The sequence below is a fragment of the Curtobacterium sp. SGAir0471 genome, from assembly GCF_005490985.1.
Taxonomy (GTDB): domain Bacteria; phylum Actinomycetota; class Actinomycetes; order Actinomycetales; family Microbacteriaceae; genus Curtobacterium.
On record NZ_CP027869.1, the window covers coordinates 1,656,344 to 1,713,234 of the forward strand.

Below are 56,891 nucleotides of genomic sequence, written 5' to 3' on the forward strand. Positions count from 1 at the left end.
CTCGCGCTCGAGCAGGAAGCCGACAAGCACGACGACCCGTTCATGAAGAAGGCCCTGCAGAACATCGCGGACGGCACCGACGGTGACGAGCTCCGGATCCTGCTCGAGGACGAGATCGAGTCGAACGCGGCACCGATGCGGAGCGCCAGCGCGTTCTTCATGGGCCTGGGCGGCTTCGCCCCGACGGTCGGCATCATCGGCACCGTCGTCTCGCTCACCCACGTGCTGGCGAACCTCGGGAAGCCCGACGAGCTCGGCCCGCTCATCGCGAGCGCGTTCGTCGCGACGCTCTGGGGCCTGCTCACCGCGAACTTCCTCTGGCTGCCGTTCGGCGGCAAGCTCCGGAAGCTCGCGCAGCTCGAGGCCGACCGGCAGACCCTGCTCATGGAGGGCCTGCTCGCGGTGCAGGCCGGCAGTCAGCCCCGACTGCTCGGCGAGCGGCTCACCGCGATGGTCCCCCCCGCCGCCCGCGGTGCCGGTGGCAAGGACGGGAAGGCCGTGAAGGCCTCCGCCGACGACCAGCAGCTGGCGGCCTGACCGTGAGCGCGAACCCCCGCGGACGTGGTCGCGGCCGGAAGAAGGGCGGCCACGACGAGGCCGAGCACCCGGACGAGCGCTGGATGGCGTCCTACATGGACATGATCACGGTGCTCATGTGCATGTTCCTCGTGCTCTTCGCGATGTCGTCGGTCGACCAGGAGAAGTACATCGCGCTGAAGAACTCGCTCGCGACGGGCTTCGGCGAGGTCAAGTCCGAGAAGGTCGACACCGCCTCGGGCACGATCGTGTCGAAGTCGCAGGTGACGAAGGACGGCAAGGGGTACGCGACGGACAAGTCGGACGCCGACCACTCGACCGCTGCGTCCGGCGCCGACGACACGAACGTCGACCCGGCGTCGACCGCCGTGCCGCCGGTGGCGTCGAAGGCCGACCTGGCCGCGGCGCAGCGGGAGCTCGACGACCTCAAGGCGATCGAGGCGGCGATCCAGGGGAACCTCGACCAGGCGGGGGAGTCGTCGAAGGTGCAGTTCGCCGTCGACGACCGCGGTCTGACGGTCCGGCTCGTCGGCAGCGAGACGTACTTCGCGACGAACAGCGCGGACCTGTCCGACCAGGCCCGCCGGATCATGGACGCGATCGCCCCGGTCCTGAAGACCAGCGGGCACGACGTCAGCGTCGAGGGCCACGCCGACCAGCGGAACTCCACCGCGCCGTACGCGACAAACTGGGAGCTCAGCGCCGCCCGCGCGACCGGCGTGCTGCGTGACCTGGTCGAGCGCGGCGGGATGCCGGCCGACCACGTGCAGAGCGTCGGGTTCGGATCGAGCCGCCCGCTCGCGAAGGGCGCCAGCGACGCGGACAACACCCTGAACCGCCGGGTCGACATCGTGGTGCTGTCGAACCAGGACCAGGACGTCAGCGAGCTGATGCCGGCCCTCGCGACCGCGCAGGACGGAGCACGCCAGGGCTGACGACAGGACCGCCCCAGAACGGGGCACAGCGCTGACGCCTGCCCGCCGGCGTCCGACAGACGCAGCCGTGACCGAGACCCTGCCCGCGCCCGAGGTGTACGACTTCGCGCGCCCGTCGACGCTCGCCCGCGAGCACGCACGGGTGCTCGAGCTCGCCTTCGAGACGTTCGCGCGGCAGTGGGGCACGCAGCTCACCGCGAAGGTGCGCGCCGTCAGCCAGGTCACCTGCGAGCAGGTCTCGATGACGACGTACGACGAGTACGCCGCGTCGCTGCCCGCCCTGACCGGCATGGTCCTGCTGCCGATCGCCGACACCGCACCGAAGGGCGTGCTCCAGGTCCCGCTCGACGCCGCGCTGACGTGGGTGTCGCACGCCCTCGGCGCCTCGAAGCCGCTGCCGACCCCGGAGCGCACCTTCACGCCCATCGAGCAGGCGCTCGTGCGGAAGATCGTCGAGGACGCCCTCGACGACCTCCGTTACTCGTTCGGTGGACTCCTGGCGCACGAGGTCACCACCGGCGGATTCCAGTTCAACAGCCAGTTCGCCCAGGCCGCGCAGAAGGGCGACCTGATGATCGTCGCCGCGTTCTCGATCCGGGTCGGCGACCGGGTCGCCCCCGGCACGCTCGCGCTGCCGGCCGAGGCCGTGTTGCCCCAGCTCGGCGAGGACGCGACGAGCGTCTCCGCCGCCGACGCCCGGGCCCTGCTCGACGCCCAGCTCGCGAACGTCCCGGTCGGCGTCAGCCTGCACTTCGCCCCCGCCGCCGTGCTGCCCACGCAGGTGCTCCGGCTGGCCGTCGGTGACGTCCTGCCGCTGCCGCACCCGCAGCACCGGCCCCTCACCATCGCGGTCGACGGCGAACCCGTCGGCACCGCGGCCGTCGGCGCGAACGGCTCGCGCCTAGCCGGCATCGTCGTCACCACCACCGATCCGGAGCAGCACGCATGAGCGCCACCACCACCCTCCACGCCACCGCGGCCGACCAGCTCGCCGCGCAGCTCCCGACGGCGGCGCCCCTCACCGCCGTGCCCCTGCCGGGAGGCGCGACCTCGGTCGTCCTCGAGGCCGCGGTCGACGGCGTGGTCGCGTCCTTCGTCGGCGGCCTCTCCGCGGACCTCGCGCTGGTCCTGACCGACCTCGGCGCCGTCGTCGCCGCGGGCGGCGCCGACGCCGGCCTGGTCGACGTCACCGACGTGCTCCGTCCGTCGCTCGAGGCCGCGGCCACCGTTCTGGGCGTCGGCGTGCTGGGCGACGCCCGCCGCGAGTCCGCCGCGTCCCTGTTCGCCGACCCGGAGACGGTCGTGTTCGAGCTCACCGCGGGCGGGGTCCCCGGCGGCTGGTTCGGCCTGCGCGTCCGCGAGAACGGCACGGTCTCGGCACCGCTCGCCGCCGGCGCGGTCCCCGCCGGCAACCTCGGCCGCATCAACAACGTCGAGATGACCCTGACCGTCGAGATCGGCCGCACCCGGATGTCGGTGCGCGACGTGCTCGGCATGGAGCCCGGTGCGGTGGTCGAGCTCGACCGCAGTGCCGGCGCCCCCGCCGACGTGCTGCTCAACGGCCGGCTCATCGCCCACGGCGAGGTGGTCGTCGTCGACCAGGACTACGCGGTCCGCATCACGAGGATCCTCGACGTCGCCGAGGCGGTCTGACCCGTGGACACCCTCTGGATCACCCTCCGGGTCGCCGTCTCGCTCGGCGTCGTGCTCGCCCTGATGTGGGTGCTGCACCGCCGTGCGACGAAGGGCGGGCTCGGATCCGCGAAGGCCCGCGGACGCCGCTCCGCCGCGGTCGAGGTCGTCGGTCGGCAGGGGATCGGCGGCAAGGCAAGCGTCGTCGTCGTGGACGTCGAGGGCGAGCGACTCGTGCTCGGTGTGTCCGAGCAGAGCGTCTCGCTGCTCCGGAGCGGCCCGACGCCAGCGCCCGAGCTGACCATCGTGACCGGCCCGGTGGTCCTGCCGACCGAGCCGCGCACGCCGGCGCCGGCCACGACCGCCGACCGGTTCCGCGCGGAGCTGGAGCGTCAGGCGCACGCGACCACGGGCCTCCCGGCCGACACGCGCACCGAGCGCGCGACCGGCACCGCGGCGGACACTGCCGAGACGGGCACTGCCGCGACGCCGCTCCCGATGCGGCCCCGTGGCAGCGACCGACGGCCCGCACGCACCGTCGTGCCGACCGCGCAGCAGCTGCAGGGCTCCGTGCTCTCCGCCGACACGTGGCGGCAGGCCGCGGCCGCGCTCCGGGGCCGGCGGGCCGGGTGACGGCCGCCGTCCGGACCGGCCGCACCGCCACCCTCGTCGTCCTCGGGCTCGCGACGGTCGCCGGCCTCGTCATCCTCACCGCCACCGGCGCGCACGCCGTCGGCGTGACGGAGCCGACCGCCCCGGCGACCCCGACCGCACCCGCCAGCGGCGACTTCAGCGTCAGCGTGAACGGACCCGACGGCACGCCGTCCTCGGCCATCGTCACGCTCCTCGGCATCACCCTGCTCAGCGTCGCACCGGCGCTGCTGCTCATGATGACGTCGTTCACGAAGATCTTCGTGGTGCTCGCGATGACCCGGAACGCCCTCGGGCTCCAGGGCATCCCGCCGAACCAGGTGATCGCCGGGCTCGCACTGTTCCTGTCGCTCTTCGTGATGGCGCCGGTGCTCGGGCACATCAACGACGACGCGCTGCAGCCCTACCTGGCCGGGCACATCGACTTCGCGAAGGCGGTCGAGGTCGGCACGAAACCGCTGCGGACGTTCATGCTGCACCAGACCCGCGAGGAGGACGTCGCGCTCATCACGCGCGCCGCCGGCCAGGCGAACCCGAAGGACCTCGACGCGGTGCCCATGACGACCGTCATCCCGGCGTTCGTGATCTCCGAGCTCCGGAGCGCCTTCATCATCGGGTTCGTCATCTTCATCCCGTTCCTCGTCATCGACCTCGTCGTCTCCGCCGCGCTCATGTCGATGGGCATGATGATGCTGCCGCCGGTGATGATCTCGCTGCCGTTCAAGATCCTGCTGTTCGTCCTCGTCGACGGGTGGGGGCTCATCATCACGTCCCTCATCGAGAGCTACCAGGTGGTGCACTGATGAACCAGCAGGCGGTCGTCGACCTGACCCTCCAGGCGCTCGTGGTGGCGGGCAAGCTCGCGGCACCGGTGCTCGTGACGTCCCTCGTCGTCGGCTTCGCGATCTCGCTGTTCCAGTCCGTGACGCAGATCCAGGAGGTGACGCTCTCGTTCGTGCCGAAGGCCGTCGCCGTGGCGATCGCACTGGTCGTCTGCGGCAACTGGATGATCGCCGAGATGATCGCGTTCACCCACGCCGCGTTCGACATGATCCCGAAGCTCCTCGGGACGTAGCCGTGGACCTCGCCATCGACGCCGACCAGCTCGAAGCCACCGTGCTCGCCGGGGTCCGACTCGTCGCCTTCTTCGTCATCGCGCCGCCGTTCGCGTACAGGGCGTTCCCCGGCACGGTGAAGGTGATCCTCGGGCTCGGGCTGGCGATCGGTGTCGCACCGCGCGTCGGGCTCGGGTACACCGCGCTCGACACCGGCGGGTTCCTGCTCGCCCTGCTCACCCAGCTGCTCGTCGGCCTCGGGCTCGGGTTCCTCGTGTACCTGGTGTTCGCCGCCGTGCAGTCGGCCGGTGGGCTGATCGACCTGTTCGGCGGCTTCACCCTGGCGCAGGCGTACGACCCGCAGTCCCAGGTGAACGGCGCGCAGTTCACCCGGCTGTTCCAGATGGCGTCCCTCGCGCTGCTCTTCGCCAGCGGCGGGTACCAGCTCATCGTCGCCGGGCTCGTCCGGTCCTTCGACGCGGTGCCGCTCGTCGCCGCGGACGGGTCACCCGGGACCCTCGCGATGGGCGGCTTCGCGTCGGTCCTGGTGCACGCCGCGTCGCAGATGTTCCTCGCGGCGCTGCAGATCGCCGGGCCGCTCGTCGTCGTGCTCTTCCTCGCCGACGTCGGCCTCGGGCTCCTCACCCGCGTCGCCCCTGCGCTCAACGCCTTCCAGCTGGGCTTCCCGATCAAGATCGGGCTCACCGTCGTCTTCGCCGGCGCGCTCTTCATGGCCCTGCCGGCCGTCGTGTCGTCCCTGACCGGCGACGCGGTCGCCGCGATCACCGGGCGGGGGTGAGGCGACGTGTCCGACGGAGGGAGCGGGGAACGCTCCGAGAAGGCCACCCAGAAGCGGATGCAGGAGGTGCACCGCAAGGGGCAGCTCGGCCGGTCGCAGGACCTCGGCGCCTGGGTGGGCATCGCGACGGCGGCGCTGGTCATGCCCGCGGCGATCGGCAACGCCGCCGGTGCGGGGGAGCAGCAGCTCCGCGCCGTGCAGCACGTCGTCGCCGACCCGACGATCCCCGCGGTCCGGCAGGCCCTGTCCGACGCGCTCGGGTCCGTCGCCGCGACCGTCGGCCCGATGCTCGCGGTCGTCGCGGTCGCCGTCGCCGCGGTGTCGGTCGCGCAGGGCGGCGTGCACTTCCGACGGATGACCCCGCAGCCCGACCACTTCGACCCGGTCGCCGGGTTCAAGCGGGTCTTCGGGGTGCAGGCGCTCTGGAACGGCGTGAAGGCGCTGCTCAAGACCGCCGTCGTCGGACTCGTCCTCTGGTTCGCCGTGCAGTCGCTCGTGCCCGTCCTGATGACGAGCGGCTCGCTGCCGCTGTCGTCCGTGCTCGACGCGGCGCGGGACGGCACCGGCACCCTGCTCCGCGCCGCGGTCGCCGCCGGGCTCCTGCTCGCCGCGGTCGACGTCCTCGTGGTCGTCCGCCGCAACCGGAAGCGCACGATGATGACCAAGCAGGAGGTCAAGGACGAGTCGAAGCGCACCGACGGCGACCCGCTCGTGAAGGGGCAGCGTCGCTCCCGCCAGCTGGCGATGAGCCGCAACCGGATGATCGCCGCGGTCGGGGACGCCGACGTCGTCATGACCAACCCCACGCACTACGCGGTCGCGCTCCGCTACGAGCCCGGGAAGTCCGCGCCACGGGTGGTCGCGAAGGGCGCCGGGCCCGTCGCCGACGTCATCCGGTCCACCGCCGAGACGTCCCGCGTGCCGATCGTCCGCGACGTCCCCCTGACCCGGGCGCTGCACGCGGCCTGCGAGCTCGGGCAGGAGGTCCCGGTCGACCTCTACACGCCGGTCGCCCGGGTGCTCTCGTTCGTCATGGCCCTCAAGGCCCGCGGTGCGGCCGCCGGCACGCACGCCGCGCCGACACCGACCACCGCCGACGAGGTCGCGACCGTCCTCGACCCCACCACGCTCACCGGCGACGCCCGACCACGGCGCCTCCGCACCCGTCCGTCCACCACCGAAGGGGCACCCGCATGAACCGCAAGGACCTGCCCAAGCTCGCCGTCCCGGTCTTCATCGTCGGCATCGTCCTGCTGCTGATCCTGCCCGTGCCGTCGTTCCTGCTCGACGTGCTCATCATCCTGAACATCCTGCTGGCGCTGGTGATCCTGCTCACGACGCTCTTCGTGAAGAAGCCGCTCGACTTCTCGGTGTTCCCGTCGCTGCTCCTCGTCGCGACGCTCTTCCGGCTCGGGCTCAACGTGGCGTCGACGCGCTTGGTGCTCGGCGAAGGGTTCGCGGGTGACGTCATCCAGGCGTTCGGCCACGTCGCGGTGTCCGGCTCGATCATCATCGGCGCCGTCGTCTTCCTCATCCTGGTCGTCATCCAGTTCGTCGTCGTGACGAAGGGTGCCGAGCGCGTCGCCGAGGTCGGGGCGCGGTTCACCCTCGACGCGATGCCCGGCAAGCAGATGGCGATCGACGCGGACCTCAACGCCGGGCTCATCACCGACGCCGAGGCGAAGGAGCGTCGCGCGGCCGTCTCCGCCGAGGCCGACTTCTACGGCGCGATGGACGGCGCGTCGAAGTTCGTCAAGGGCGACGCCATCGCGGGCATCCTCATCATCGTGATCAACCTCGTCGGTGGCATCGCGATCGGCATGCTCCAGAACGGGCTCTCGGTCACCGACGCGCTGTCGAAGTACGGCATCCTGACGATCGGCGACGGGCTCGTCACGCAGATCCCCGCGCTGCTCATGGCGGTGTCCACGGGCATGATCGTCACCCGGTCCGGCGCGGAGACCGAGATCGGCGCCTCGGCGACGGCACAGCTGACGCAGTCCCGGAACGCCCTGATGATCGCCGGGGTCGCCGCGATCGCGATGGGCTTCATCCCCGGCATGCCGATCGTCCCGTTCCTGCTCATCGGCGCCGGACTGCTCTTCGCCGGCTGGCGGCTCTCGCGGCAGGCGGCGCAGCAGGCGGCCGCTGCCGAGCAGCAGCAGGCGCTCGAGGCCGCAGCGCCGTCCGCGGACAGCCCCGAGGACCTGCTCGAGCAGATGCGCGTCCACGCACTCGAGATCCTGCTCGCCCCGGACCTGGTCGACATGGTGTCCGGCTCCTCCGACGACCTGCTCGGCCGGGTGCGCGCCCTCCGGCGCAAGATCGCCGTCGACATGGGCATCGTCGTGCCGCCCGTCCGGACCCGCGACAGCATCGAACTGCCGCCGTCGACCTACGCGATCCGCATCGCCGGCGTCGAGGCCGGGCGGGGAACCGCACCGTCCCGCAGCGTGCTCGCGCTCGGCGACCAGCTCGACGGGCTGCCGGGCACCGCGACCGTCGAGCCGGTGTTCGGACTCGCCGGCAAGTGGGTCCCCGCCGAGCTCCGGCACGCCGCCGAGATGACCGGCGCGACCGTCATCGACCGCGTCTCCGTGCTCGTCACACACCTGCAGGCCGTGATCGGCGACAACGCGGCACGCCTGCTCACCCGCGAGGACGTCAAGGTGCTCACCGACGGCGTCAAGCAGGTCAACCCCGCCGCGGTCGAGGAGCTCGTCCCCGGCATGCTCTCCCTCGCCGAGGTCCAACGGGTGCTCCAGGGCCTGCTCGCCGAGCGGGTCCCGATCAACGACCTCGGGCGGATCTGCGAGGCGCTGACCCTCCGTGCGAAGGTGTCGACCGACCCCGAGGGGCTCGTCGAGGCCGCCCGCGCCGCCCTCGGTCCGGCGCTGCCCGCGCGGCACGCCGAGGCCGGCACGCTCCGGGTGATCATGATCGATCCGCTGCTCGAGCAGTCGATGCTCGAGGGGCTGCGGCCGTCCGAGCAGGGCACCCAGATCGTGCTCGACGCCCACCGCATCGAGCAGGTCCTCGGCTCCCTGCGCGACGCCGTGCGCAGCGTCGAGGAACAGGGGCTGTCCGCCGTGCTCGTCTGTGCGCCGCAGCTCCGGCCGGCCGTGCACCGCATGGTGTCGGCCCAGGCGAACGGCCTGCCCGTGCTCTCCTACCAGGAGGCCACCGCCGCGGGCTCCACCATCGAGACCGTGGGAGTGGTCCGTGCCGCCGACCCGATCGCTGCGTAGCGGCCCCACGCTCGAGGCGGTCCGCGACGCCCTGCGCGCCGAGTTCGGCGCGGGCGCCCGGATCGTCTCGGCGGAGCGGGTGTCCACCCCGGGGATCGGCGGGCTCTTCCGCCGCACCCACGTCGAGGCCGTCGTCGAGGTGCCCGACCCGCTCGACCCGCCGACCGCGCGGGTCGCGATCGCCGACGGCCCGGTCACCCGGATCGGCATCGCCGCGCTCCTCGCCGACGCCGAGGCGGCCGAGGCCCGCATCGCCGCCGGTGACGGGACCGCCTCGACGCGGGCGGACGCGTTCGCGTCCGTGCTCGACGGCTTCGCGGCGGACGGGATCGGAGCGGGCGTCACCACGGCGGGCGGGACCACGGTGAGCGCCCCGCGCCCGAGCCGCCACGGGACCGACCCGGGTCGCGTCGACGGGGCCGGGGCGCGCCTCCAGGACGTGTCCGCCCCGGTCGCGACGGCAGCGGCGGACGACACGGACCGGACCGGAGGCACGCACCCCGTCGCGGGACCGCGTGCCGTCGACCTGCTGGTCGCGCCGGTGCACGCGGTCGCGCCGGCGCTGCCCGTGCCGGCCGTGCGGTCGGCCGACGGGGACCTCGTGCTGCTCGTCGGGCGGCCCGGCGACGTCGACGCGGCAGCCGGCGTGTTCGCCGGACGGTACGGGCTGCGGCCGACCGACGCCGCCGACCGTCGGGCCGGGATCCTCGCGCGCGCCGAGGGCGTCCGGAACGGGCACGCGCTGCTCGGGGTGTCCGCGTGGGACGACGCGGCGACGATCGAGGGGCTCGCCGCCGACCAGGTGTGGGTCGTGGTGGACGTCGGCCGGAAGACCGAGGACTCGCGGGCCGTGGTGCTCGCGGTCGCCGGTCGGGTGTCCGTCGCGGGTGTGGTCGCGATCGGCGCGCGGGAGACCGCCACGCCGGAGTCCGTGCACCAGCTGGGCCTGCCGGTGGTGTCGCTAGGCTGACGGGGTGCTGGTACTCACGCGGAAGGTCGGGGAGCGGATCCTCATCGGTGACGACGTCGTCATCACGGTCCTCGACAGCCGCGGCGACGGCGTGCGGATCGGCATCGACGCACCGCGCGGGGTCAAGATCCAGCGCGAGGAGGTCGTGCGCGCCGTGATCGAGGCGAACGCCGAGGCTGCTGCTGCGGCCGCGGCTCCCGCGACGGAGGGCAGCGACGACGCCGAGGCGCGCCTCCGTGCGGCGCTCGGTGACCTGGGCCGGGCCGCGGACCAGGGCTGAGCACGAGGGGCGTCGCGTCTCGCTGCGTCGCGTCGCGTTGCGCTGCGTCGCGTTGCGCTGCGTCGCGTTGCGTCTTCGTCCAGTTGCCCGCGCGCGTGCACCGGGTCAGTGGGGCAGGCCGATCGCGGTCCACGCGGCGAGTCCCGCCCAGCAGGTGCTCGTGAGCGTCCCGACGATGAACCGTTCGCGCGCCTCGGCGGAGCCGAGCTCCGAGAAGCGGCCGAGACCCTTCACCGCGACGACCGCCGCGACGATCTCGAGCCGCCCCACCAGCACCGCGCCGATCACCGCGAAGCGCTCGAGGAAGCCGATCGCCGCTCCGCCCCGGAGCACCTCGGGACGGCGCCGCTCGACGACGGGTTCGTCCGCCCGAGTCACGAGGATCCCGCCGTGCTGCCCTCGTTCGACGCCCTCGCGCATCGCGACGCCGAGCACCGCACCCGTGACGGCACTGCCGGCGAGCACGCCGATCGCGACCACCGCGGTCGTCCCGAGCACGCGGAGGGGAGTCGACGGGGCGGCCGGCACGAGGCCGAGGAGTTCGGCAGCCAGCACGACGGCGACCACGACGACCGCCGGGACGGCACGGGCGAGGGGCGGCACCCGGTGCACGGCGCTGAGCACTGCGACGGCGAGCAGCACGAGCGCTCCGACCAGCCAGAGCGTCATGCGGGCGTGTCCGTTCCGGCCTGGGTGTCCGCCTCGGTCAGGGTGTCCGTCCCGGCCGGGGTGTCTGCTTCGGTCAGGAGCCGTGCGAGTGCCGCGTGCACGGCGTCGTCGGAGCGCAGGTCCGCGGCCGACCAGCGCTTGGCGACCGCCTGCGGGGTGACCCCGAGCAGTTCGGCGGCCTCGGTCCGGGAGTGCCCGGCGCGCAGCAGGTCGGCGAGCTCCCAGCCCTCCCGGGAGCGCCGCTGTCGGGCGCGGACGGTCTGCGTCACGAGGGGTTCGACGTCGGCGGTGCCGAGTCGACGCCCCGGAGCCACCTCGAGTGCCAGGTGCTCGGGGACGTCCTTCGCCCGGTCGACGGCTGCACGGGCGGTGACGAAGGCGTCACCCCGAGCAGCCCGCGTCGAGGACGGGACCGGTTCCTCAACGTCTCCGATGCCGATGCCGATGCTCCACCCGTCCGAGCGCGCGAGGGCGAACACGACGTCGAGCAGGGCGCCCGCATCGTCGAGCAGGAACTGGAACTCGTCGCCGGCGGTCCGCTCCGGCGCCAGCACCAGGCGCCCGTCGGCCGTGGTCCGGACGACGTCGATGGCCTGCTCGACCCGGTCGTCGTCCGAACGGCTGCCCACCTGGTCCACGGTCACTGCGAACATCGCACCTCCGCGATCAACCCTACAAGGTTGATTCTGGCGATATCAACCCTCTGAGGTTGATCACGGGCGGGGCCTCTTCTCCTGCTCCGGCAGACGGCTCGCAGCAGCCTCGGCGGCGAACCACGCCGCCGCCTCCTCCTGCCGCGCCCGCTCCTCGCCGAGGGCGATCGGCGCGCGGACGTGCTCGGGAGCGTAGCCGAACGACTCGATGAGCTGCGGCACCACCGGGCGGAGCCGGGCGACCAGTCGGTCGACGTACGCCGACACCGCGCGGGCACGCTGCGTCGACAGTCGGCCGTGCAGCAGGTGCCAGTCGAGGTGCTGCTCGAGGAGCCCGAGCGCGAAGAGGTCGCGCAGCCAGACGAGCACCCGCCGGGTGTCACCGGGGGCGACGGCCTCGATGGCGTCCGTGAAGGCGTCCCACTGCATGAGCTCGGCGTGGGCCTTCGCCGCCTCGATGAGCTCGTGCTGGGAGCGGTTGAGCAGCTTCGCGGCCCGGGCACGGTCCTTGCCGGCCGAGGCGAGGCGCACCCCGATCTCGGAGACCATCGTGTCGACCCGGCCGGCCAGCAGTGCGCGCTGCGTGCGCGGGTCCTGCAGGTCGGTGACGCTCGCCGCCAGGGATCCGCGGTCGGAGACGGTCTGCCCGAGGCGCCGGATGCCGGACGCGTCGGCGAGCTTCGTGGCTGCCTGGGCGGCGACGAACCGGGCGGTCGAGGCCGCGTCCCGCGGTGCCTTCGCCCGGAAGTCGGTGAGCAGGCGCTTGCCGACGAGCTGCAGCAGGATCGTGTTGTCGCCCTCGAACGTGACGTAGACGTCGAGGTCGGCGCGGAGGCTCGTGAGCCGGTTCTCGGCGAGGAACCCGGCGCCACCGCAGGCCTCGCGGCACTCCTGGAGCGTGTCGAGTGCCGACCAGGTGGACATCGCCTTGAACGCGGCGGCCTGAGTCTCCAGGTCCTCGCGACGCTGCGGGGTGTCCTCGCGCCCGCTGAACACGTCGTCGAAGGTCTGCAGGAGCTTCTCGTGCGCGAAGGACTGCGCGAAGACGGTCGCGAGCCGGGGGATCAGGCGGCGCTGGTGGCGGCCGTAGTCGAGCAGCACACCCTCGTCGCCGCCACCCGTCGGGAACTGCCGACGCTCCGCCGCGTAGGTGAGCGCGATCTGCAGTCCGACCTTCTGTGCGACCACCGCGGCGCCGTCGAGCGACACTCGGCCCTGCACGAGGGTGCCGAGCATGGTGAAGAACCGGCGACCGGGCGAGGCGATCGGGGACGTGTAGGTGCCGTCCTCGGCCACGTCGCCGTACCGGTTCAGCAGGTTCGTGCGCGGCACCCGGACGTGGTCGAACCAGAGGCGACCGTTGTCGATCCCGTTCAGGCCGCCCTTGACGCCGTCGTCCTCGCCGCCGACGCCCGGCAGGAACGCGCCGTCCTCGTCGCGGAGCGGCACGTAGAACGCGTGCACGCCGTGGTCGACCCCCCGCGTCACGAGCTTCGCGAACACCACCGCCGCGCGGCCGTGCAGTGCCGCGTTGCCGATGTAGTCCTTCCAGGCGCCGCGGAACGGCGTGTGGACGACGAACTCCTGCGTGTCCGGGTCGTACGTCGCCGACGTCGCGATGCTCTGCACGTCGGAGCCGTGTCCCGTCTCGGTCATCGCGAAGCAGCCGGGGACGTCGAAGCGGATGATGCCCGGCAGGAACTCGCGGTGGTTGCGCTCGGTACCGAGGTGGTGCACGGCGGAGCCGAAGAGCCCCCACTGCACGCCCGCCTTGATCTGCAGCGACGGGTCCGCGGTCGTCAGCTCCTCGAACGCTGCGAGGTTGCCGCCGTGGTTCTCCTGACCGCCGAACTCGGTCGGGTACGGCCGCTGGATCGCACCGGCGTCCACGAGCACCCGCAGCTGCTCGAGGACACGCGCACGGTGCTCCGCGATCGGCTGGCCCTCGATCTTGTGCAGGCCGGGGTCGAGCGACAGACGGCGCGAGATCCGGCGGTCCTCGGCCCAGCGTCCGAGCAGGAGCTCGCCGAGCAGCGTCGTGTCGATCCGGACGTCGGTGGCCGTGCCGCCCGTCGGGGTGCCCGCTGCCGGGTCGCCCGTGGCGTCGGCGTTCGGGGCCTCGGTCGTCGAGGTGGGGCGTGCGGGTGCGGTGTCGACCATGGGGGAGCCTTCCTGAACTGCTCTGTCCGTGTTGCACTCCACACGCTAGGCACCTCGCCCGAGTGTTGCGCGAACGCCGTGCGGGCGCACAACCGGCGCCGACGGACCGGGAGCGCGGTGGTGGGAATCCTCCAAGACCGCCCCCGAGAACTTTGTACGCGCCCCGCTTCGATTCGGACGGGCAGGGTGCGCCGGGGCACAGTGGACGGATGTCTCGCACCACCCCACCCAGCGCTCCGGCGCAGCAACGCACGTTCTTCGGGCAGCCCTTCGAGCTGTCGACGCCCTTCGCGGTGGAGCTCTGGGAGCGGTTCTCGTTCTACGGCATGCAGGGCATCGTCCTGATCTACATGTACTACACCGTCACGCGCGGTGGCCTCGGCATCGACGAGGGCATCGCCAACGGGATCATGGGCGCGTACGGCGGTGCCGTGTACCTCTTCACGATCATCGGCGCGTGGGTCGCGGACCGGCTGATCGGCGCCGACCGGACCCTGTTCGCCAGTGCGGTCGTCGTCATGCTCGGTCACATCGGGCTCGCCCTGATCCCCGGCGTCGCCGGCGTCGGGGTCGGCCTCGTGCTCATCGCACTCGGCTCCGGTGGGCTCAAGGCGACCGCCACGACGATCGTCGGCGGTCTCTACAGCCGTGACGACCCGCGTCGTGACGCCGGGTTCTCGCTGTACTACCTCGGGGTGAACCTCGGCGCGTTCTTCGGGCCGCTGCTGACCGGTCTGCTGCAGTCCTCGCTCGGCTTCCACTACGGCTTCGGGCTCGCCGCGGTCGGCATGGCCGCGGGCCTCGTGCAGTACGGCATCCGCCGACGGAAGCTCCCGGATGCCGTCCGCCACGTCACCAACCCGGTCGACCGGCGCCGACTGCCGCTCGTCGCGGTGCTCGTCGTCGTCGCGCTGGCCGTCGTCGTGGGTTCGGTCCTCACCGGACTGCTCACGGTGTCGAACCTGCCGACGGTCGTCGTCGCGATCGTCATCGTCGCCACCATCGCCTACTTCGTGGTGATCCTGACCAGCGGCATCACGGCCGAGGAACGGTCCCGCGTGTTCGCCTTCATCCCGCTCTTCATCGCGAGCGCGGTCTTCTGGTCGCTGTACCAGCAGCAGTTCACCGTCGTGACCCAGTACTCGGACCAGCGCCTCGACCGGTCGCTCGGCGACTGGGAGATGCCGGTGTCGTGGGTGCAGTCCATCAACCCGGTCTTCATCATCGTGCTGTCCGGCGTCGCGGCCGCGATCTGGACGAAGCTCGGCGACCGCCAGCCCTCGACGCCGACGAAGTTCGCGCTCGGCACCGGCATCATGGGCATCGCGTTCCTGCTCTTCCTGCCGTTCTCGGGTACGGGGGAGAACGGCACGCCGCTGATCGCGCTCGTCGGCATCCTGCTCGTCTTCACCATCGCCGAGCTCCTGCTCTCGCCGGTCGGACAGTCGGTCGCGACCAAGCTCGCGCCGGCGAGGTTCCAGACGCAGATGGTCGCGCTCTTCTTCCTCTCGGTGTCGCTCGGCACCGCCGCGACGGGCGTGCTCTCGCAGTACTACTCGCCGACGAACGAGGTCCCGTACTTCACCGTCCTCGGCCTGGTTGCCGTCGCGGTCGGTGTCGTGCTGCTCCTCTGCGCGAAGCCGGTGCTGCGGCTCATGCGCGGCATCCGCTAGGCCCGAGGCACATCCGGTAGCCTGGACGCGGCCACGACGGCCACCGCCACACCGGCCCCGCAACCCAAGGAGTCACCAATGCTCGAACTCATCGCAGGCGTCATCATCGGCATCGGCGTGCTCGGTGGCGTGGGGCTGTGCATGGCCGTCGCCGCCATGCTCAAGAGCGGCAACGAGGAGTACTAGACCTCGTCCGCGGCTGCCGGTCCGACCGGCACCAACTGACGACCCAGGACGGTCGCGCGCTCGAAGGGGCCGCGGCCGTCCTTCGTGTAGGCGGGCTCGTCGAACGCCACTGTCCACGTGCGCTGGGTCCCGCCGAGCTGCACGCCTCCGGGAGCGACGATCACGCCGATCGGCTCGTCGGCCCACTGCTCGCCGCCGCGGTCCGTGTCGACCACCTGCACGAGCGCACCGATCCCGAGCCCGAGCGCGCCGGCCTCCCCGGGGCGGTCGCGGTCGTCGTTGCGGGGGCTGCGAGCACGTCGTCCGAACACGAGCCCACCGTACCGCGCCCTCCCACGCGGCCCCGGCCCGGCCGGTCGCCGCCCGTCGCGGCCGCCCTCGTCGCACGACGTGCCGTGCGTACTCGCTCTCGTCGCAGGACGTGCCGCCGCGCGGGAAGTCGAGCGGCAAGTCGTGCAACCAGAGCCGCCCGCGCTCGGCCGCCCGGCCTCGGCCCGGGGCCCCGCCGGCGTCAGGCGCGCGCGATCTCCGTGATGGACGAGTGGCCCGTCTCCGGGTGCTTCCGCATGGACAGCAGGCGCTCCATCGACGGCTCGAGCGCGGTGACCTTGTCGAGCGGCGCACTCACCACGAGCTGGAACCCGAGCCGGAGCCACGCCGTCACGGCACGTCCCGCGAACTCCGAGTCCGCCTTGATGAACGCCTCGTCGAGGAACACCGGCGCGAACCGGGGCCGCGGCCGGGTCTCGTCACCGAGCTGGTAGCGCAGCGCCGCCCCGACGATGAACGCCACGAGCTCCTGCGTCTCACCGCCGGACTTGTCCCCGAGCGACGAGTACACGCCGAGGTCGTTGCCCTCGGTGTCGTACCGCACGGCCGTGATCTCCATGTGCCGCCGGACGTCGAGCACGGCGTCGCGCTGCGTCGTCCGGCCCCGCGGTGCGGCGGGGTCGGGACGGATGACCGCCATGAACCGACGGAGCCGCCGGAAGCGGGTCTCGAGCACGTCGTCGGTGAGCTCGGTGTCCACCGATGCGGACAGCGCGCGGAGCTCGCGGCGGAAGGCGGTGACGTCCTCGCGGGTGACCCGGCGGATCTGGATCTTCAGGCGGTCCCGGTTCGCGCCGAAGGGCAGCTCGCGGAGGATCTCGTTCACGGGCTCCAGCCGCTCCTCGATCTCCACGACAGCGCGGTCGAACGCACCGGCGAGCGGGACGAGGTCCTCGCCGCTCCACTGCGACAGGCGACGCCGCCACTCGCTGCGGCGGGCGTGCAGCCCCGTCGCCAGGATCTGGTCGAGGATCGCGTGGTAGTCGGGGTACGACGCGACCCCGGTGCCGAGGTTCGGGTCGGGCCACGCGTCCTGGTACCGCTGGAACGTCAGCGTGAGCGCGGTCGAGGCGGCGGCGGCGCCGTCGAGCGCCTGGGCGAGTCGCTCCTCGAGTCGGCGTCGCAGCCGCCGTGCGGCGTCGTCGAAGCCGTCGATGCCGTCCGGGGCGCCGACCTCCTCGAACGTCTCGGCGAGCAGTCGGGACTGCTCGTCGTCCGGCAGCGACTCCGGGGTGTCCTCGAACCGTGCGAGGATCACGGCCGCGGCGTCCTGGCCGTCGACGAGCACCGCGTGGCGCTCCTCGAGCCGGGTGACGGACAGCCGTGCAGCGGCCCGGCGGTCGGCGGCCTCGTCCAGGGACCGTCGGAGCCGTGCGACCGACTCGCGCAGGGTGCGCAAGCCGTCGTCTGCGGCGAGCAGCGCCTGGCGCTCGGCGTCGAGGCGGGCCAGGGACTCGTCGAGCCCGGCGACGTCGATGCCGTCCCAGGTCGTGTCGACGACGTGCTGGTGCGCTGCGCGCAGGGCGTCGAGCGTCGCGAGGTCCTGCGCGACGTCGGTGCGTCGGGCCTCGAGGGTCGCGAGGTCCTGGGCGATCGCGGCGAGCTCCTGCTCGACCGACGCCATGCGCGCTTCGTTCGTGAAGCCGATGACGTTCGACTGCCGACGGTCGCCGTGGGCCCCACGCCGGCCGTCGCGGAGCTGCCCGGACGGGGTCACACGACGTCCACCGCCACCGAGCTCCGCGGCCGAGTCCACGCACCGCGCGTCGATCCGGTCGGACTCGATGCGCTCCCGCACCCACGTGCTGAACGGGGAGTCCTTGATCGCGAGCTTGCCGGAGACCATCGCCGGGTCGCCGTCGAGGTCGAGGTGCGGGCCCGTCGGGACGCCCTCGAACTGCACGCGGACCGGCAGCTGCAGCGAGTCGATCGCCTCGCTGAACGCCGACAGCTGGTCCTCGTCGACGAGCAGCGTGCGGGCGACGGGCGCCAGCACGGACTCGATCGCCGTGCGCCAGTGCTCCTCGGCCGGGAGCACGTCGAGCAGCTCGGCGACGAACGGCAGCGCGTCGGGGGAGATGCCGGCAGCGCGGGCCATCGCGAGTCGTGCCTCGTGCATCGGCAGCGGCATCGCGCCCTGCCGGTGCTCGAGCGACCGACGCTCCTGGCGCAGGGTCCGCTCGCGGTCGAGGAGCGGGTACTCCTCGCGGGTCAGGGCGTCGCGCCGGTCGTCGAGTTCCTCGCGGGCTGCGGCGTACGAGCCGAGGAACCCGTGCGACGCGGCCTGCGCCTCGGTGAACGCGCGCTCCGACGACAGTGTCAGCCCGAGCGCGGTCGTGCGCTCGTCGAACGTCGCACGGGCCCGGGCGACCGCGTCGCGCTCACGGGTCCGCCGGTCGATCCGGTCCTCGAGCTGGGCGAGGGCGTTCCCGCCCTGGTCGCGGAGGCGTCCCTCGGCCTCGCGGAGCTCGATCTCGACGGCGGCGTGCCGGGCCTCGGTCGCGGCGACGTCGGCGCGGGCCGCAGTGCGCTCGCGTCCGTTCCGTTCGACCTCGGCGTCGAGCAGCGCGCGCTTCCGCGATGCCGTCCAGTGCGCGAACGGGGAGACCTCGGCGCCGATGGCGATCCCGTCGAGCGCGTCGGCCGCGGCCTTCGCCCGGGCGATCTCGTCGTGCAACTCGACGATGGGGGAGAGGATGCGGACCTTGCGCTCCTCGGTGTCCATCGCCTCGTAGGCCTCGTCGAGCGCGGAGAAGTGCGCGAGGGCGCGGTCTGCGGCCTCGTACGTCCCCGGGGTCTCGAGCACGAGCGACTTGTACAGCGCGTCGACCGTCGGCAGGTGCTGCCCGGCCTGGATCCGCGCGAGCAGGCGCATCGCCCGGTTCCCGCCGCCGGAGTCGCCGATCCCGAGTCGGGTCTGCAGCGTGTAGGCGAGCTCCTGGTAGGTGTCGCGCACGACGAGCCCCGGCACCCGGCCGGTCAGCTCGAGGTGGTGGAAGCGCGACGGGACGAACTCCTCGAGCCGGCGCAGGTCGAACGTGTCGTCGACCGTCGCCATGGTCATCTGGATGTCACCGACGCCCCGCGCGCGCTTCGGCACGAGGTACGCGCGCAGCACCGTGAAGCGCCGCTCGTCGTCGTTCCGGAAGGTCACCGCGACCGCGCCCCACGTGGTCTGGTCGTCGCCGCGCAGGTTGACGTCGCGGAGCGCGCCCGTCTCCGGGTCGCGGCGCGTGTCCACCTTGCCGCGCAGGTACGTGAGCAGGTTCCGCTGGTCGGCGCTTCGCGCACGGCCGGTGGTCGCGTCGTTCGAGGCGCCGTTGAACGGCACGTCGGACGGCATCATGACCGCGAGGTACGCGTCCATCAGGGTGGACTTGCCGGTGCCGGACGCTCCGGAGATCAGCGTCGCGGTGCCGGACAGCTCGACCTGGCGGTGCCCGTGGAAGCCGCCCCAGTTCACGACCTGCATCGACTCCGCCCGCCACTGCGCGACGGTGTCGAAGAGCGCCGGCATCCCGCCGGCGTCGATCATGGTGTCGGTCATGCGTCCGCCTCGCCTTCGTCGTCGGTGTCGGTGGGCTCGGCCGGGAGGCCCGGTGCGGCCCCGGCGAGCACCGCGCCGTCCAAGGTGGTCGCCGTCATGGCGTCGGCCGCGTCCGGCCCGCCGGTCACGCCGGCCGCGTCGTCGTCACCGGTCGAGCCACCGGCGGCAGAGCGCAGCCAGCGGTCGAGCTCGCGGAGCTGCTCGAGGGGGAGCAGGACCTCGACGACGCTCGCGACGCGGAAGCGGTCCGGGTCGGTCGTGCGGATGAGGATGCGCGCGGTCACGAGTCGCTCGACGGCCTTCGCGACGCGGGACTCGTCGCGGGTGCGGTCTGTCGTCGCCGGGAGGAACCCGGACACGTGCCCGAGGATCTCGGACCGGTCCACCACGACCTGGTCGAGGCCCGGTCGGGTGTCCGCCCGCAGGCGCATGCGCAGGTAGACGAGGACGATCGTCTCCTCGCGCGTGTACGGCACGTCGCGGAGCAGCGTCGGGAAGGTCCGGCGCTGGCTCTCCGAGCGGGCCTGGCGCTTCCAGGCGACCTCGCGGTCGCGGTCGACGTGCAGTTCGAGGAACAGGTCGTTCAACCGGGACCGGAGCTGGTGCTCGCCGTCGGTGATCGCGCGCCACTCGTCCGCGTGCGTCCGCGCGCTCACGTAGGTGTGGCGGAGCAGCGCGACCAGGGCACGGCGCTGCGGCTCGTCGAGGCGGCCCTCGTCGCCCTCGAAGAGGGCGAAGCTCGAGTCGTCGCGGTCGTCGAGCCGGTCCTGCTCGAACGGGTCGGTGCCCTCGGGGTCCGTCTCGTCGACGGGAGCCGTCGTGGTGTCGCTCACCGTGCCTCCAGGCCGTTGTCGTCGTCGTGCTGGTCGTCCGCCCGCGTGCCGGTCAGGGACGCCACGGGCATGTGGAAGGTGACCGTCTCGCCGTCGGGCCGCACCGTGCGGTGCGGGACCACGTGCGTGGCGGTCTCGAAGTCGTCGTTGCCGGTGAGCAGGTGCGCGAGGCCGAAGAGCTCGACCGGGCGGCGCTGCTCCGGTGGCAGGGCGTGGAAGGCCGAGACGCTGTCCGGAGCGCTGCGGAGCACGGCGCGGAGCTCGGCGAGCAGCGGGCCGCCGTGGCGCCGGAGCGACGCGACGTCGAGCTCCTCGAAGACGTCGTCGTCGGGTTCCTCGATGGGCGGCGGCACGGCCTCGTTGTCGGGGTCGTAGAAGCGCTCGCGCAGGGTGCCGACCTCGGCGGTCGCGGGGAGCAGCCCGAGCGGGACGCGGTCGCGGGCGGTCCCCTCGTCGATCCAGGCGGCGAGCCCGCGGTTGACCGAGCGGAGCACGGCGTCGAGCTCACGGTCGCGGACGACGTCGTGCGCGACGATCTGGTCGCGCAGGGTCGCGGTGAGCTGGCGTCGCTGGGCCAGCACGTCCTCGATGCCCTGGCGCAGGATGCTCACGGTGTTGCGGAAGGCCCGGCGCTCGCCCGCCCCGAGGGACTGGGCGAACGGGTGCGCGAGGATCGTGGCGATGTCGTCGCGGAGCCGGAGCAGCAGGGCGTCGTCGCGCAGCAGCTCGAAGGCGCCCTCGAAGGCACGGCCTTCCGGCGTCGCCTGCATGAGGTCGTCCGTCCGGGCCAGGTAGTCGTCGAGGATCTCGCCGATCGGGCGGACCTCCTGCCGGAAGTCCTCGACGATCGAGCGGTGCATCGTGGCGACCGCCTCCTCGACGCGCTTGAAGTCGCTGGGGAGCTGCCGGATCAGGTCGGCGACGTTCGTGTAGCCGTCGTGCATGCGGGCGTCGTCGACCTCGGTGACCTCGCCGCGGGCGACGCGCTCGCGTTCTGCCTGCAGCTCCGCGATCTGGGCGTCGATGCGGCGGACCTGCACGTCCGGGTCCGGCTCGGCGCTGGCCGCCCAGCGGTGCACGGCGTCGACGATCATCGCCAGGCGGCTCTCGCTGATGAGCGCGCGGTCGGCGCTCAGGGCGTCGACGAGGTTGAGGGCCTCGAGGGCGTGGCTCGTCAGGGAGTACTGCTCGTCGCCGTCGGGGGAGTTCGAGCGGACCAGCCACTGCGCCGCCACCCAGTCGCGGCAGAGGGCGCGGCCGTTCGGTCGGGCGTCGGACTCGCTCTCGGCGTGCTCGCTCGCGGGGACGCGGGCGCCGGTGGACTGCAGACGTGCGACGTGCTCCTCGACCTGCAGGTGCATGCGGTCGGCCGGGACGTACTGCACGTCCCGGTCGAACACCGTGCGGAACACCGCGATGACGGCGGCGCTCGTCGGGCGGGACATCAGCCGGAGGGTCGGGCGGTCGAGCACCGCGCGCACGCGGGAGAACTCGAGGTCGACGTCGGTCATGGGTCCTTGCTCTGGGTCCTTGCTCTGTGACCTCTGCGGGTCCTCTGTCGGGAACGACAAGAGCCCGACGCTGTTGCGCCGGGCTCTTGTGGGTTGTGGGCGATACCAGACTCGAACTGATGACCTCTTCGGTGTGAACGAAGCGCGCTACCAACTGCGCCAATCGCCCCCTGCACTTGCGTGCCAGTCGATAGTAGCGGACGTTCGGGCTCGCACCGAACACGGCGCGACACCCGGGTGTGGCGGAGCGTTCTGGTGGGCCTCGGACCTGGTCGAAGCGAGCGTCCCTGGTGGAACCGGGCACACCTGGTGCTCCTGATCGACCAGGTACGCCCGGAAGAGTCAGGCATCGCGCCTGTCATGGGAAGGAACGGGCACCCTCGGAGCACCTCGATCCGCATGAACGCGGGGGACACGCCCGGTGAACGAGGAGGATTTTGGCGGATGTCGCCCGGTTCGTATAGAGTTCTTCTCGTCGCCGCGACAGCGGAGAGACAGAAGCGGCCCTCGGGTCGCCGAAATGCGGATGTGGCGCAGCGGTAGCGCATCACCTTGCCAAGGTGAGGGTCGCGAGTTCGAATCTCGTCATCCGCTCGAGTGTGGGAGTCCCCGGACGACCACGACTCACCAGAGGGTATCCCACCGTTCGGGTACTCACGGAGACGTGAACCTCGATGGTGGGGTGGCCGAGAGGCTAGGCAGCGGCCTGCAAAGCCGTCCACGCGGGTTCGAATCCCGTCCCCACCTCCAGCAACACCCTCCAAGATCCTGCACGACCCTGGTCAGCAGATCTCTGGGCGATTGGCGCAGCGGTAGCGCGCTTCCCTGACACGGAAGAGGTCACTGGTTCGATCCCAGTATCGCCCACAAGGCGAAAACCCCCGGGAATCCGGGGGTTTTCGTGTTTTCCAGGCGTTGCCCGAGGCTCGAATCAGGTGCCGTGGCACGGTTCTGGCACGATCCGCGGAAGCTTCCACCGCCCTTCGTCTCGCCCGATGCCGAGTAGGCGACGCTTCAGGAGATCGGCTCGATCTATGCGTTCTCATCGCACCATGTGATCGATGAGCGACAGCATGCGCGTGGCCGTGGTGCGGGCGACGTCGCAGAGCGCCCGGTCGGACCAGGTTCTGGTGCGCCCAGCCGACGCACGGCGGGTACTGCCTGGCTCGACGCAAGGGACGACGTCGGGCACCGGTCCGGTGCGGCAGCACAAGGCGTCCCCGACTTGGTGCGCGGGCCCTTCGGGGAGTGCTCGCGACGTCTCCTTTCAGTCGGGATGATCCGGGAAGTTGAACCCGACGCATGAGTCCTTCCCGCGCGCGCGTCGCTCAGTACCGATGTTCCGCGGGCGGTGCGCAGCCGTGCTGTCAGTTACTGGAAGCACGCACGAAAGCCGAATGCCGGCCTGTCGACGAATCGAACAGGCCGGCACTCGGCGCGAAGGATGAAGGGGGAGAGGGTGGTCAGAGCCGGTCCGCGATGCCCGCTCCAGAGGCGAGGTCGCCGAGCTTGGCGACCAGCGGGTCGAAGTCGGCCGGGAAGAGGCCGGTGTAGACATCGAGCGTGATGCTCGGTTTTGCGTGACCGAGCATGCCCTGCACGAGGGGCACGGTGGCGCCCGCCGAAACCCCGAGGCTCGCGGCGGTGTGCCGCAGGTCGTGCGGGGTGAGCTTCGGGAAGTGCTGCAGGACGGTTCCCCGCGCGAAGTCGCTCGCCGGCCAGCTCGCGATCGCACGCCGAACGGCCGGGGCGAATACTCGACGCCGCCAGGTCGAGAGCCTGAGCATGCCGCCCTCCGGCGCGGTGAAGACGAGGTCGTGCGCCTCACGCCCTGCCGAGCGTCGTCGGAGCGGCTCCATGACCTGCGGCACTCCCGGAACCTGTCGCGCCTTACCGTTCTTCGGCGGACCGAGCACGAGCTCGCCCCTGACCTCGGTCGCCGACCTCCGGACGTGCACGACGTTGTTCGCGAAGTCGAGGTCGGCGAACGTGAGCGCAGCGGCCTCGCCGAAGCGGAGCCCAGAGAACGCCAGGAAGGCGATGAGCATCCGGTCGCGCTCCTGCGCTTCGTCGAGGAGGTGCGCGACCTGCGGGGCGCTGAGGTAGCCGTGCTCGCGCGTCACCACCGTGGGCAGCTTGACTCCTCGCGCCGGGTTCCCCGTCAGCAGGCCCTGCTCGACACACTCCTCGAGGACGCCCCCGAGGATCTGGTGCGCCTTCTGGATGGTCTGCGCTCCGGCGCCGGCGGCGTGGATGGACTCCACCCAGGCCCGCACCGACTTCTTCGTGAGTGTCTCGAGGGATGTCTCGCTCCAGTACGGCGTGATCCACTTGCTCGCAACGGCCGCGCGGTTAGCGACCGTGGTCGCGGCGAGCGTCGCGCGCCGCGCGAGGAACTCGTCGATGAACGGGCCGAGCTTCTGCGACAGGTCGGACTGGGTCCGATAGGTCGGCTTACTCATCGCGACGACGTTCGCCGCGGACCAGGCGTTCGCGTCGCGCTTGGTCCGGAACCCACGCTTTCGTGTCGTTCCGCCGTCCGGCTTCGTGTACCCGACCTCGAACCGCTTGCCCTTTGCCGTCTCGTACTCTCGGATCGTGGCCATCAGGCAGCCACTCCGTTGTGCGAGACGCGCGTGTGCTCGACGTAGTCGAGCAGGTCACTGAGGCGATAGGCCACGGAGCGGCCGACCTTGATGTACGCGGGACCGCGGCGGAGGTAGCGCCACTGGGCGAGCGTCCCGACGGACGTGAGGAGGAACGATGCGGCTTCAGCCGGCTTGAGGAGAGCTGCATACCTAGGGGTCAGCTCGGTAGTCTCCGCTTCCGCGGTCAGGCGGTTCAAGGAGGTGGGCATGGGTTCGCTTTCAGTGCTGGACGTAACGGGCTCGGCGAGCCCGTTATCTCCCAGAGTGGGTGACCAACCGTCTATGCGCGAACGCCTCATCAGCTGTGATGAAAGAGCGTAATCCCAGGTCAGGTCGGCGAGTCGGCGTCCGCGGACGAGACGAAGGCGGTTGTATCGGAAGGGCTCCGGCGCAGGTTGTGGCTTCAGGCGAGGCTCGCCGCGGTGCCCTCGTTGCGCGATCTGTTCTCGGAACGGGCCGGGTACGACCATGCGTTGAAGTTCCGGAACGCACGTCGTAGCCGCTGCCCCGATGACCGTTGGTGATGCCGTTTCTGGTAGCAGGACTGTCTGCGGGAGACCGGCGGCGCACGGACTTTCTTCGTGATCACCAAGGATGGGATGCCAGCGACCGTGACAGGGAGTGCTGTCGTAGTCCGGTTCGCGCAGTGCAGTGACCAGTCCGCATTTCGCTCCCTCTTTGAGAGCTGCAGCGGACGGCCTATCTGCGGCGAGGCGCGGCTCCGGCTACCCGCGGTCAACTTCGAGCAGCGAGGGGGCTAACGGATGATGTCCGGGTGCCCGCCCCGGCGTCGACTGAGCAGCGGAGCGCCTTGCATGCCCGCTTCGAAAACCCGCGCGTCGAGACGTCATCGCCTCCTCGGGCGCTGCAACCCGACCCGCATCCGCAGACTTCGGCGGATTCGATGTGGATCCAGACGAGTTCGCATTGCCTGCGGACACCAGCGCAATCACTCGACAGCGCCTCCGACTGCTCGTGGACCGCCATGGCCGATCAAGGCCGAGACTCTTTGCACCGCCACCGTGGCGCGGCTGAATGGCGACCGGCTACTGAGGCGCCGGTCTCGACTCTTCTTCCACGAGTCAGAGTGCGGTCCGCGAGTCTTCCGCGTACGCCTTCGATCACCCCCAGGCGGCGAAGTGGCTGACGTGCTCGCCGCGTCCTCGGCCACTCTGACTCGGGTTGTCCGTGGCAGACCTTATTCTCGGACCGGACGAGAAAATCCGCATCACCATCGGTGCACGCACGAGACGAACGGGGACCCCATGCTGCTCAAGACGCTCTACGTGAGGTTCTACAAGTCGTTTAACTACGACTACCTGCGCAAGAGCGACCCCAGCGCCGTGCCCGACCCGTGGGACATTCTCGACGACAGCCTGTTCTACCCATTCGTGCGCATCCCGATGGAGAAGCAGGTCACCACAGTGGTCGGCGCGAACGAGTCCGGCAAGAGCCAACTGCTCTCCGCGATCAAGTGCCTGCTCACCGGTAGAGGCATCGAGCGTCGCGACTTCTGCCGCTACTCCGACTTCTTTTCCGTCGGCAAGGAGATGGCCAACCCCGAGTTTGGCGCTGAGTTCGGCGATCTCGCCGATGAAGACGCCCACGCCATTCGTTCGCTGATCGGGCTGGACGCCGACACCGAGGTCAAGTCGTTCTGGCTCTTCCGATTCAACAAACGCACGGTCATCTACGTGACCGGCGGGGACGGCGACTTGATCGAAAAGACCGTCACCGCAAAGATGCTGGAGAAGGTCACGCTGCCGACGTTCTTCGAGATCGACGCACAGGTCCCGCTCCCGGACAGCGTGCCCATCGACTACCTGATCGCCCCGAAGTCCTCGAAGACGCCGCGACCTCGCTCCCGCGTGCTGGGGTTCGTCGAGTCACTCATCGAGAACCCGGACTGGTTCAAGTCGACCGAGACCGTCGCCAAGGCCGCCAGCTCGCTCACCGGCGCGTACCCGACATATGAGTCGGGCCGCGACGACGAGTTCCTCATCTCGCGCCTCGAACTGGCTGAGAAGTTACTCCTCGGCGTCGCGGGCATCGACAAGTCCGCCTTCGAAGAACTGCGTGAAGCCGTGAAGACGTCCGAGGGGTACGCCAACGGGCTCGTCGACAAGATGAACGAGCGGCTCGCTGACGCTCTGAACTTTCCCAAGTGGTGGTCTCAGGACAGCGACTTCTCCCTTTACCTGACCCTGCGCGACTTCGACCTCGTGTTCACGGTGCGTGACCGCACCGGTAGCGACTACTCGTTCAGCGAGCGCAGCGGCGGAATGAGCTACTTCCTCTCCTACTTCGTGCAGTACCTCTCGCACAAGCCCACCGGCGGGCAGGAAACCCTGCTCATGGACGAGCCGGACGCCTACCTGTCGATGCTCGGACAGCAGGACCTCCTCGCAATCTTCAGCGACTTTGCCGCCCCCGCCGACCCTGACAAGGCACCCGTGCAAATCGTCTACGTCACCCACTCACCCTTCCTGATTGACAAGAACCACGGTGAGCGGATCAGGGTTCTAGAAAAGGGCGACGGCGACGAAGGCACCCGCGTCGTCAGCAACGCCGCACGCAACCACTACGAGCCCCTTAGGTCAGCGTTCGGAGCCTTCGTCGCCGAGACCACCTTCATCGGCAATTGCAACCTCATGCTCGAAGGACAGGCCGACCAGGTGCTCCTCGCTGGCCTCAGTTCGCTCGCACGCCGCCTCGGCAGCAAGGACGACACCCTCGACCTCAACACCCTCAGCCTCGTTCCGGCTGGATCCGCCGAGCACATCCCATACATGGTCTACCTCGCGCGCGGCCGAGACGTTGACACACCAGCCATCGCCGTCCTCCTCGACAGCGACACGGAGGGGCAAAACATCGCGGCCGAACTCAAGAAGGGCTACCGCGACCGCCGCCTCATCGACGACAACTTCATCATCAGCATCGGCGAACTGGACACGTCCGCCCTCACCCTTTCCACGGACACCCTGCAGGAGACCGAAGACCTCATCCCCGCCGAGGTCGCCGTTCTAGCCATCAAGCGGTTCGCCGAGGAAGTCCTCTCCGCAGACGACGCAGCAACGCTGGCAGCCAACTTGAGGAGAATCGAACCCAACCCCGGTCAGAAGCTCTTCAAGGCCGCAGAGGCCGCCGCCAAGGCAGCCAGTCCGCACGCTGACCGGCCGCTCCGCCTCGACAAAGTCGGCTTCGCACGGGCAATCCTCGAAGCCGTCGAAAACGACGCCAGCGACGAACTGCGCACCCGCACCCTCAACAACTTCGCGGTCCTGTTCCGCCGCCTCGACAAGGCTCAGCGCGACGCCATGCGCAAGAACAACCGCGACCGAACCAGCAAAATCCTCAACCGGCTCCGGAAGAACTTCATCAAGGACCACCCCAAAGCCGTTACCCGACGCGACGTGGAGGAGTTCCTCGACACCATTGTCGCCCAACTCATCGACACCAGCCCCGAAGCCGAAACTGTCCGCGACGCCGTGCGACGCGTCCGCGCGGACTTCGACCTCCACGAAGAGCCCCACACTCTCGTCGATGACTACGACGGACTAGTCACCCGGCTCGAAGCGCTCGTCTACGAACCGGTGCGACAGGTACAGGACGCCTCCGCATGAGCCTCGTCATTGGCTGACGACAAGAACGAGGTCGCCGTCGTCACCGACGCGCTCGCTACAACCGGTAACGCTCATCCACATCTGTTCGTGACTAACTGCTGGCCCGGCAGCGGTCGCGCCCGCGGGATTGTCTCTTCAGCCACGGCTGCACGGTAGCGACCAGAGCGGACACCGCGTCACCTCGCTTTCTCGATGACCGATCGGCTATCTCTAATGGGTCTTGGCTGGCCTGGGGCTGGCTGACAGGCTGGCACCGGGTCCCGGCTCGTGGTGTGACTCTTCGGCTATCTGTCCGTCCCTGCGGCGTGACGTTCGTCCGACTCGTCCGCCGCGGGTAGTGGGGCTGGTGCCGGCCCGTCCGCTGCGATGGCTTGATAGAAGGTCGTCCAACCAGTCACCTGGTTGTGACTCGTTAGAGATCCGCCCCGCAACGACTCTCCCCGGGCCGGGCACCAACACGGTTCCCGTCTTGGAAGGAGTCCCGCAATGCCCATGGTCGCAGACGAGTACACGCACGTCATCGGCGTCGACACGCACGCCAGAACACACACCTACGTCGTCCTCGACACTCGCACCGGCGGCATCGTCGATACAGCCACTTTTCCAACAAGTCCGGCGGGTGTCAGCCGCGCACTGGCATGGATCGACCGTCGAACATCCGCCAGTCGACTCGCCGCTGTCGAGGGAACGAGCTCTCATGGAGCGTCCCTGACCGAAGCGCTGCAGCAGACCGAGATTCCCGTGGTCGAAGCGCGGCCACCACGACGAGCCGACCGTGGGGCTCGAGGGAAGTCGGACCCGATCGATGCTGAGGCCGCAGCCCGAGCTGTGCTGCGCACCGATACGGCGCTGCTTTCCTGGCCCAGGTCGGGCAAGATCCGGTCGGCGCTGCGCGTGCTGCTGGCTGCCCGGAGATCGATGGACGGTCAACGCACCGCAAGTCGGAACGCGCTCACCGCGCTGCTGCGCACCATCGACCTCGGCATCGACGCTCGGCGCCCGCTGACGGACAAGCAGATCGCCGCGATCGCAGCATGGCGGCACCACCCCAGCGACGACATCGACAAACTCATCGCTCGCGGTGAAGCGGTCCGCCTCGCCCGCGACGTCGCCGACCTGACCGACAAGCTCGAAGCCAACCATGACGCGCTCCGACTGCACGTGTCCGCTCTCGCGCCGTCGGTGCTGGACATCGCCGGCGTCGGCCCGGTCTCAGCCGCCGTGTTCCTCACCGCGTACTCGCACGTGGGCCGAGTCCGCAGCGAAGCCGCGTTCGCGTCCCTCGCCGGCGCGGCCCCGATCCCCGCCTCAAGCGGCAACACCAGCCGTCACCGACTGAACAGGCACGGCGACCGACGGCTGAACTCCGCGCTCGAGACCGTCGCCCGCGTCCGGCTCTCTTACGACCCCGACACCCGCGCCTACAAGCAACGCCGCCTGGCCGAAGGCAAGACCGGGAAAGAGATCAAGCGCATGCTCAAGCGCTACATTGCCCGACAGATCTATCGTCACCTCACCGCCACCATGACCGCCGGACAACTGCAACGAGCAGCTATTGGGGCTGGACCGGGTTAACGACGCCGCCGGTTGCGGGCGGCGACCCGGACTGCTTGCACCAAGACAACGACGGCCGCGATGAGGAACACACCGCCGAACAGCACTCCACTCGTCGCGTCCCCGAGGAGTTTGTACCCGCCCTCGATCGGGTTGCCGGTCGAAGCAGCGATGAGCGGAACCGCCGCGATGAGCACACCGATGACAGCCAAGACACCTGCCGCGATGAATCCACCGCGGGCCGAGAGGGGCTTCGAACGTTCAGGCGTGCCCGGATCCGACTTCACGGTTCTAGAGCATGCCACCGAAGCCGCTTGACATCACCTATAGAAGGGTCGGACGGTGTCAGCGTCAGGCGACTGCTAATGGAACGGAGAGCGAGTAGCTGCAGCTGGTGTCGGATGCCGAGGCGGTTGGTCGGCTCATCGAGAACGAGGATGCATGGCTCGTGCCAATGCTCGCCCGTCCAAACATTCTCCTGCTGCGATCGTATGGACGCGGCTAGAACGGCCTACGCCGCCAACCCAGATCAACGGCACCGAGTTGCGGCCCAGGATCGAGCCGTGATGCAGCCCTACGAGTGCACGCCGATCGACGCGTGGGTGTCGATGTAGTCGTTGTACTGGACGGCTTGAACATCGGCGAGCCGCCAAGCTTCCAATGCCGCTTCGAAGATGTCGGTTCGCCAGGACGAGTGCGTCACTACCGTTGGCTTGACGTATACGGCCTCAATGGGCTCGTGACCCGCGAGGTGCTTCTGCGTAGCGTCGAGGGTGGCATCGCCACCGTCGCTGCGGAATCGCGAGACAAGGTAGTTCCATGACTGGATGTCGCGCTCAAGATTGTCCAGTGTCGCGGCGTTGAACGTCCAGGCGTTCGTCAGGATCGGGCCGCTGGGTTCGGTGCGCGCCAGGTCAAACGTGCCGCGCTGGCGACCAACGGTCATCCTCGGTTGCAAGAAGAGAGTACGGCCTGGCAGGTAGTCCAACTCGTATTGGTACAGGTCGCGAATCGCGGTGCGCATGCCTTTCCGAGTCACACCTGCCCTGGTGCGACGCGGGTGCTCTCGTTCGATCAGGTGCGGGAACAGCAGAGCAAGAGCTTGCTCTGCAGACTCGGCTTCGATCGGTAGCGGTTTAGAAAACTGGACGGAGTTTGCCTGCCTCGCACGAAGATGTTCAAGCCAGGCGCGGCTGACTGACGACTCCTCGAAGGTGGTCCCCGAATACGCGCTCACCCGCGCTCTGAACCACTTCACCCAACTGCTGAGCTCGCGAAGATCTGACCGCAGCATCCCAGGGTTGGGGACGTTACGTGTCTCGAAGCGCGTCGCCCAGTCCGCTCCATTGGCGCCGACTACGAGACCTATGTTGGTGAACTCACCGCGAGCGATGTTGGGTACGTACCGGACGACCCAGTAGTTGTAGAGCATCGCAGTACCTCCTTCGATCACGCGAAACGGGAGTGGGCGGCAGCAGTCCGGAGTCTTTGCGCGACTCCCTCGGCCCGGACGAACAGGATCGATGCGAGCTCCAACAGCTCCCGCTGAGTGGTGTCCCACTCTACGGGCACGGTTCCAGTAACGGAACGTATGTCGTTGAGCGTCAGCGCATCGATCCGGTCGGCCGTTTCGAGTAGCGCTGCCGCCGACGCGACGCCGCCGTCGAGGTCATCCCAGGGCCGCGTCCCGACTGCGCGCAGGTCGTCCAGGGTCCAGTTTGCGCCGCCACCGAACCAGAGGCCGTGGTCGAACGTGGACATGCTCATGTCGTCGTCGAGACGGTGCAGCCATTGTGGATCCTCGCCGAGGCACAGGTCCCATAGTCCGATGATCGGTGCTTGTCGGTCCCGGTTGTGATCCCGCCCTGCGTGCAGGCCCCAGTCGTCCACCTCGACCACTGGCGCGATGTTGCGGGATCCGTGTCCGATGCCGGCATGAAGCGATAGTCCTGGTCGGAGCTCCCACCGCAACGTTGGTGGGATGGTGATAAGGGCGCTCGGTGGAACGGGTGCCCCGATCAAGTCCCCGATGCCGTAGACCACCCGTTCCGTGATGAGCGTGCGTGCACCCTGCGGGTTGTTCGGCGCCTTCACCCAATACTGGTGCCCGTCGTCGGCTAGCCCGAGGAACGCCGCCGTCCCTGAATTCAAAGCGGGCTGGAAGGCCGAGATGAGGCGGGTTTGATGAAGGCCATCTCCAAGCGCTGTACTCGGCGATCCAAGCTCAGCATCATGCCCCACCCCATGACTCTAGTGGGAGGAACGGCGGCCTCCGCCTCCGACAATCTGCCGACCTGGCGACACCCTGTGTGCCGCCCGCTAGCCGATCGCCTGTCGAGCGCTGGGCCATCGCAAGAGCATCGGCATTCTCCCTTTCGACCCCGGACCACCGGCCCCTCACGCTTCGTCTCAGGGCTGGTCATCTACCGGCGTCACCCGCACGGTCACCGAATCGATCACCGTGCCGGCCGAGATGCTGCCGATCCGGCGGGTCTGGATGCTGCGTTCGCCGATGTACGCCCCGTCGGCCAGGTCGATGATGACGTCGTGCTGTTCGGTCCCGCTCCAGCGAGGGAGGCCGATCGCAGTGCCGCGCTGGCCGTCGAGCGAGACTTGTTCCTCGGTGACGACCACGTCGGGCAGGGTCGCCAGCGCCTCGTACATCGCCGCGCGCAGGTCCGCCGGCACGAGCCCCGTCCGGAGCAGCCCGCTGATCGTGTCGAAGACGTGCAACTCGTCGGTCGACCCCGCCGCGCGGGGCACGGCCTCGATACGCCGGATGAGAGCGTCCGGGTCACGGGGCGGGTCGGCGATGTCGGACGCCCCGAGCGTGCCAGTCTGCTCGCCGCCGAGCTCACCGATGGCGAAGTCACCGCCGATGCCCCGTTCTCGCACCGGAGCGGACTGTTCCGCGGCACCGTCGTCGGACGCGGCCTTGTGCGCCGCAGCACCGCCGAAGTACTTCGTCGGCGCTCCGGACCGGATCTCGCGGACCCAGGTGCCGGAGACATCGGCGGGGACCCAGGTGGTGGTCGTCGTCGGCTCCAGGTAGCCCTAGTCGTAGTGCTCCCCATCGGACGTCGCGTAGACCATCGACAGTTCCGACTCGACCACCTTCGTGAACGCGCCGCCAGGCGCCCGGTCAGCGGCCGCGGCAGCGGCCGCCTCGTGCAACGTCGCCGCTGCGGCCGACTCGGGCGATCCCCAGTGCGTCACTCCGACACCCGTGGCCACCAACCCACCGGCCACGACCAGCGCTGCTCCGGTCAGCAGGACGGGTCGCGAACGACGCACCCACCGGACGGGAGGCGCGGTGCGGGCCGGTGCCGCGCCTCCCGCCCGGACGGTGGTCGCCATGGCGGCCGTGTCGAAGCGGAGGCGGGCACGGTCGAGCGACGCGTCGACCCCCTCCGACGGCAGGTCGTGGTCGCGGCGCAGCAGGCGGAGCGTGGTGAAGTCGTCGTCAGACATGGAGTGGTCCATTCAGGGAGTCAGTGGTGCCGAGCACGGCACAGAGGGCCGCTCGGGCCCGGTTCAGTCGGGAGCGGACGGTGCCGACAGGGACGCCGGTCGCCTCCGCGATCTGCTCGAAGGTGAGCTCCGCCCAGGCGTGCAGCAGGACCGTCTCGCGGAGCGCCGGACGCATCCGGTCGAGTTCACGGATGACGGTCTGCACGGCACGCTCCGAGTCGAGACGTTGGCCGGCGTCGTCGTCGAGCCGCTCCGATACGGCGACACGGGACATCGCACGGTCCGCCCGTCGCTGGGATCGCCAGTGTCGACGGAGCAGGTTCGATGCGATGCCGAACAACCACGGCAGCGGGTCCTCCCGGTCGGGGTCGAAGGACTCCCACCGGACGAGGGCGGTCACGAACGTCTCGCCGAGGATGTCCTCGGCGCTCTGCAGGTCGGTCCGGCGCGCGAGGTACAGCAGGATGCGGCGGCCGTTCTGGTCGAACTGACGACCGAGCTCGGCTGCGGCTCCTGGAGGGGGATGACTACTGGGCACGACTGGTATTGCCCGATCCTGCCGAGCAAGTTCCATTCCTGTCGAGAAGACGAGAGCGGGGAGCGGGAAGCGTCAGCGCCAAGAGCAACTCAGGTTGACAGCGAAGACACGGTCCCAGACCTCGTCCTCGAGCTCAGCGGTCGGAATGCAGCCGTCTCTGTTACCCGCAGTGATGCGATTCGGACGCGCTGTGCTGCCGACGACGATCCGGCCAGGGAGTGGGAGCATCGTCATGGTGTCCTCCGAGGCGAGCCCGCGTGGCTCCGCGGCCGGGACCGCTTACACGACGTCCAAGCACGCGCTGAACGGCCTCACACTGAGCGCGGCGTTCTTCTATGCGCCCGCGCGCATCCGGTGTAACGCCTTCGCCCCGGGCGCGGGCGCGGTCGCAACGAGCATCGAGGCCCCGTTCCGGTCGCAGTAAACCGCTGAGCGTGTCAGCCCCTACTTGCAGACCAACGTGCCACCGATCGCCACCGCACAGCAGCTCGCCGCCACGATCGCGTGGCTGTTGAGCAATGACTCGCCGAGCGTCACCGGAGCGGTTCTTCCGTCGGACGGCGGGTGGTCCGCAATCTGATGTGCACGGCCCAGAATTTTCGGCCAGCAAAGGAAAGAGCGGGCACTGGCCGGCTTCGTACCTCGAACACGGGGTCGCGGCCGTCGCAAGAATGAGTGATCGTCGAGGAATGCGGGCGGGGCAACCACGAGTAGACCAGCTCGGCTCAATCTGTCCGATCGCCGTGGCGCTGAACGGCACCCGGACCATGATCGACCGCCGGGTCTTCGAGGACCTCTTCGAGAACTCGGTCGTCAGCGGCCGCGCTCCGTACCGGCAAGCGCTCGACCGCTCGGAGATCACGTTCGGTGACCTCGTCGAACTGTCGCGGAAGGCGGACATCCCCTACCCGCTGTTCTTCGCCACCCACGATCACGTCCGTGCGCAGATCGCGACCAAGACGGACAAGCTCCTCCAAGGCGTCAGCAAGGAGACGTTCGCGCTCAATTCGCGGACGACCGTCGACGTCAAGGACGTCGAGCTCATCGTGAAGGACCTCATCCGGAAACAGATGCTCCTCCGCAAGCACGATCCGAATCTCGAGGACAACCGGATCGTGGGTCTGCTGAAGAGGTCGCGAGGGTCAGCGGCAGCGGACGCTCAGGTGCTCGTCGATGCTCTCGGATTGGAGCACGACACTCTCACTCAGGCGCGGACGAAGAAGCGCGCGCTCGAGATCCTGATCGAGCGCCTGGAGGCACACCAGGTCCTCGTCTCGTTGAGCGTCCGTGGGTTCATGCCACAGCTCATCGAGGTGAAGTTCAGCGGGCTGACCATCAAGGACAAGAAGGTCCCGTACATCTTTCTCGCTCGCGGGGACCACGGCGATGCGCAGGAGCCCGAAGGACGGCAGCTCTTCACGTTGACGTTGCTCGCCGTCCTCGTCGCGCGGGGCATTTTCGCCCCGGTGACGTACGACGGCAGTAGTCCGGCCGCCGGGCCAGGACGGGAGTACGACATCGTCGGGGAGATCCTGATGCCGGAGAAAGCTGTTCGAGGGCTCGCGCTGGCGACACTCGAGGACCTCAAGGCGTCCGCAGATCGATTCAAGGTCACGCCGAGCGCCCTGGTCGTCCGAGCGCAGCGTCTCCGTCTCGTGAGCCCCGCCGTCGCCGCGTCACATCTCAACGCCCTCGGGCGAGAATTCGCTGCTCGGCCACCCAGTCGAGCACAGCAGCCCAAACCGGTAAACGGCGTCCGCACGTACAACGGCAGGGAGTTCTCGGCGCGCATGCTCCGGGCACTCGACGCCGGACGCGTCTCCCCAGGCGACTTCTGCCGGGTGGTCTGTGCGAACAAGATCAAGCCACACCAGATCAGCGACTTCCGGGAGGCGCTCGGATGATGGGGTGCCGGTACCTCCTCGACAACAACGTCCTCTCGCGACTCACGGTCGAGGAACGGTCCCTGCCATTCATCAGGGAGCACTGTCGCATCCCCTCAGAGGTGCTGCACGAAGCTCGCTTCCTCCCGGACGCCGTGTCCCTGTACGAGCTCGAGTATCGGACAACAGGACGGGTGTTGCACCACCTGCAGCGGGTCATGGAACGTGTGCCGGTCGACGACGTCCGTCTGGTCAACCTGTATAGCGGCAAGGGCAACGCGGATCCGATGCTCGTGGCATGCGCTCTGGACGCCGTCCACGAAGAGGAAGAGGGCCTGTTCGGCGACGAATGGGCGATCATCTCGAACGACGACGCAGTCCTCGCCATGGCGCGTCTCTTCGGTGTCACCGTGCTCACGAGCAGCGAACTCGACCCGCTTCTCCACGGACGTGCGCACGCGACTCGCTACGACTGACGGCGTAGCGGCGCAACCGAATGTTCCCGCACCCGCCCTCCCTCAGTCGGAAACCGTTCGGAGGGCGGCGCGTTGCGTCCTGAGACGTCTGCGCGTCGCGGCGATTCCCTCGATGTCGGTCGACGCGACGGACCAGAGTTTTCCCTGGGCGGCCTGCAACGCCCGCACGATCGGGTCGGCCTCGTCCGCACCGTGCAGGAGCGGCGCGAGTTCCGCCGTCAGCCGCCGAGCGTCTTCGTGCATCTGGAGGAAGGGCGAGGGCGACTGTGCAGTCGCTTCTGAGTCGAGGCTCACCACCACGGCGATGAAGAACTCGATGGAAGCGACTCCTCCGTGTGCGCCGACCCGGAGGAGCGCCAGGGCTCGATCCAGCGTCTGCTGTGCTGCGGTCATGGACGGACGAGTATCCGCCTCTGCGGCGATGCGCTCGACGCGACGCGAGCGGCGGATCGCTTCGAGCGCGAGCTCCTCGTGGCCGCCGTTCTCCGAGAGCAGCAGCACGAGTCGTTCAACAGCACGGCAGGCTTCTTTCAGGGTGACCCGTCGACGAGCGGCTTCTTCTGCTTGCACAGTTCGGAGTATGCGCGGACCGTGCGCCGTGGCGCGTGCGGGCACGACACCGCCGAACCTTGTTCGGCCGCTCGCGGACCGTTGCCGGGCTGTTCCATTTCGGTGCCGAGGAGCGGAGAGAGCGTGACCATTCCGCAGGCACGCACGCGGCAGACGTGACGCCTGAGATGAGGAAGCAGCAGCGCAGGAACTGATCGAGGAAAAGGCGACGAAACCTGCCGCTCGACCGGTTCAGCAACGGCCCAGAATCGCCCAACAGGACATGCACGGAAGGCGCACCTCGTCCCTCGCATCCTCGGCAGCACCGGGCGTCGCCTGACTTCATCATGTCCCCGCGTGTCCCATCTCAAGCGGGCGGAAACGCCAGACGAGTGCGAGCCCTCCGCTCGCGATCCTGTCCCGTGTCCCAAGTCCCACGCCCCGTATGTCCCGTGTCCCGTGGTGACCTCGGGCACGCTCGTCCTGCCGGCGGGGAGGGTGGGCCGTGAGGGCGATGCGCCCGTCGGTGCCGCGGCTGCGGCCGCTCGAGGGCGCGGTGAAGCCCTCGCGCTCGGCCTCCGGGAGGACGGCGTCGGAGCCGTCGTGGTCCGCTTGGCACCGAGTGTGCACGACGGGGTCCGGCGCGGGTTCGCCGGCGCCCTCGTCGACGCCGCCGAGCGGACGGGTGTCGCGGCCTACGTCGGGGACGGACAGCAGCGGTGGCCAGCGGTGCACCGTCGAGACGTCGCGGACCTCTACGCGGCGGCGATCGGAGGTGCGCCCGCAGGCACCGTGCTGCACGGGGTCGCCGAGCACGGCGTGCGCATGCGCGAGGTGGCCGAGCTCATCGGGCACCGGTTCGGCCTGCCGACCCGGTCCATCGACGCCGCGGACGCGACCACGCACTTCGGTTGGGTCGGCTCGTTCGTCGCGACGGACTCGCCGGCGTCGAGCGCGGCCACGCGTGCGCTCCTCGGGTGGGATCCCCGTGGACCGGGGCTCGTCGAGGACATGGCGGCGGGCTTCTTCTCCGGGGGTGCCCGGTGAGTGCGGCGTCCGTGGTGGGCACGCGCGGCGCACTCCGCCCTCGCCACCTCGCGGCGTTGTCGATCGGGACGTTCGCGCTCGGCATCGACGGATTCGTGCTCTCCGGGCTGTTGCCGCAGGTCGCGGCGTCCCTGCACGTGCCGACTGCGGCTGCCGGGCAGCTGACGACGCTGTTCGCACTCGTCTACGCCGTCGGCTCGCCGGTCATCGCGACCGCGACCGGGAACTGGGACCGCCGACGGCTGCTCCTGCTCGGCATGGTCGTGTTCGCGGTCGGCGTCGGACTGCAGGCCGTCGGCCCGACCTTCGCGGTGGTCGCCGCCGGGCGGGCCATCGCGGCGCTCGGAGCTGCCGCTTTCCAGGCAACCGCCTACGGGACGGCCGGGCTCCTCAGTGACGACGAGCACCGGCCCCGCACACTCGCGGTCGTCGCCGGGGGGAGTTCGGTCGCGATCGTCGCCGGACTGCCGTTCGGGATCCTCGTCGGGCAGGTCTGGGGTTGGCGAGGCGCGATGGTCGTACTGCTCGCCCTTGCCGTGGTGACCGCGGTGTCGACGTCGATGCTCCCGAGCGTGCACGCCCCACGGTTGCTGTTCCGGCAACGGGTCGCGGTCCTCCGAGACGGCCGGGTCCTGCGGGTCCTGATCGGGACCGTGCTCGTGATGACGCCGGGATTCCTCGTGCTCGCGTTCGTCCCGATCATCGTCACCGGCACGGGGAACTGGACGGTCATCCTCGTGCTTGCGTACGGGGTGGGACAGGTGGCCGGCACCGCGGTCGCGCCGCGGGTGATCCGCTGGATGAGTGCACGGTTGACGGTGGCCGTCGCTGCGGTCCTCGTCCTGGTGGGATGCGTCGCACTCGGAGCGCTCCGGTCGGCGCCGGTGGGCGCTGCGGTCGCCATGGCCGTGCTCGGCATCGGCGTGGGACTGGCCGTCGTCCCGCAGCAGGCGCGGCTGTTCACCACCGTGCCGCGGATCGCCGCGGTGGCCGTCGGCCTGAACGGCTCGGCGATCTACTGCGGAAGCGCACTCGGGGCAGCGCTCGGCGGTGTTGCCCTCACGTTCGGCGGGGCGGAGGCGCTGGCGTTCACCGCGGCGGCGATCGCACTGGTCGCGACCGTCGCCGTCGTCGCGCTCAAGGTCGAGCGACCCGAGCGCGACACCCCTCTCGAGCGTGGCGGTCGCGAGGACTGAGGCTCGGCACCTGCTCGAACGAGCCGCCCGGCGAGCGTCAATCGAGTGTGCTCATCGCCACCTCGACCCACGTCTCGATGTCGGCGTCCGTGATCGCCCGCCGACGAACGAGCGCGTGGAACATCGTCTGGGCAGCGAGCGTGTCGGCTGCCCTGCGAGCGGCCGGGTCGTCCGTTCCCAAGCGGGCGAACCGTCGACTCCAGTACCGATCGAACGCCGCCGCGACGCGGCTGTCGTGTTGCGCCATCGCGAGGGTCGTCGTGACGACGAGACGGTTCCGCTCGGTCTCGAACCAGCGTCGGGCGTCGGCCGCGAGATCGCGGAGTCGTGATCGGAGGTCTGATCCGGGCTCGAGCGGGGGAGGACCCGCGTCCGTGTCGAGCGCCTCGATCACCAGGTCGGCGGGATCGGGCCAGTTCCGGTACAGCGTCGTCTTGTTCACCGCGGCCAGATCGGCCAGGACGTCGTACGACAGCCGCGGCGGACGAGCCGCGATGGCGTCGAGGCTCGCGTCGAGCACGCGTTGCCGCGCTGCGGCGGTGCGCCCACCTGGCCGTCGCTGGGTTCCCATGACAGCACTGTAGCAACCAAGTGTTGCAGTAATGAGCGACCGAGCGTAGGTTCACTAAAGCAACCAAACGTTGCTCAACGATGGGAGTGATCATGCGATTCCTGTTCGACGACAAGGCAGCCGATTTTGAGACGCTGCGCACGGCCGGGTACAGGCAGCCGGGGGCGCTGACATCGGCGAGGTCCTCGTCGCGGCCGCGCACACCGCGGGGTCCGACGCGGATGCGTGGTGGCAGGCGTGGATCGACGTCGCGTCGCGCCTCGAGGTCCAGGCGGTGGACGCCCAAGGCGCAGGTCGGTGGCGGACGGCGGCCGGATCATGGCTGCGCGCGTCCAACTACGCGCGGACAGCGGAGTTCTTCCTCCACATCGATCCGGCAGACCCGCGCATCACCTCGACCTCGCGGCGCGCGGTCGACGCGTTCCGCGCCTTCGCACGGATGCACCCCGGACACGACGACCTCGCGGGCGCGGTTCCCTTGACGGACCGCAACCCGGTGTTCCCCGCGATGCGGATGAGCGAGGTCACGATCCCCTTCGGTGACGCGCACCTGCCGGGCTGGTGGATGACACCGGGCGACGACCACGACGCCGTCCGACCGACACTCCTCGCGCTCGGGGGCTTCGACTCGATCGCTGAGGAGATGTACTTCACCGTCGGCAAGACCGCGGTCGAGCAGGGCTGGAACGTGCTCCTGTTCGACGGACCGGGTCAGGGGCGTGTGATCCGGGAACAGGGCGTGCACTTCCGGCCGGACTACGAGGCGCCCGTGTCCGCGGTCGTCGACGCGGTCCTCGGGTTCCCTGTCGTGGACGCTGACCGGATCGCGCTGATCGGCATGAGCCAGGGTGGGTACTTCGCGGCCCGGGCAGCAGCGTTCGAGCCGCGGCTCGCGGCGCTCGTCGTCTGGGACGGCATCTACGACGTGTCATCGGCGAACGCGGCGCTCGCGACGCCTGAGATCCTCGAGCACATCGCCGCCGGCCGGGACGACCGTGCGGATGAACTGATCCGTTCCGCCGCTCGGGACCTGCCGTCGTTGGCCTGGGTCGTCGCGAAAGGCACCTGGACCTACGGCGTCGATTCGCCGGCGGAGTACTTCCGGCGCAACGAGCAGTACACGCTCGCGGACGGGGTCGCGGAGCGCATCGCCTGCCCGACGCTCGTCATCGACGCCGAGGCCGACCACTCCTTCCGGGGGCAGCCGCAGGTGTTCGCCGACCACCTGCTCGCACCGCATACCCTGCTGCGGATGTCGGAGGCGGACGGCGCGGGCGAACACTGCAACGCGGGCAGTGTCAACCGGTTCCAGGAAGCACTCTTCGATTGGCTTGACGCAACCGTATGACGGACCGGAGGCGCGTGACGATCTCCGTGCACCGGCACCACGACACGTACGTCGCGTCGTGATCCGTCCGCAACACGCGCAACCAGGACCACCGGGTCGACCACGCGACGGGTCGGACGCGGTCCGGCCCCTGCTGCACCGAGGCGTCGTGCTCGCCCCCGACACCACGGGGGCGTGCTCGGCGCAGGACGCAATGCGATCCTGTCGACGCCCGACGGTCGCACCTTCGTCGCGCACCACCGGATCGCGCGGCCGAACTCCGGGATCCGGCCAGCCACCAGAATCGCTTCGCAACGGAGCTTCATCGCAAGACATCTGAGACGGGTCCGCTGTCGCCCGGAGCAACACTTCGACCGCGGACGTCGCAGAACTTCGATCCGACCGGCAGCCTGGTGAAATGCTCACGTGACCGTCGCTTCTCCAGATCCCCGCTCGACGTCACGACCGTCGGTGCGGATCCGACACATGCGTGACGACGTCTCCAGCGACAGGTCCGGTGAGCGTGAGGTGGTCGACGAAGCTCCCGGTCGGAGTGATCAGTGCGAGGGGCCGTCGGAGCCGCGTCGTGGTCGCTCCTGAGGGCGAGGCGTGCCCTGCGTCGATCGTCGACGTCCAGGGCGAGGTGGAAGCGCCGCGCGTCCCTGGGAACGGGCAGGGCGCGCTCCTCGCGTGCCTGGGGGCCGGGTTCGCGACGCTGCTGGACCAGTCTGTGGTCAACTACGCGGTTCCGTCACTCGCTGCCGAGCTCCACGCGTCTGCCGGAGCGGTGCAGTGGCTCCTGGCGGTCTACTCCCTGACCTTCGGCATCGGGTTGGTCCCGGGCGGACGGCTGGGTGATGCGTACGGCAGACGCGAACTGTTCGTCGTCGGGCTCGGCATGTTCTTCGTCGGCGCACTGTCGACCGTGCTTGCGACGAGCGTCGGTTGGGCGGTCGCTGGACGGTGCGTGCAGGGGTTCGGGGCGGGCATCATCTCCGCACAGGTCCTCGGAGTCATCCAAGATCTGTTCCGAGATCAGCGCCGGGTCCGGGCACTCGCTGCGTACGGCGCAGCTGCCTCGGCTTCAGCGCTCGTCGGACCACTGTTCGCTGCCGTCGTCCTCGGCCTCGCCGCCCAGGAGGTCGCGTGGCGGTTGGTACTCGCCGTGAGCCTGCCGTTCGTCCTCGTCACCGGAGTGATCGCACTCCGCACGCTCCCTCGACGCGGACCCGTCGTCGTCCGTCGCCCGAGTCTGGACGTCACGGGGATCACGCTCGTCGCCGTCCTGGTCGTGCTCGTCACGGTCCCGGTGGTCGATCCGAGCCTGGGAGCCGTGCCGATCGCAGTGGTGGCGATCGCCTCCGTGGCGATCATCGGTGCGTTGGTCTGGTGGGAACGCCGCGCGCGCAGCCCCATCTTCGCTCCCGGCCTGATCCGGTCCGGTGGGTTCATGCGGGGCAATGTCATGGCTGCGTTGTGGTTCGGAGCGAGCGTGGCCCAGTCATCGGTGCTGACGGTCTTCCTCCTCGACGCCGTCCAGCTCGCGCCGCTGGAGGTCGCCCTCGTGCTCGTCCCGGCAGCAGCCGCGCGCATGATCGGTTCCTGGGCCAGCGCCCGAGCACACGCACGGTTCGGACTCGTCCTGCTCCGGCTGTGCCTCGCCGTGCAGACTCTCGGCCGGGCAGGCCTCGCTGCTGCAGTGTTGACCGTTCCCGACGCACGCGTGGTGGCGGTTGTGCTGGTCGTCGAGCTCGCGGTGGCGCTGGCGAGCGGGATGTTCGAGCCAGCCATGCGGCATTCGACGTTGGAGTACGCACAACGGGGGAGCTTCGGGCTCGCCGCGTCCTTCCTGCAGCTGACGCAACGGCTTGCGGCTACGTTCTGCGTCGCCCTCGTGACCGGGTTCGCGTTCGTCGGGGGTACAGGCGTCGAGCTCAGTCTGAGCGGATCGGCCCTCGCACTCGTCGTCTGCGGGGGCCTGGTGGCCGGTGCGTTCGTCGTCACGTTCCTTCCCCCGAGCAGCCGCCGCACGCAGATGCGCCGTCACGACCGCGTCGAGTAGTCCGCGTTCGATCGATAACGCTTGCGCGAGGGGGAAGGGTTCCCGCATGATATGAGAATGCATTCTCAGTTACGCGTTGCTCTCGCTGCGCCGATCCGCCCGGAACACGTCGACCTGCTCCGGCAGCTCGAGCCACGCATCACGGTGGTGCACGAGGCGGCGGCGCTGCCGCCCATGCGCTTCCCCGCGGACTTCTCCGGCGAGCCGTCCTTCCGCCGGACCCCGGAAGCGGCCGAGTGGTGGCGCGCGCAGCTCCGTGACGCCGAAGCGCTCTACGGGATCCCGGACGTCGACCCGGCGCTCCTGGCGGCCGTCGTCCGCGAGAACGACGGGCTGCGGTGGGTGCACACCATGGCGGCGGGTGGCGGGGGACAGGTGCGCGGGGCCGGTCTCTCGACCGATGACCTCGAGCGGGTCCGGTTCACGACGTCTGCGGGGGTGCACGGCACGTCGCTCGCCGAGTTCGCGCTGCTCGGCCTGCTGGCCGGGGCGAAGCGGCTGCCTCGGCTCCGGGCCGACCAGGCTGCGCATCGCTGGCCGGACCGGTGGGTCATGGACCCGGTAACCGGATCCACCGTCCTGGTCCTCGGTCTCGGAGGGATCGGCGCCGAGGTGGCGCGCACCGCGGCTGCACTGGGTGTGCACGTCATCGGAGCGAGCCGCAGCGGTCGTCCGGTGAACGGGGTCGCCGAGGTCGTCACGGTCGACGAGCTCGCGACCATCCTCCCGCGCGTGGACGCCGTCGTCTCGACGCTCCCCGGCACGGCCGCCACCGAAGGGCTGATCGACGCCGCGTTCTTCGACGCGCTCCGACCCGGTGCGACCTTCGTCAACGTCGGACGGGGGACCGTGGTCGACGAGGACGCACTGCTCGACGCGCTCCGCTCGGGCCGAGTTGGGTTCGCGGCGCTCGACGTCGTCGCCGTCGAACCGCTCGCGGCGGACAGCCCCCTCTGGGACCTGCCGCAGGTGCTGATCAGCCCGCACACGGCCGCCCTGACGGTGACCGAGGAGGAACGCATCGTGCGGCTCTTCGCCGAGAACGCCCGCCGACTCCTCGACGGCGAGCCGCTCCGCAACGTCGTCGACACCGTGGAGTTCTACTGATGGCGCTCGACTCCGGACGGCTGCTCAGGGTGGCGGCCACCTCGCCCGTGCTCAGTCGGAACATCGTGCAGCTCGCGTGTCTCGACGGCATCGGCGTGCGCTACGTCGATGAGCACCTCGGTCGCGAACCGTTCGCATCGACGGCGCGCCCCGGGCACGTCCGTCCTGCCGGATCGACCGCGATCGGCCTCGCAGCCCTGTCGGGGCTCGACCCGGACGCCGCCTCGGCGGTCATCGCCGCGCTGCCGGCGGCCGACGTCGAGCACGCGACGGCCGCCGTGCCGGAAGCGCGTCAGCGCGGGTACGCGATCGACCCCGGTCGGGTCCACCCGAGTGTGTTCGGCGTCGCGGTCCCGGTCACCGGGCACCCCGGCTTCGCGCTCGGTGTCCCGCTGGTCGAGGTGCTGCCGCACGCCTGGCGCGTGGAGGCGCGCCGCTACCAGGAGGTGGTGGCCGCGCTCCGCGCGGCGGTGTCGGTGGTGACGGCCGCGCCGGTGTGATCGGTTCAGGACGACCGGAACGACGGACGGGAGGCGCGGTGCCAGCCGGCACCACGCCTCCCGTCCGTCGTTCCCGGGTCAGACCCGGCGCGCCTCGGCCGCCTCGCGGAAGCGCGCGGCCTCCTCGTCCTTCTCGGCCTCGATGCGGGCGATCTCCGCGGCACCGGCGAGCACTTCCTCGGCGCGTGCGAGCGGGACGACGATCACACCGTCGGCATCGGCGGCGATGATGTCGCCGGCGTTCACCACGACCCCGCCGAGGGCGATCGGCGCACCGATCGCGCCGGGTCCGTGCTTGAAGGGGCCGGCGGGGGAGATCCCACGGCTCCAGACGGGGAACGCGAAGCTGCGGATGATGTCGCGGTCGCGCGCGGCGCCGTCGACCACCGCGCCGACGGCGCCGAACGCCTGGAAGCGCTGCGCGAGGTTGTCGCCCATGACCGCGCGGTCGACGTACCCGCCGGCGTTCACGGCGATGAAGTCCCCGGGCTGGATGAGGTCGAGGACCTCGATGAGCGCGAGGTTGTCCCCGGCGACGGTCTGCACGGGGAGTGCGCTGCCGACGGCGGCGGCGCCGTCCCACATCGGGGTGATGCCGGCGTCGACGATGCCGATGCGGTCCATCGCGTCACCGAGGTTGGCGACGGGGTACTCCCGGAACCGCTCGACGAGCTCGGCGGGTGCTCGCGTGATCTCCGGGCTGGTCCGGATGGTGCTGGTCATGTTCTCTCGTTTCTCGGCGATCGTTCGTCAGGTGTTCGGTCAGGGGTACAGACCGCGGTTCCGGTGCGCGTCGAGGACCCGCGCGACGGCGATGCGCATCGCGGCCTCGCGGAGCGTGCCGCCCGCGGTGGTCTGTTCGGCGGAGACGGCGTCCCACGCGCCGAGCATGCGTTCGCGGAGGCGGGACTCCACGGTGTCGAGGGACCAGCGGTACGTCTGCTTCGCCTGCACCCACTCGAAGTAGGAGACGATGACGCCGCCCGCGTTCGCGAGGATGTCCGGGACGACGAGCACGTCGCGAGCGGCGAGGTGGGCGTCAGCGGCGGTGGTGACCGGTCCGTTCGCACCCTCGACGATGATCCGAGCGCGGACACCGCCGACGTTCCCCTCGTGGATGACGCCCTCGACGGCGGCGGGGACGAGCAGGGTCACCTCGAGTCGGAGGAGTTCGTCGGCGTCGAGCGCGTCCGCTGCGGCGAACCCGACGACGCTCCCGGTCGCGTCCACGTGCGCGGCGAGTGCCTCGACGTCGAGCCCGTCGGGAGCAAGGACCGCCCCGTACTGGTCGCTCACGGCCGCCACGCGCACGCCGGCCTCGGCGAGGAACCGGGCAGCGTGCCGGCCGACCTTGCCGAAGCCCTGCACCGCGGCGCTCGCGTTCCGCGGAGCGATGCCCCGCCGTTCGAGCGCGGCCAGGGCGACGAGCGCGACACCGCGGCTGGTCGAGGTCGCGCGGCCGAGGGATCCCCCGAGCGCCACGGGCTTGCCGGTGACGACGCTCTGGACGGTGAAGCCGCTGCTGACGGAGAACGTGTCCATCATCCAGGCCATCGTGCGCTCGTCCGTGCCGACGTCAGGCGCGGGGATGTCCCGGTCCGGCCCGATGACGGGAAGGATCTCGCTCGTGTACCGCCGCGTCACGCGTTCGATCTCGGCATCGGAGTATCGGCGCGGGTCGATCGCGACGCCGCCCTTCGCGCCGCCGTAGGGCAGGTCGACCAGGGCGCACTTCCAGGTCATCCACATCGCCAGCGCGCGGACCTCGTCGAGGTCGACCGAGGGGGCGAACCGGACGCCGCCCTTGGCGGGACCCCGCGTGAAGTTGTGCTGGACGCGGTAGCCGCGGAAGACCTCGACCGTCCCGTCGTCGCGTCGGAGGGGCACGCCGACGGAGATCTCGCGCCGGGCCTGGGACAGCAGCTGGACGGATCCCTCGTCGATGTCGAGCGCGGCGGCGGCGTCACGGAGCTGCTCGAGAGCGTCCACGAGGGGGGTGCTCGTGGCGCCGTGCGTGTCGGTGTGCGGGGCGGTGATCGTCATGGATTCCTCCGCTGAAGAGATGAGAACGCTTTCGCAGTTACGAGCCCAGTGTGCCCCGCGTGCCTGGTCGTCGCAAGGGGGATGCGCGTTGCTCGGCAGGACGAAACACGGCGGAAACATGGCTTTTACCTGGCCGTTCGCTCCGGGGATTGACCCGATCTGAACTGCGACCCTATTCTCAACTACGAGTCAATTCGCACTCACTGCAATCCGGCCACCGCCGTTCGGACGCTCAGGAGGACACCATGCACCGTCCCGCGTCCGTTCCGCGACCGATCTCGTCTGGTCACGAACCGGACGCCGTTGGCGTACCCGCGGACGGCAGCGTTGCCGTGCGTGCATTGGCGTGTGCAGGCGCCACCTCCCACACTGATAGCAAGCCCCACGGGGCTCTCCCGAGAGAAGATGACATGAGCGCAGCAGAACGGCTCGACACGACGCAGGTCGGAGTGCTCACCGCGGACGGCAAGGTGGTCCGCCGGGCAACCGTCGCCGGCGCGGTCGGTTCCTTCGTCGAGTGGTACGACTACGGCATCTACGGTCTGCTCACCACCTACATCGCGATCAGCCTGATCGGCGGTGCCGAGTCGGGCGCGCTGCTCCTGACGAACATCGGCTTCCTGGTGAGCTTCGTGGCCCGCCCCTTCGGGAGCGTGATCTGCGGGTACCTCGGCGACAGGATCGGCAGGAAGGCGTTGCTGTCCACGCTCCTCCTGCTCATCTCCGCGTCGACTCTGTGCATCGGCCTCATCCCGTCGCACGCCGTCATCGGGATCGCGGCGCCGATCGTCCTCCTCGCCCTCCGGGTCCTGCAGGGTTTCTCGGCGGGCGGCGAGGTCGCCGGGGCGATGTCCTTCGTCGGCGAGTACGCGCGGGACGCCGTCCGCAACTACTCCATGAGCTTCATCGCGGTCGGCTCCTTCTTCGCGCTGCTGTTCGGGAGCACCTTCTCCGCAGTCCTCATCACCACGCTGGGTGACGCGACCATGGAGGCCTGGGCCTGGCGGATCCCCTTCCTGTTCGCCGCACCGCTCGGCTACGTCGGGTTCTACATCCGCCGTCGCATGGAGGAGACCCCGCACTTCGAGGCGCTGCGTGAGCGCAAGGCCGTCGCCCGCAACCCGCTCCGTACCGCCTTCACCTCGCGCCGCCACATCGCGGCCATCGTCCTGACGATCTTCCTGCCCGCTCTGAACGGGCCGGGCTACTACCTGCTGTTCGCCTACATGCCGACCTACCTGAAGACCCAGCTCGGCGAAGCGCACAACTTCACGATGGTGAAGGCACTGCTCGTCACGGCCTGCGCACTGGTCGCGATCATCATCGCCATCCCGCTCATGGCCCGACTCTCCGACCGCATCGGCCGGAAGCCCGTCCTCATCATCTCCGCCGCCGCGATGGCGGTCGTCTCCTACCCGATGTTCGTGATGCTCGCCACGGGCGAGTTCGCGCTCGCCGCCGTCGGGGCCGTCGTGCTCGCCGTCGCGTTCTCCGGGCACGCCGCGGTCATCCACACGGTGCTCACCGAGATGTTCCCGACGACCGTCCGGTACAGCGCGTACAGCATCGGCTTCAGCCTCAGCACCATCATCTTCGGTGGCAGCGCACCGCTCGTCATGACCGCGGTCATCAACGCGACCGGCAGCAGCCTCGTCCCGGCGTTCGCGTCGATCATCACGGCGCTGATCACCCTGATCAGCTGCTTCTTCCTCCGGGAGACGAAGGGCCAGCCGCTCCGCGTCGAGTGACACCCGTCCGACACCGCTCCACCAGCACCACCATGAAGGAGGGCCCCATGGCCACCGCATCCGTCGCCGTCGTCGCAGACCTCGGTGAGAGCTTCGGCAACTACACCATCGGCGACGACGAGGCCCTGCTCGGGCTCGTCACCGCGTCGAACATCGCCTGCGGCTTCCACGCCGGTGACCCCCGCGTGATCGACGCGACGGTCGCGGAGTGCGTGCGACGCGGCATCGAGCTCGGCGCGCACCCGGGCTACCCCGACCTGGTCGGCTTCGGTCGTCGCCTGATCGAGGCGTCCGAGGAGGAGATCCGCACCGACGTGCTCTACCAGATCGGTGCGCTCGACGCCTTCGCCCGGGTGCACGGCGGGAAGATCAGCCACGTCGCGCCGCACGGACGGATGGGCAGCATCGCGCAGACGGACGCGAAGCACGCTCGTGCGATCACCGACGCGGTCGCCGCCTACGACCCGAGCTACATCGTCATCTGCCAGAACGGTCTCCTCGCCGAGGAGTCCCGGAAGCGTGACCTGCAGGTCGGGTACGTGTTCCTCGCGGACCGCGGGTACGGCGCGGACGGCATGCCGGTCCCGCGGTCGCACCCGGGCGGGCTCCTGCACGACCCCGAGGAGATCGGCCGACGCGTCGTCCAGGTCGTGACCGAGGGGACCGTCGTGACGGTCGACGGCGAGACGGTGCCGCTCGGACACGACGCGGACGTGGTGCTGCTGCACGGCGACCACCCGCAGGTGCTCGAGAACGGCACCGCGCTGCGTCGGGCGCTCGAGGCCGCCGGCATCCGCGCCACGGGCCTGCAGGAGGTCCTCGCCGAGAAGCGCGCGGCGGTCGCCGCGAAGTGACCGGCATCACTGCGATCCCGTTCGGGGACGCCGCGGTCATGGTCGCCGGCGTCCCCGGTCCGGACGGTCGTGCCCGGGTCCGGAGCATCGGCAGGCTGCTCGAGGACCGCACCCCGCACGGGGTGACGGAGCTGGTGGCCGGCCTGGACTCGCTCCTCGTGCGGTACGACCCGCTGCGGACCACCGCGGAGAGCATCACGGACCTGCTCGGTCTCCTCGACGAGGGTGTCGTCGAGGAGGCCGAGCAGCGGGGCGCGCCGGGGCGGGTCTTCACGATCCCGGTCGTCTTCGACGCCGGCGCCGGCCCGGACCTCGAGCCCGTGGCGGCCGAGCTCGGGCAGACCGTGGACCGGCTCGTCGACGACATCGGCGGGACGACGTTCGAGGTCGTCCTGCTGGCGGCCGGCATGGCCCCGATGATGGAGGGCGGGCACTTCGCCCGCCCCGTGCGCCGTGCGACGCAGCCGCGCACGAACGTCCCGCCCGGATCGATCATGATCGCCGGGCAGAACGCGATCATCCAGCCGTTCCCCGGGCCAACCGGGTGGCGCGTCGTCGGACGGACACCCCACGTCGTCGTCGACATCGCACGCGCCGACGCCGCTGCGATCCTCCCCGGCGACCGGGTGCGGTTCGTGCCGGTCAGCCGCGACGAGGCCGTGCGCCTCGAGGGGACCTTCCTCGAACCCGATGCCGCAACCGATGCCGAGGGGGCCGCGCGATGACGCACGAAGTACGCCTGGACGTCGTGGACGCCGGTTGGTCGACCACGTTCCAGGACCAGGGCCGACGCGGATCCGAACGACTCGGGGTCCCCACCGGGGGCAGCGCAGACCAGCACGCGGCAGCCGTCGCGAACGTCCTCGTGGGGAACGACCGGGACGCGACGCTCCTCGAGGTCCTGGGGGAGTTCTCCCTCGTGCCCTCGAACGACCTTCTCGTGGCCGCGACGGGTGCGGTGGGTCGTGTGCTCGTCGGCGAGCACGCGGCGGACACGTGGTCCCCGGTGGTGGTGCCCGCCGGCACCGAGCTCCGACTGCTGCCCGGACCGGAGGGCGCGCGCAGCTACCTCGCGATCGCCGGGGCCCTGCGCGCGGACCGGTTCCTCGGCAGTGCTGCGCCCGACCTCCGGATGGGGTTCGCGCAGCGGGTCGTCCACGGCGACCAGCTCACGGTGGACACCGACTTCGCCGGCTTCCGACAGCCGCACTTCGACCACGCCCTGTTCCGCCTGCCGGTCCCGGTCCGCAGGCCGGCTGCCGGGACCTGGACGGTCGACCTGGTGCCCGGCCCGGACAGCGGGATCCCCGGGATCGGGGAACTGGTCGCGGCGTCCGAGTACACCGTGACGCCGCAGTCGGACCACGTCGGTGTGCGACTGGACGGCCCGGTCCTGCACCCGGCGGACGGCGCGGAGATCGTCTCCCACGGCGTGCCGATCGGTGCGGTCGAGGTGCCCCACGGTGACGAGCTGATCATCCTGGGCCGCTACCGGACGGTGACGGCGGGCTACCCGATCATCGCGTTCGCCACCACCGCGAGCCAGTCGCTGCTCGGTCAGGTGACCCCCGGTCGGACGCTCCGGTTCCGCTGGACGGACCGCGGGCGGGCCCGGCAGGTGCTGTGGCAGGAGGAGACCGCCGTCCGCACGCTCGAGGACGCAGTCGCGGACGTCTTCCGTGCCGTCGGGTTGCCGCGACACCGCCGCGACGCTTGACGCGCCTCTCTCAAATGAGAGATGATTCTCACATAAGGAACGCGAGGGACGACATGGAATCTCTGGTCGGCAAGGTGGCACTCGTCACCGGGGCAGGCACCGGAATGGGGCGCGAGACGGCGTTGCTGCTCGCCCGGGACGGTGCGCACGTCGCGCTCGTCGGGCGTCGGCCCGGCCCGCTCGACGAGGTCGCCGGCCTGATCCGTGACGGCGGTGGGACCGCGGTCACCATCGCCGAGGACGTCGCCGCAGCGGGGGGCGCCGGCCGCGTCGTGGGCGCGGTGCACGACGCGCTCGGTCCGGTCGACCTGCTCGTCCACGCGGCCGGCAGTTCGAGTTCGGTGCAGAACGCACGGTGGGTGACCGAGGCCGAGTGGCGGGGCGTGATCGACGTCAACCTCACGGCGGTGCACCTGCTCACCCAGGCCGTGCTGGGCGACCTGCTGCGGAAGGGTGACGGCACCGTCATCACGATCTCCTCGCTCGCGGCCGTCAACCCGAACCTCCTCGGTGGTGCTGCCTACGGCGCCGCGAAGGCCGGCGTCCGAAACTACATGACGTTCCTGCACAACACGTTCCGCGCCGAGGGACTCCGCGCGGTGACGGTCCTCCCGGGCGAGGCGGACACCCCGATCCTCGACGGCCGTGCGCGTCCGCCCGCGCCCGAGGAGCGCGTGCACATGCTCCGCCCGGAAGACGTCGCAGAGACGGTCCGACTGGTCGCGGCGCTCCCGCAGCGGGCCGTCGTCCAGGAGCTCGTTATCGCCCCCACCCGCCAACGCGACACCAGTGTCGACCTCGAGATCAGCCGGAACACCGGCGCTCCCGCGGTGGACACCGACCAGGAAGACCACGGAAACGCATGACCACGACGACAGCCACCACGTTCGACGCCTCCCACGCAGTGCAGCGTGTGGTGGCAGCATCCCGTCGGGTGCAGCAGCCGCAGTCCAGCGGGGACCTCGTGTCGCTCGCGATGGGCGAGCCGGACTTCGACACGCCCGCGCAGGTGGTCGACGCCGCGGCGGCCGCGCTGCGCGCCGGTCGGACCCATTACTCGCCGCTCTACGGTGAGCCCACCCTGCGCCAGGCGCTGGCGGAGCGCATCGGGCGACTGGCCGACCGGTCCGTCGACGTCGGCGACGTCCTCGTGACCCACGGCGGCACCGGCGGACTCACCGCGGCCATCCTCGCGATCGTCGACCCCGGTGACCGGGTCGTGATCCCGGACCCCACCTACTCGCTCTACGCCGACCTGATCAGCCTCGCCGGCGGCATCGTCGTCCCGGTCCCGCTCGGGCCCGATCTGCACTGGGACCTCGACACACTCGACGCCGCGCTCGTGGACGCGAAGCTCTTCGTGTTCTGCAACCCGGGCAACCCGACGGGCATCGTGCACTCGCGTGCCGAGCTCGAGCGACTCGGCGCCGCGCTCGAGGGCACCGACACCATCGTCCTGAGCGACGAGGCCTACTCCGACCTCACGTTCACGGGTGAGCCGTTCACCTCCGCGCTGGAGGTCGCTTCGCTCGTCGACCGGACCGTGTACTGCCAGACGTTCTCCAAGAGCTACGCCATGACCGGCTGGCGCGTCGGGTACCTGTGGGGCCCCAGCGCGATCATCGCGGCGGCCGCGCGCATCCACAACACCGCGAACGGTTCCATGAACACCGCGGTGCAGGACGCCGCCCTCGTGGCGCTCGAGACGTGCGACGAGGACATCGCCCGCATGCACGAGGCGTACGCGCGTCGCCGCTCCCTGATGGCCGACGGCCTGGCCGCCATCCCGGGGCTCGACGTCAGCTCGCCGGAGGGTGCGTTCTACCTCTTCCCGCGGTACGACCTGGACCTGCCGAGCGTCGAGCTCGTCGGCCGGTTGCGCGAGCTGGGCGTCGCGGTCCGGCCGGGTGCCGAGTTCGGTGCCGCCGGTGAGCACCACCTGCGTCTCTCCTACGCCGCGTCGGACGACGCGATCACCGCCGGCGTCGCTCGGCTCGCTTCCGCGTTCGAAGCACTACGCTGACATCGACGACGTCGAGGAGAGCCGTGCGGAGTGACACCGAGCGCAACCGCGCCCGAATCATCAAGGCTGCGTCGCGGCTCGCCGCGAAGCACGGCAACGCGATCCGCATGCAGGACGTCGCCGAGAAGGCCGAGGTCTCGACCGCGACGGCCTACCGACACTTCGGCAGCGTCGACGAGGCCCTGGCGGAGTTCCGGTACGGCGTCGGTGAGACGCTCCGCGAGTTCAGCCTCGGCCGCGCCGAGCACGGTGTCGCACTCCTCGAGGTCGTCAGCAAGCGCTGGATCGAGCTCGTCATGAAGCACGGTCGCGCCATGGTGCACACCCGATCGGACGAGGGGTACCTGAAGCGTCTCCGTGCGGGCGCGCAGTACCTGACGGTGCAGGCCGACGCCCTGGAACGCCCGATCCGGGAAGCCGTCGAGGAGACCGGCATCGCGGACCCGGGGGACATCGGGCTCTACTTCTGGAACTCGTTGTTCGACCCGCGTGAACTGTTCGACCTGCACGAGACCGTCGGATTGGACCCGGACGAGATCGCGACGCGGCTCGTCCGGGCACTGCTCGGCACCCTGCGTGGGTGGGCGCCTGCGACCTGATCCAGCGTGCCATCGTGAAGGGGCCCCGCGACCGAGACGCCGCGGGGCCCCTACACGTGCCGAGGAGCCCGTCAGAACCGGAGCAGGACCTTCCCGGAGGACGCGGAGTCGGCGGCCGTCTCGAACGCGGCGAGGGCGTCCTCGACCGCGAACTCGTGCGTCGCCACCGGAGCGATCGCGAGGGACCCGTCGGCGAGGGCGTCCAGGACCTCGGTGATCTCGTCCACGAACCGGAACGAACCCCGCAGGTCGAGCTCCTTGGTGATCGCCAGCGAGACCAGCGCGGGCTGGGGACCGGTCGGCAGCAGGCCCACCATCACGACGGTCCCGCCGCGCGCCGCGCCGCGCACGGCGGACGCCAGGCCGTGGTGGTTGCCGGACGACTCGATGACGACGTCCGCCTCGACGGCGTCGATCGCGTCGGTGTCGCCGGCGTGGAGCGTGCGGTCGGCACCGACCTCGGACGCGATCCGCAGCGGCAGTTCCTGCAGGTCGACGGCGGTGACCTCGGCGGCGCCGGCGCGACGGAGCGCCGCGACCGCGAGCGCCCCGATGGGGCCCGCTCCGATGACGAGCGCGCGCTTGCCCGCCACGTCGCCGGCCCGGTGCACCCCGTGGAGTGCCACCGCTGCCGGCTCGGCGAGTGCGGCCTCCCGGAGGGACAGCCCTGCGGGCAGGGGCCGCAGCATCCGGGTGGGCAGTGCCGTGAACCGGGCGAAGCCACCCTGGGTGTGGGGCAGGTGCGCCGCACTGCCCAGGTAGGTGGTGCCGGGGGCCAGGTTCGGTCGGTCAGCCGGGTACCGTCCGGGAGCGGTGCCGGTGGTCGCCGGGTGGACGGCGACGGTCGTCCCGACCGCGGGGCCCGAGCCGTCCGCTGCTGCGGCGGTCACGGTGCCGACCACCTCGTGCCCGAGGACCATCGGTTCGCGGAGGATCGACTCGCCCACCGCACCGTGGCGCCAGTAGTGCAGGTCGGAGCCGCACACGCCGCCGTAGGCGACGGAGACGACCGCCTCGTCGGGACGCGGGGCGGGCGCCGGGAGTTCCTCGACGCGGAGGTCGCCGGCGCCGTGGACGACGACGGCGGTGTTGGGCTGGTGGTCGTTCTCGGACATCGGTGTCTCCTGGTCGAGCTGGTCGGGGTGGGATGGGGCGGGGTCGGTGCCGGGTCAGACGACGACGGTCATGCCGCCGTCGACGAACACCACCTGCCCGTTGACGAAGTCGCTCGCCGCCGACGCCAGCCAGACGGCGGGACCGACCAGGTCGTCGGTCGTTCCCCAGCGGTGGGCGGGTGTCCGGCCGAGGATCCACTCGTTGAACGCCTGGTCGTCGACGAGTGCCTGCGTCATCTCGGTGTGGATGTAGCCGGGCGCGAGCGCGTTCACCTGGATGTTCGCGCCCGCCCACTCGGCGGTCATCGCGCGGGTGAGATTGCGGATGCCGCCCTTCGCCGCCGTGTACGCGGCGATGGTCGGTCGCGCCAGGTCGGTCTGCACCGAGGCGATGTTGATCACCTTGCCGCGCTGCCGGGGGACCATCCGTCGTGCGACCTCGCGTCCGACCAAGAATGCGGCGGTGAGGTCGGTGCGCACGACGCGCTCCCAGTCCTCCAGTGCGAGGTCGAGCATCGGCACACGGTGCTGGACGCCGGCGTTGTTGACGAGGACGTCGATCGGACCGACCTCGTCCTCGACGCGGGCGATGCCGGCGACCACCGACTGCTCGTCGGTGATGTCGAAGGCGACGGCACCCACGCGGTCCGTGCCGTGGCGCTCGACGAACGCGGCGTGCGTCGCGGCCAGTCGCTCCTCGTCGCGACCGTGCAGGACGATGTGAGCACCGGCGCGGGCGAGACCGTCGGCGATGCTCTGCCCGATCCCGCGGCTGGAGCCCGTGACGAGGGCGACGCGCCCGGTGAGGTCGAACGGGGTCGTGCGTCCGCCGACGCTGTCCCCGACCAGTCGGCGGACGGTCCGGGCGACCTCCGTCGCGGGGGAGTCGATCCCGACGGTCACACCGCGCTCGTCGTGCGTCAGGGGTTCGAGGAGCTCGAACTGCGAGTTCAGCAGCGACGGCGGCATGTACTCGTGCGCCCGCGCGTCGAGGCGCTGCGCGATGAGCGCTCGCGAGCCGGAGAGGTGTGCGAAGAAGACCGAGGTGCCACCCAGTGCGTCGCGGTAGGCGCGGGTCAGTGCGGAGCACGCGAGCACGACCCCGCCCTCGGCCTCCGCGAGCACCCGCGCGAGCCGGGCGATCCAGGGGGCGCGATCGGTGTCGTCGAGTGGTGTGCCCGACGCCATCTTCGCCTTCGCCTCGGGGGAGTGGAGGTCGTCGGCGTCGACGAACGGCACGCCGAGCTGGTCGGCGAGGAGCGCACCGACGGTCGACTTCCCGGCGCCGGACACCCCCATCAGGACGATCGGGGGGACGTTTCCGCTCATCGCGGCCTCCTTCGGCACACACTCGACAAAATGAGAATCAAGTCTTAGTTTAGGCAACGTACCGACCACGCCGTGCAAGTGCAAGCGGCCCAGACGAACAGGAATCCCGATGCAGCAGGCAACCCAGCGGACCGGTCAGGCGAACATCGGGGTGATCGGCCTCGCGGTGATGGGGTCGAACCTGGCCAGGAACCTGGCGTCGCGTGAAGGGAACACCGTCGCGGTCTACAACCGCACCTACGCCCGGACCGAGGAACTGCTGCAGGAGCACGGCGACGCCGGGTTCATCGCGTCCGAGGACATCGACGGGTTCGTCGCGTCGCTGTCGAAGCCGCGCACGGCGATCATCATGGTCCAGGCCGGCAAGGGCACCGACGCCGTCATCGAGCAGCTCGCGGAGCGGTTCGAGGAGGGCGACATCATCGTCGACGGCGGCAACGCGAACTTCCACGACACCATCCGGCGCGAGCACGACCTGCGCGAGCAGGGCCTGAACTTCGTCGGGACCGGCATCTCCGGTGGTGAAGAGGGGGCGCTGAAGGGTCCGTCGATCATGCCCGGCGGCAGCGCCGAGGCATGGGAGACCCTCGGCCCGATCCTGAAGTCGATCGCGGCGGTCGCGGAGGGCGAGCCGTGTGTCACGCACGTCGGGACCGACGGGGCGGGCCACTTCGTGAAGATGGTGCACAACGGCATCGAGTACGCCGACATGCAGCTCATCGCCGAGTCCTACGACCTGCTGCGCCGCGTCGGCGGGTACTCGGTCGAGCAGCTCGTGCAGGTGTTCGACGAGTGGAACGGGGGCGACCTGGAGTCGTACCTGATCGAGATCACCGTCGAGGTCCTCAAGCAGCGGGACGCCGACACCGGGGGGCCGCTCGTGGACGTCATCCGTGACGAGGCCGGGTCCAAGGGCACCGGTGTGTGGACCGTGCAGAACGCGGTCGGGCTCGGCATCCCCGTGTCCGGCATCGGTGAGGCCGTGTTCGCCCGCGCCGTGTCGTCGAAGCCGACCCAGCGCGCCGCCGTCCAGGCGTCGGTCACGTCGCGCCCGGCGATCGCGGAGGTGCCGGACACGTTCGCCGACGACGTCCGCGCCGGGCTCTACGCGTCCAAGGTCGTCGCATACGCGGAGGGATTCGACCTCATCATCGCCGGGGCGAAGGAGTACGGCTGGGAGATCAACCTCGGCAACATCGCGAAGATCTGGCGCGGCGGCTGCATCATCCGCGCCCAGTTCCT

The 56,891-nt window shown here is 70.3% G+C and carries 53 protein-coding genes, 4 tRNA genes and 1 pseudogene (2 of these 58 running past the window's edge); 35 read left to right on the forward strand and 23 right to left on the reverse strand.

Going from position 1 to position 56,891, the window contains the following annotated elements:
* The 12 genes from C1N91_RS07645 to csrA form a co-directional block, all read left to right on the forward strand.
* Positions 1–537: the 3' portion of a motility protein A gene (locus tag C1N91_RS07645; protein ID WP_137767252.1), read on the forward strand. It extends 279 nt beyond the left edge of the window; the window shows 537 of its 816 coding nt (coding positions 280–816); its start codon lies beyond the left edge, outside the window; the stop codon is at positions 535–537.
* Positions 538–539: 2 nt separating this feature from the next.
* On the forward strand, positions 540–1,472 hold the full coding sequence (locus C1N91_RS07650; RefSeq protein WP_058750167.1) for an OmpA/MotB family protein: 933 nt from the start codon (positions 540–542) through the stop codon (positions 1,470–1,472).
* 67 nt (positions 1,473–1,539) lie between these two features.
* Positions 1,540–2,421 carry a flagellar motor switch protein FliM gene (locus tag C1N91_RS07655; RefSeq protein WP_137767253.1) on the forward strand — a complete coding sequence of 294 codons (882 nt, stop codon included), beginning with the start codon at positions 1,540–1,542 and terminating at the stop codon, positions 2,419–2,421.
* A complete protein-coding gene (gene fliN / locus C1N91_RS07660) occupies positions 2,418–3,125 on the forward strand; it encodes a flagellar motor switch protein FliN (RefSeq protein ID WP_137767254.1) in 708 nt (235 codons plus the stop codon). The genes C1N91_RS07655 and fliN overlap by 4 nt, the downstream gene beginning before the upstream one ends.
* A gap of 3 nt (positions 3,126–3,128) precedes the next feature.
* The gene (locus C1N91_RS07665; protein ID WP_137767255.1) at positions 3,129–3,737 is read left to right on the forward strand and encodes a FliO/MopB family protein; all 609 of its coding nucleotides are present in this window, start codon (positions 3,129–3,131) and stop codon (positions 3,735–3,737) included.
* Positions 3,734–4,558 (forward strand): flagellar type III secretion system pore protein FliP, encoded by an 825-nt coding sequence (gene fliP, locus C1N91_RS07670; RefSeq protein WP_137767256.1) that lies wholly within the window; start codon positions 3,734–3,736, stop codon positions 4,556–4,558. Before C1N91_RS07665 ends, fliP begins: the two co-directional genes overlap by 4 nt.
* The gene (gene fliQ / locus C1N91_RS07675) at positions 4,558–4,830 is read left to right on the forward strand and encodes a flagellar biosynthesis protein FliQ (protein ID WP_137767257.1); all 273 of its coding nucleotides are present in this window, start codon (positions 4,558–4,560) and stop codon (positions 4,828–4,830) included. Before fliP ends, fliQ begins: the two co-directional genes overlap by 1 nt.
* Before the next feature lie 2 nt (positions 4,831–4,832).
* Positions 4,833–5,609 (forward strand): flagellar biosynthetic protein FliR, encoded by a 777-nt coding sequence (locus C1N91_RS07680; protein WP_137767258.1) that lies wholly within the window; start codon positions 4,833–4,835, stop codon positions 5,607–5,609.
* A gap of 6 nt (positions 5,610–5,615) precedes the next feature.
* Positions 5,616–6,806 (forward strand): EscU/YscU/HrcU family type III secretion system export apparatus switch protein, encoded by a 1,191-nt coding sequence (locus tag C1N91_RS07685; protein ID WP_137767259.1) that lies wholly within the window; start codon positions 5,616–5,618, stop codon positions 6,804–6,806.
* The gene (locus C1N91_RS07690; protein WP_137767260.1) at positions 6,803–8,857 is read left to right on the forward strand and encodes a flagellar biosynthesis protein FlhA; all 2,055 of its coding nucleotides are present in this window, start codon (positions 6,803–6,805) and stop codon (positions 8,855–8,857) included. The genes C1N91_RS07685 and C1N91_RS07690 overlap by 4 nt, the downstream gene beginning before the upstream one ends.
* On the forward strand, positions 8,832–9,827 hold the full coding sequence (locus tag C1N91_RS07695; RefSeq protein WP_137767261.1) for a hypothetical protein: 996 nt from the start codon (positions 8,832–8,834) through the stop codon (positions 9,825–9,827). Before C1N91_RS07690 ends, C1N91_RS07695 begins: the two co-directional genes overlap by 26 nt.
* Before the next feature lie 4 nt (positions 9,828–9,831).
* Positions 9,832–10,107, forward strand: coding sequence for a carbon storage regulator CsrA (gene csrA / locus C1N91_RS07700; protein WP_137767262.1), 276 nt, complete (start codon positions 9,832–9,834; stop codon positions 10,105–10,107).
* Positions 10,108–10,212: 105 nt separating this feature from the next.
* Here csrA and C1N91_RS07705 read toward each other — a convergent pair whose 3' ends face one another.
* The 3 genes from C1N91_RS07705 to C1N91_RS07715 are packed head-to-tail and all read right to left on the reverse strand — an operon-like array spanning position 10,213 to position 13,589.
* Positions 10,213–10,776: a hypothetical protein gene (locus C1N91_RS07705; protein ID WP_137767263.1), complete on the reverse strand. Its 564-nt coding sequence runs from the start codon at positions 10,774–10,776 to the stop codon at positions 10,213–10,215.
* The gene (locus C1N91_RS07710) at positions 10,773–11,429 is read right to left on the reverse strand and encodes a DNA-binding protein (protein ID WP_137767264.1); all 657 of its coding nucleotides are present in this window, start codon (positions 11,427–11,429) and stop codon (positions 10,773–10,775) included. The genes C1N91_RS07705 and C1N91_RS07710 overlap by 4 nt, the downstream gene beginning before the upstream one ends.
* 60 nt (positions 11,430–11,489) lie before the next feature.
* Positions 11,490–13,589, reverse strand: a complete 2,100-nt coding sequence (locus C1N91_RS07715) for an acyl-CoA dehydrogenase family protein (protein ID WP_137767265.1) — start codon at positions 13,587–13,589, stop codon at positions 11,490–11,492.
* A gap of 209 nt (positions 13,590–13,798) precedes the next feature.
* Between C1N91_RS07715 and C1N91_RS07720 the strand changes: the two genes are divergently transcribed.
* Complete coding sequence (locus C1N91_RS07720; RefSeq protein ID WP_137767266.1) at positions 13,799–15,262, forward strand: peptide MFS transporter; 1,464 nt, start codon at positions 13,799–13,801, stop codon at positions 15,260–15,262.
* Positions 15,263–15,444: 182 nt separating this feature from the next.
* Here the strand turns inward: C1N91_RS07720 and C1N91_RS07725 are convergent, their stop codons facing one another.
* From C1N91_RS07725 to C1N91_RS07745, 5 genes are all read right to left on the reverse strand, one after another.
* Positions 15,445–15,759, reverse strand: a complete 315-nt coding sequence (locus C1N91_RS07725) for a hypothetical protein (RefSeq protein WP_137767267.1) — start codon at positions 15,757–15,759, stop codon at positions 15,445–15,447.
* A 200-nt stretch (positions 15,760–15,959) separates the two neighbouring features.
* A complete protein-coding gene (locus tag C1N91_RS07730) occupies positions 15,960–19,325 on the reverse strand; it encodes an ATP-binding protein (RefSeq protein ID WP_137767268.1) in 3,366 nt (1,121 codons plus the stop codon).
* Positions 19,322–20,158, reverse strand: a complete 837-nt coding sequence (locus tag C1N91_RS07735; RefSeq protein ID WP_137767269.1) for a DUF4194 domain-containing protein — start codon at positions 20,156–20,158, stop codon at positions 19,322–19,324. The genes C1N91_RS07730 and C1N91_RS07735 overlap by 4 nt, the downstream gene beginning before the upstream one ends.
* Positions 20,155–21,669 (reverse strand): DUF3375 family protein, encoded by a 1,515-nt coding sequence (locus C1N91_RS07740; protein ID WP_137767270.1) that lies wholly within the window; start codon positions 21,667–21,669, stop codon positions 20,155–20,157. Before C1N91_RS07740 ends, C1N91_RS07735 begins: the two co-directional genes overlap by 4 nt.
* A gap of 96 nt (positions 21,670–21,765) precedes the next feature.
* A tRNA-Val gene (locus C1N91_RS07745) sits at positions 21,766–21,838 on the reverse strand.
* A gap of 353 nt (positions 21,839–22,191) precedes the next feature.
* Here C1N91_RS07745 and C1N91_RS07750 point away from each other — a divergent pair.
* The 3 genes from C1N91_RS07750 (at position 22,192) to C1N91_RS07760 (ending at position 22,536) form a co-directional block, all read left to right on the forward strand.
* Positions 22,192–22,263: transfer RNA gene (locus C1N91_RS07750), tRNA-Gly, on the forward strand.
* 82 nt (positions 22,264–22,345) lie between these two features.
* A tRNA-Cys gene (locus tag C1N91_RS07755) sits at positions 22,346–22,419 on the forward strand.
* A 45-nt stretch (positions 22,420–22,464) separates the two neighbouring features.
* Positions 22,465–22,536: transfer RNA gene (locus tag C1N91_RS07760), tRNA-Val, on the forward strand.
* A gap of 596 nt (positions 22,537–23,132) precedes the next feature.
* Here C1N91_RS07760 and C1N91_RS07765 read toward each other — a convergent pair.
* Entirely contained in the window at positions 23,133–24,275 is a 1,143-nt protein-coding gene (locus C1N91_RS07765) for a site-specific integrase (protein WP_137767271.1), read from the reverse strand.
* A complete protein-coding gene (locus tag C1N91_RS07770) occupies positions 24,275–24,526 on the reverse strand; it encodes a helix-turn-helix domain-containing protein (protein ID WP_217496469.1) in 252 nt (83 codons plus the stop codon). Before C1N91_RS07770 ends, C1N91_RS07765 begins: the two co-directional genes overlap by 1 nt.
* Before the next feature lie 1,056 nt (positions 24,527–25,582).
* Here C1N91_RS07770 and C1N91_RS07775 point away from each other — a divergent pair.
* Together C1N91_RS07775 and C1N91_RS07780 are read left to right on the forward strand one after the other, a co-directional pair.
* Positions 25,583–27,940 carry an AAA family ATPase gene (locus tag C1N91_RS07775; protein ID WP_175415958.1) on the forward strand — a complete coding sequence of 786 codons (2,358 nt, stop codon included), beginning with the start codon at positions 25,583–25,585 and terminating at the stop codon, positions 27,938–27,940.
* A gap of 486 nt (positions 27,941–28,426) precedes the next feature.
* On the forward strand, positions 28,427–29,515 hold the full coding sequence (locus tag C1N91_RS07780) for an IS110 family transposase (protein ID WP_137767273.1): 1,089 nt from the start codon (positions 28,427–28,429) through the stop codon (positions 29,513–29,515).
* On the opposite strand, the gene C1N91_RS07785 is transcribed toward C1N91_RS07780, so the two are convergent.
* The 6 genes from C1N91_RS07785 to C1N91_RS07815 all read right to left on the reverse strand — a co-directional run bounded on the left by C1N91_RS07785 (position 29,512) and on the right by C1N91_RS07815 (position 33,503).
* Entirely contained in the window at positions 29,512–29,781 is a 270-nt protein-coding gene (locus tag C1N91_RS07785; protein ID WP_137767274.1) for a hypothetical protein, read from the reverse strand. The two genes, C1N91_RS07780 and C1N91_RS07785, sit on opposite strands and share 4 nt — an antisense overlap.
* 287 nt (positions 29,782–30,068) lie before the next feature.
* The gene (locus tag C1N91_RS07795) at positions 30,069–30,926 is read right to left on the reverse strand and encodes a DUF3037 domain-containing protein (RefSeq protein ID WP_137767275.1); all 858 of its coding nucleotides are present in this window, start codon (positions 30,924–30,926) and stop codon (positions 30,069–30,071) included.
* A gap of 17 nt (positions 30,927–30,943) precedes the next feature.
* On the reverse strand, positions 30,944–31,735 hold the full coding sequence (locus C1N91_RS07800) for a HipA family kinase (RefSeq protein WP_137767276.1): 792 nt from the start codon (positions 31,733–31,735) through the stop codon (positions 30,944–30,946).
* Positions 31,736–31,903: 168 nt separating this feature from the next.
* A complete protein-coding gene (locus C1N91_RS07805) occupies positions 31,904–32,389 on the reverse strand; it encodes a hypothetical protein (protein ID WP_137767277.1) in 486 nt (161 codons plus the stop codon).
* Positions 32,390–32,548: 159 nt separating this feature from the next.
* Positions 32,549–32,965, reverse strand: a complete 417-nt coding sequence (locus tag C1N91_RS07810) for a hypothetical protein (protein WP_137767278.1) — start codon at positions 32,963–32,965, stop codon at positions 32,549–32,551.
* Complete coding sequence (locus C1N91_RS07815) at positions 32,958–33,503, reverse strand: RNA polymerase sigma factor (protein WP_175415959.1); 546 nt, start codon at positions 33,501–33,503, stop codon at positions 32,958–32,960. The genes C1N91_RS07810 and C1N91_RS07815 overlap by 8 nt, the downstream gene beginning before the upstream one ends.
* A 172-nt stretch (positions 33,504–33,675) precedes the next feature.
* Here C1N91_RS07815 and C1N91_RS16980 point away from each other — a divergent pair, with 172 nt between their 5' ends.
* The 3 genes from C1N91_RS16980 to C1N91_RS07830 all read left to right on the forward strand — a co-directional run bounded on the left by C1N91_RS16980 (position 33,676) and on the right by C1N91_RS07830 (position 35,862).
* Complete coding sequence (locus C1N91_RS16980) at positions 33,676–33,927, forward strand: SDR family NAD(P)-dependent oxidoreductase (RefSeq protein WP_254678390.1); 252 nt, start codon at positions 33,676–33,678, stop codon at positions 33,925–33,927.
* 319 nt (positions 33,928–34,246) lie between these two features.
* Positions 34,247–35,407 carry a hypothetical protein gene (locus C1N91_RS07825; protein ID WP_137767280.1) on the forward strand — a complete coding sequence of 387 codons (1,161 nt, stop codon included), beginning with the start codon at positions 34,247–34,249 and terminating at the stop codon, positions 35,405–35,407.
* Positions 35,408–35,604: 197 nt separating this feature from the next.
* On the forward strand, positions 35,605–35,862 hold the full coding sequence (locus C1N91_RS07830) for a hypothetical protein (protein WP_137767281.1): 258 nt from the start codon (positions 35,605–35,607) through the stop codon (positions 35,860–35,862).
* A gap of 42 nt (positions 35,863–35,904) precedes the next feature.
* Here the strand turns inward: C1N91_RS07830 and C1N91_RS07835 are convergent, their stop codons facing one another.
* Complete coding sequence (locus tag C1N91_RS07835; protein ID WP_137767282.1) at positions 35,905–36,432, reverse strand: hypothetical protein; 528 nt, start codon at positions 36,430–36,432, stop codon at positions 35,905–35,907.
* A 441-nt stretch (positions 36,433–36,873) separates the two neighbouring features.
* Here C1N91_RS07835 and C1N91_RS16985 point away from each other — a divergent pair, with 441 nt between their 5' ends.
* Entirely contained in the window at positions 36,874–37,458 is a 585-nt protein-coding gene (locus C1N91_RS16985) for a hypothetical protein (RefSeq protein ID WP_137767283.1), read from the forward strand.
* Positions 37,455–38,654, forward strand: a complete 1,200-nt coding sequence (locus C1N91_RS07845) for an MFS transporter (RefSeq protein ID WP_137767284.1) — start codon at positions 37,455–37,457, stop codon at positions 38,652–38,654. Before C1N91_RS16985 ends, C1N91_RS07845 begins: the two co-directional genes overlap by 4 nt.
* Positions 38,655–38,691: 37 nt before the next feature.
* Here C1N91_RS07845 and C1N91_RS07850 read toward each other — a convergent pair whose 3' ends face one another.
* Complete coding sequence (locus C1N91_RS07850; protein WP_137767285.1) at positions 38,692–39,225, reverse strand: TetR/AcrR family transcriptional regulator; 534 nt, start codon at positions 39,223–39,225, stop codon at positions 38,692–38,694.
* Between the two features lie 274 nt (positions 39,226–39,499).
* Here C1N91_RS07850 and C1N91_RS07855 point away from each other — a divergent pair, with 274 nt between their 5' ends.
* The 4 genes from C1N91_RS07855 to C1N91_RS07870 all read left to right on the forward strand — a co-directional run bounded on the left by C1N91_RS07855 (position 39,500) and on the right by C1N91_RS07870 (position 44,221).
* Complete coding sequence (locus C1N91_RS07855; protein ID WP_137767286.1) at positions 39,500–40,573, forward strand: alpha/beta hydrolase family protein; 1,074 nt, start codon at positions 39,500–39,502, stop codon at positions 40,571–40,573.
* A gap of 565 nt (positions 40,574–41,138) precedes the next feature.
* Positions 41,139–42,614 carry an MFS transporter gene (locus tag C1N91_RS07860; RefSeq protein ID WP_175415960.1) on the forward strand — a complete coding sequence of 492 codons (1,476 nt, stop codon included), beginning with the start codon at positions 41,139–41,141 and terminating at the stop codon, positions 42,612–42,614.
* 57 nt (positions 42,615–42,671) lie between these two features.
* The gene (locus C1N91_RS07865; RefSeq protein ID WP_137767288.1) at positions 42,672–43,721 is read left to right on the forward strand and encodes a D-2-hydroxyacid dehydrogenase; all 1,050 of its coding nucleotides are present in this window, start codon (positions 42,672–42,674) and stop codon (positions 43,719–43,721) included.
* The gene (locus tag C1N91_RS07870; RefSeq protein WP_137767289.1) at positions 43,721–44,221 is read left to right on the forward strand and encodes an IclR family transcriptional regulator domain-containing protein; all 501 of its coding nucleotides are present in this window, start codon (positions 43,721–43,723) and stop codon (positions 44,219–44,221) included. The genes C1N91_RS07865 and C1N91_RS07870 overlap by 1 nt, the downstream gene beginning before the upstream one ends.
* Before the next feature lie 78 nt (positions 44,222–44,299).
* Here the strand turns inward: C1N91_RS07870 and C1N91_RS07875 are convergent, their stop codons facing one another.
* Together C1N91_RS07875 and C1N91_RS07880 are read right to left on the reverse strand one after the other, a co-directional pair.
* Complete coding sequence (locus tag C1N91_RS07875) at positions 44,300–44,944, reverse strand: RraA family protein (protein ID WP_137767290.1); 645 nt, start codon at positions 44,942–44,944, stop codon at positions 44,300–44,302.
* Between the two features lie 39 nt (positions 44,945–44,983).
* Entirely contained in the window at positions 44,984–46,264 is a 1,281-nt protein-coding gene (locus tag C1N91_RS07880) for a Glu/Leu/Phe/Val family dehydrogenase (protein WP_137767291.1), read from the reverse strand.
* A gap of 410 nt (positions 46,265–46,674) precedes the next feature.
* On the opposite strand from C1N91_RS07880, the gene C1N91_RS07885 reads away from it, so the two are divergent.
* From C1N91_RS07885 to C1N91_RS07915, 7 genes are read left to right on the forward strand one after another with little or no spacing between them, the layout of a single operon-like run.
* Positions 46,675–48,012, forward strand: coding sequence for an MFS transporter (locus C1N91_RS07885; RefSeq protein WP_137767292.1), 1,338 nt, complete (start codon positions 46,675–46,677; stop codon positions 48,010–48,012).
* Between the two features lie 47 nt (positions 48,013–48,059).
* A complete protein-coding gene (locus C1N91_RS07890) occupies positions 48,060–48,866 on the forward strand; it encodes a LamB/YcsF family protein (protein ID WP_137767293.1) in 807 nt (268 codons plus the stop codon).
* Positions 48,863–49,591, forward strand: a complete 729-nt coding sequence (locus C1N91_RS07895; protein ID WP_217496470.1) for a 5-oxoprolinase subunit B family protein — start codon at positions 48,863–48,865, stop codon at positions 49,589–49,591. The genes C1N91_RS07890 and C1N91_RS07895 overlap by 4 nt, the downstream gene beginning before the upstream one ends.
* Positions 49,588–50,583 (forward strand): biotin-dependent carboxyltransferase family protein, encoded by a 996-nt coding sequence (locus C1N91_RS07900; RefSeq protein WP_137767294.1) that lies wholly within the window; start codon positions 49,588–49,590, stop codon positions 50,581–50,583. Before C1N91_RS07895 ends, C1N91_RS07900 begins: the two co-directional genes overlap by 4 nt.
* Before the next feature lie 53 nt (positions 50,584–50,636).
* Positions 50,637–51,449, forward strand: coding sequence for an SDR family oxidoreductase (locus tag C1N91_RS07905; RefSeq protein ID WP_137767295.1), 813 nt, complete (start codon positions 50,637–50,639; stop codon positions 51,447–51,449).
* Positions 51,446–52,606, forward strand: a complete 1,161-nt coding sequence (locus tag C1N91_RS07910) for a pyridoxal phosphate-dependent aminotransferase (RefSeq protein WP_137767296.1) — start codon at positions 51,446–51,448, stop codon at positions 52,604–52,606. Before C1N91_RS07905 ends, C1N91_RS07910 begins: the two co-directional genes overlap by 4 nt.
* Positions 52,607–52,629: 23 nt before the next feature.
* A complete protein-coding gene (locus C1N91_RS07915) occupies positions 52,630–53,205 on the forward strand; it encodes a TetR/AcrR family transcriptional regulator (protein WP_137767297.1) in 576 nt (191 codons plus the stop codon).
* Positions 53,206–53,276: 71 nt separating this feature from the next.
* Here the strand turns inward: C1N91_RS07915 and C1N91_RS07920 are convergent, their stop codons facing one another.
* The 3 genes and pseudogenes from C1N91_RS07920 to C1N91_RS16990 all read right to left on the reverse strand — a co-directional run.
* Complete coding sequence (locus C1N91_RS07920; RefSeq protein WP_137767298.1) at positions 53,277–54,320, reverse strand: L-idonate 5-dehydrogenase; 1,044 nt, start codon at positions 54,318–54,320, stop codon at positions 53,277–53,279.
* 54 nt (positions 54,321–54,374) lie between these two features.
* Entirely contained in the window at positions 54,375–55,169 is a 795-nt protein-coding gene (locus C1N91_RS07925; RefSeq protein WP_175416090.1) for an SDR family oxidoreductase, read from the reverse strand.
* A 21-nt stretch (positions 55,170–55,190) separates the two neighbouring features.
* Positions 55,191–55,649: pseudogene (locus tag C1N91_RS16990) on the reverse strand (gluconokinase); the annotation flags it as partial.
* A 109-nt stretch (positions 55,650–55,758) separates the two neighbouring features.
* Between C1N91_RS16990 and gndA the strand changes: the two are divergent.
* A protein-coding gene (gndA, locus tag C1N91_RS07930; protein ID WP_137767299.1) for an NADP-dependent phosphogluconate dehydrogenase crosses the window boundary here: on the forward strand, positions 55,759–56,891 show its 5' portion. The gene runs 334 nt beyond the window's last position; 1,133 of the gene's 1,467 nt are visible here — the first part of the coding sequence; its start codon is at positions 55,759–55,761; its stop codon lies beyond the right edge, outside the window.

Coding starts and splice junctions, on each gene's coding strand:
- C1N91_RS07715 (WP_137767265.1), bottom strand. CDS start 13,589: ATGGTCGACACCGCACCCGCACGCCCCACCTCGACGACCGAGGCCCCG.
- C1N91_RS07740 (WP_137767270.1), bottom strand. CDS start 21,669: ATGACCGACGTCGACCTCGAGTTCTCCCGCGTGCGCGCGGTGCTCGAC.
- C1N91_RS07920 (WP_137767298.1), bottom strand. CDS start 54,320: ATGTCCGAGAACGACCACCAGCCCAACACCGCCGTCGTCGTCCACGGC.
- C1N91_RS07710 (WP_137767264.1), bottom strand. CDS start 11,429: ATGTTCGCAGTGACCGTGGACCAGGTGGGCAGCCGTTCGGACGACGAC.
- C1N91_RS16980 (WP_254678390.1), top strand. CDS start 33,676: ATGCGATTCGGACGCGCTGTGCTGCCGACGACGATCCGGCCAGGGAGT.
- C1N91_RS07890 (WP_137767293.1), top strand. CDS start 48,060: ATGGCCACCGCATCCGTCGCCGTCGTCGCAGACCTCGGTGAGAGCTTC.
- fliQ (WP_137767257.1), top strand. CDS start 4,558: ATGAACCAGCAGGCGGTCGTCGACCTGACCCTCCAGGCGCTCGTGGTG.
- C1N91_RS07780 (WP_137767273.1), top strand. CDS start 28,427: ATGCCCATGGTCGCAGACGAGTACACGCACGTCATCGGCGTCGACACG.
- C1N91_RS07720 (WP_137767266.1), top strand. CDS start 13,799: ATGTCTCGCACCACCCCACCCAGCGCTCCGGCGCAGCAACGCACGTTC.
- C1N91_RS07765 (WP_137767271.1), bottom strand. CDS start 24,275: ATGGCCACGATCCGAGAGTACGAGACGGCAAAGGGCAAGCGGTTCGAG.
- C1N91_RS07880 (WP_137767291.1), bottom strand. CDS start 46,264: ATGACGATCACCGCCCCGCACACCGACACGCACGGCGCCACGAGCACC.
- C1N91_RS07850 (WP_137767285.1), bottom strand. CDS start 39,225: ATGGGAACCCAGCGACGGCCAGGTGGGCGCACCGCCGCAGCGCGGCAA.
- C1N91_RS07730 (WP_137767268.1), bottom strand. CDS start 19,325: ATGACCGACACCATGATCGACGCCGGCGGGATGCCGGCGCTCTTCGAC.
- C1N91_RS07770 (WP_217496469.1), bottom strand. CDS start 24,526: ATGCCCACCTCCTTGAACCGCCTGACCGCGGAAGCGGAGACTACCGAG.
- C1N91_RS07775 (WP_175415958.1), top strand. CDS start 25,583: ATGCTGCTCAAGACGCTCTACGTGAGGTTCTACAAGTCGTTTAACTAC.
- fliN (WP_137767254.1), top strand. CDS start 2,418: ATGAGCGCCACCACCACCCTCCACGCCACCGCGGCCGACCAGCTCGCC.
- C1N91_RS07885 (WP_137767292.1), top strand. CDS start 46,675: ATGAGCGCAGCAGAACGGCTCGACACGACGCAGGTCGGAGTGCTCACC.
- C1N91_RS07870 (WP_137767289.1), top strand. CDS start 43,721: ATGGCGCTCGACTCCGGACGGCTGCTCAGGGTGGCGGCCACCTCGCCC.
- C1N91_RS07910 (WP_137767296.1), top strand. CDS start 51,446: ATGACCACGACGACAGCCACCACGTTCGACGCCTCCCACGCAGTGCAG.
- C1N91_RS07795 (WP_137767275.1), bottom strand. CDS start 30,926: ATGCTCTACAACTACTGGGTCGTCCGGTACGTACCCAACATCGCTCGC.
- C1N91_RS07690 (WP_137767260.1), top strand. CDS start 6,803: ATGAACCGCAAGGACCTGCCCAAGCTCGCCGTCCCGGTCTTCATCGTC.
- C1N91_RS07875 (WP_137767290.1), bottom strand. CDS start 44,944: ATGACCAGCACCATCCGGACCAGCCCGGAGATCACGCGAGCACCCGCC.
- C1N91_RS07865 (WP_137767288.1), top strand. CDS start 42,672: ATGCATTCTCAGTTACGCGTTGCTCTCGCTGCGCCGATCCGCCCGGAA.
- C1N91_RS07905 (WP_137767295.1), top strand. CDS start 50,637: ATGGAATCTCTGGTCGGCAAGGTGGCACTCGTCACCGGGGCAGGCACC.
- C1N91_RS07705 (WP_137767263.1), bottom strand. CDS start 10,776: ATGACGCTCTGGCTGGTCGGAGCGCTCGTGCTGCTCGCCGTCGCAGTG.
- C1N91_RS07900 (WP_137767294.1), top strand. CDS start 49,588: ATGACGCACGAAGTACGCCTGGACGTCGTGGACGCCGGTTGGTCGACC.
- C1N91_RS07810 (WP_137767278.1), bottom strand. CDS start 32,965: ATGTCTGACGACGACTTCACCACGCTCCGCCTGCTGCGCCGCGACCAC.
- C1N91_RS07830 (WP_137767281.1), top strand. CDS start 35,605: ATGGAACGTGTGCCGGTCGACGACGTCCGTCTGGTCAACCTGTATAGC.